The organism is Mesobacillus sp. AQ2 (assembly GCF_030122805.1).
In the GTDB taxonomy this organism is placed as follows: Bacteria; Bacillota; Bacilli; order Bacillales; family Cytobacillaceae; genus Mesobacillus; species Mesobacillus oceanisediminis_A.
In genome coordinates this window covers 1,292,592-1,349,239 of the sequence record NZ_CP126080.1, presented here as the reverse complement: position 1 = coordinate 1,349,239, position 56,648 = coordinate 1,292,592, and the positions used below count along the sequence as shown (strand labels likewise).

At 44.0% G+C, this 56,648-nt stretch carries 60 protein-coding genes (2 of these 60 cut by a window edge); 22 read left to right on the top strand and 38 right to left on the bottom strand.

Going from position 1 to position 56,648, the window contains the following annotated elements; genetic code table 11:
• From hemY to hemE, 3 genes are all read right to left on the bottom strand, one after another.
• Positions 1-850, bottom strand: the 5' portion of a protein-coding gene (gene hemY / locus QNH36_RS06695) for a protoporphyrinogen oxidase (protein ID WP_283904965.1). Its footprint begins 578 nt before the window's first position; only the first 850 of its 1,428 coding nucleotides appear in the window; its start codon is at positions 848-850; the stop codon falls past the left edge of the window.
• A 19-nt stretch (positions 851-869) separates the two neighbouring features.
• The gene (hemH, locus tag QNH36_RS06690; protein ID WP_144474454.1) at positions 870-1,814 is read right to left on the bottom strand and encodes a ferrochelatase; all 945 of its coding nucleotides are present in this window, start codon (positions 1,812-1,814) and stop codon (positions 870-872) included.
• 90 nt (positions 1,815-1,904) lie between these two features.
• The gene (hemE, locus tag QNH36_RS06685) at positions 1,905-2,951 is read right to left on the bottom strand and encodes a uroporphyrinogen decarboxylase (RefSeq protein WP_144474453.1); all 1,047 of its coding nucleotides are present in this window, start codon (positions 2,949-2,951) and stop codon (positions 1,905-1,907) included.
• Between the two features lie 286 nt (positions 2,952-3,237).
• Here hemE and QNH36_RS06680 point away from each other — a divergent pair, with 286 nt between their 5' ends.
• On the top strand, positions 3,238-3,747 hold the full coding sequence (locus QNH36_RS06680; RefSeq protein WP_144474452.1) for an antibiotic biosynthesis monooxygenase family protein: 510 nt from the start codon (positions 3,238-3,240) through the stop codon (positions 3,745-3,747).
• A gap of 123 nt (positions 3,748-3,870) precedes the next feature.
• Here QNH36_RS06680 and QNH36_RS06675 read toward each other — a convergent pair whose 3' ends face one another.
• The 3 genes from QNH36_RS06675 to liaF are packed head-to-tail and all read right to left on the bottom strand — an operon-like array spanning position 3,871 to position 6,331.
• On the bottom strand, positions 3,871-4,512 hold the full coding sequence (locus QNH36_RS06675; protein WP_144474451.1) for a response regulator transcription factor: 642 nt from the start codon (positions 4,510-4,512) through the stop codon (positions 3,871-3,873).
• Positions 4,512-5,546, bottom strand: coding sequence for a sensor histidine kinase (locus QNH36_RS06670; RefSeq protein WP_251544603.1), 1,035 nt, complete (start codon positions 5,544-5,546; stop codon positions 4,512-4,514). The genes QNH36_RS06675 and QNH36_RS06670 overlap by 1 nt, the downstream gene beginning before the upstream one ends.
• A gap of 11 nt (positions 5,547-5,557) precedes the next feature.
• A complete protein-coding gene (gene liaF, locus QNH36_RS06665; RefSeq protein ID WP_260983496.1) occupies positions 5,558-6,331 on the bottom strand; it encodes a cell wall-active antibiotics response protein LiaF in 774 nt (257 codons plus the stop codon).
• Between the two features lie 284 nt (positions 6,332-6,615).
• On the opposite strand from liaF, the gene QNH36_RS06660 reads away from it, so the two are divergent.
• Positions 6,616-8,007: a hypothetical protein gene (locus QNH36_RS06660; RefSeq protein WP_283904964.1), complete on the top strand. Its 1,392-nt coding sequence runs from the start codon at positions 6,616-6,618 to the stop codon at positions 8,005-8,007.
• A gap of 200 nt (positions 8,008-8,207) precedes the next feature.
• Entirely contained in the window at positions 8,208-9,365 is a 1,158-nt protein-coding gene (locus tag QNH36_RS06655; protein WP_481825320.1) for a M20 family metallopeptidase, read from the top strand.
• 227 nt (positions 9,366-9,592) lie between these two features.
• On the opposite strand, the gene QNH36_RS06650 is transcribed toward QNH36_RS06655, so the two are convergent.
• From QNH36_RS06650 to QNH36_RS06640, 3 genes are all read right to left on the bottom strand, one after another.
• Positions 9,593-10,315 carry an EcsC family protein gene (locus QNH36_RS06650; RefSeq protein WP_251544604.1) on the bottom strand — a complete coding sequence of 241 codons (723 nt, stop codon included), beginning with the start codon at positions 10,313-10,315 and terminating at the stop codon, positions 9,593-9,595.
• A 106-nt stretch (positions 10,316-10,421) separates the two neighbouring features.
• On the bottom strand, positions 10,422-11,633 hold the full coding sequence (locus QNH36_RS06645) for an ABC transporter permease (RefSeq protein ID WP_251544605.1): 1,212 nt from the start codon (positions 11,631-11,633) through the stop codon (positions 10,422-10,424).
• Positions 11,626-12,366 carry an ABC transporter ATP-binding protein gene (locus QNH36_RS06640; protein WP_283904962.1) on the bottom strand — a complete coding sequence of 247 codons (741 nt, stop codon included), beginning with the start codon at positions 12,364-12,366 and terminating at the stop codon, positions 11,626-11,628. Before QNH36_RS06640 ends, QNH36_RS06645 begins: the two co-directional genes overlap by 8 nt.
• Before the next feature lie 581 nt (positions 12,367-12,947).
• On the opposite strand from QNH36_RS06640, the gene QNH36_RS06635 reads away from it, so the two are divergent.
• The 3 genes from QNH36_RS06635 to QNH36_RS06625 all read left to right on the top strand — a co-directional run bounded on the left by QNH36_RS06635 (position 12,948) and on the right by QNH36_RS06625 (position 15,487).
• The gene (locus QNH36_RS06635) at positions 12,948-13,367 is read left to right on the top strand and encodes an HIT family protein (RefSeq protein WP_283904961.1); all 420 of its coding nucleotides are present in this window, start codon (positions 12,948-12,950) and stop codon (positions 13,365-13,367) included.
• 394 nt (positions 13,368-13,761) lie between these two features.
• On the top strand, positions 13,762-14,844 hold the full coding sequence (gene serC, locus QNH36_RS06630) for a 3-phosphoserine/phosphohydroxythreonine transaminase (protein ID WP_283904960.1): 1,083 nt from the start codon (positions 13,762-13,764) through the stop codon (positions 14,842-14,844).
• Positions 14,845-14,968: 124 nt separating this feature from the next.
• Positions 14,969-15,487 (top strand): tryptophan transporter, encoded by a 519-nt coding sequence (locus tag QNH36_RS06625; RefSeq protein ID WP_283904959.1) that lies wholly within the window; start codon positions 14,969-14,971, stop codon positions 15,485-15,487.
• A gap of 46 nt (positions 15,488-15,533) precedes the next feature.
• Here QNH36_RS06625 and yhzF read toward each other — a convergent pair whose 3' ends face one another.
• Positions 15,534-15,740 (bottom strand): membrane protein YhzF, encoded by a 207-nt coding sequence (gene yhzF, locus QNH36_RS23950; RefSeq protein ID WP_481825303.1) that lies wholly within the window; start codon positions 15,738-15,740, stop codon positions 15,534-15,536.
• A 161-nt stretch (positions 15,741-15,901) separates the two neighbouring features.
• Here yhzF and QNH36_RS06620 point away from each other — a divergent pair, with 161 nt between their 5' ends.
• The 3 genes from QNH36_RS06620 (at position 15,902) to QNH36_RS06610 (ending at position 17,619) form a co-directional block, all read left to right on the top strand.
• Positions 15,902-16,270, top strand: coding sequence for a YtxH domain-containing protein (locus tag QNH36_RS06620; protein ID WP_144474440.1), 369 nt, complete (start codon positions 15,902-15,904; stop codon positions 16,268-16,270).
• A gap of 238 nt (positions 16,271-16,508) precedes the next feature.
• Entirely contained in the window at positions 16,509-17,084 is a 576-nt protein-coding gene (locus tag QNH36_RS06615) for an HTH-type transcriptional regulator Hpr (RefSeq protein ID WP_144474439.1), read from the top strand.
• A 346-nt stretch (positions 17,085-17,430) separates the two neighbouring features.
• The gene (locus QNH36_RS06610; protein ID WP_214705013.1) at positions 17,431-17,619 is read left to right on the top strand and encodes a hypothetical protein; all 189 of its coding nucleotides are present in this window, start codon (positions 17,431-17,433) and stop codon (positions 17,617-17,619) included.
• A 384-nt stretch (positions 17,620-18,003) separates the two neighbouring features.
• On the opposite strand, the gene QNH36_RS06605 is transcribed toward QNH36_RS06610, so the two are convergent.
• The 3 genes from QNH36_RS06605 to QNH36_RS06595 form a co-directional block, all read right to left on the bottom strand.
• A complete protein-coding gene (locus QNH36_RS06605) occupies positions 18,004-18,096 on the bottom strand; it encodes a YjcZ family sporulation protein (protein ID WP_144474438.1) in 93 nt (30 codons plus the stop codon).
• A 91-nt stretch (positions 18,097-18,187) separates the two neighbouring features.
• A complete protein-coding gene (locus QNH36_RS06600) occupies positions 18,188-18,271 on the bottom strand; it encodes a YjcZ family sporulation protein (RefSeq protein ID WP_064503397.1) in 84 nt (27 codons plus the stop codon).
• Between the two features lie 93 nt (positions 18,272-18,364).
• A complete protein-coding gene (locus QNH36_RS06595; protein WP_023615406.1) occupies positions 18,365-18,445 on the bottom strand; it encodes a YjcZ family sporulation protein in 81 nt (26 codons plus the stop codon).
• Between the two features lie 190 nt (positions 18,446-18,635).
• On the opposite strand from QNH36_RS06595, the gene QNH36_RS06590 reads away from it, so the two are divergent.
• Entirely contained in the window at positions 18,636-19,517 is an 882-nt protein-coding gene (locus QNH36_RS06590) for a peptidylprolyl isomerase (protein ID WP_144474437.1), read from the top strand.
• Positions 19,518-19,577: 60 nt separating this feature from the next.
• On the opposite strand, the gene QNH36_RS06585 is transcribed toward QNH36_RS06590, so the two are convergent.
• The 7 genes from QNH36_RS06585 to QNH36_RS06555 form a co-directional block, all read right to left on the bottom strand.
• A complete protein-coding gene (locus tag QNH36_RS06585; protein ID WP_144474436.1) occupies positions 19,578-19,760 on the bottom strand; it encodes a sporulation YhaL family protein in 183 nt (60 codons plus the stop codon).
• Positions 19,761-19,938: 178 nt separating this feature from the next.
• Positions 19,939-20,883: a 3'-5' exoribonuclease YhaM gene (gene yhaM, locus QNH36_RS06580; protein ID WP_144474435.1), complete on the bottom strand. Its 945-nt coding sequence runs from the start codon at positions 20,881-20,883 to the stop codon at positions 19,939-19,941.
• A 74-nt stretch (positions 20,884-20,957) separates the two neighbouring features.
• Positions 20,958-23,966: an ATP-binding protein gene (locus QNH36_RS06575; RefSeq protein WP_283904958.1), complete on the bottom strand. Its 3,009-nt coding sequence runs from the start codon at positions 23,964-23,966 to the stop codon at positions 20,958-20,960.
• Between the two features lie 17 nt (positions 23,967-23,983).
• Positions 23,984-25,207: a metallophosphoesterase family protein gene (locus QNH36_RS06570; protein WP_283904957.1), complete on the bottom strand. Its 1,224-nt coding sequence runs from the start codon at positions 25,205-25,207 to the stop codon at positions 23,984-23,986.
• 119 nt (positions 25,208-25,326) lie between these two features.
• Entirely contained in the window at positions 25,327-26,022 is a 696-nt protein-coding gene (locus tag QNH36_RS06565; RefSeq protein WP_144474432.1) for a Type 1 glutamine amidotransferase-like domain-containing protein, read from the bottom strand.
• A 127-nt stretch (positions 26,023-26,149) separates the two neighbouring features.
• The gene (locus tag QNH36_RS06560; protein ID WP_144474431.1) at positions 26,150-27,403 is read right to left on the bottom strand and encodes an ABC transporter permease; all 1,254 of its coding nucleotides are present in this window, start codon (positions 27,401-27,403) and stop codon (positions 26,150-26,152) included.
• Positions 27,396-28,295, bottom strand: a complete 900-nt coding sequence (locus tag QNH36_RS06555) for an ABC transporter ATP-binding protein (protein ID WP_251544611.1) — start codon at positions 28,293-28,295, stop codon at positions 27,396-27,398. The genes QNH36_RS06560 and QNH36_RS06555 overlap by 8 nt, the downstream gene beginning before the upstream one ends.
• A gap of 147 nt (positions 28,296-28,442) precedes the next feature.
• Between QNH36_RS06555 and QNH36_RS06550 the strand changes: the two genes are divergently transcribed.
• A complete protein-coding gene (locus QNH36_RS06550) occupies positions 28,443-28,628 on the top strand; it encodes a YhzD family protein (RefSeq protein ID WP_144474429.1) in 186 nt (61 codons plus the stop codon).
• A gap of 224 nt (positions 28,629-28,852) precedes the next feature.
• On the opposite strand, the gene QNH36_RS06545 is transcribed toward QNH36_RS06550, so the two are convergent.
• The 4 genes from QNH36_RS06545 to QNH36_RS06530 all read right to left on the bottom strand — a co-directional run bounded on the left by QNH36_RS06545 (position 28,853) and on the right by QNH36_RS06530 (position 33,142).
• A complete protein-coding gene (locus QNH36_RS06545) occupies positions 28,853-29,650 on the bottom strand; it encodes an enoyl-CoA hydratase (protein ID WP_395883475.1) in 798 nt (265 codons plus the stop codon).
• A gap of 332 nt (positions 29,651-29,982) precedes the next feature.
• Positions 29,983-31,491, bottom strand: coding sequence for a coproporphyrinogen III oxidase (locus QNH36_RS06540; RefSeq protein ID WP_144474427.1), 1,509 nt, complete (start codon positions 31,489-31,491; stop codon positions 29,983-29,985).
• A 289-nt stretch (positions 31,492-31,780) separates the two neighbouring features.
• Positions 31,781-32,653, bottom strand: coding sequence for a Cof-type HAD-IIB family hydrolase (locus tag QNH36_RS06535; RefSeq protein ID WP_144474426.1), 873 nt, complete (start codon positions 32,651-32,653; stop codon positions 31,781-31,783).
• 129 nt (positions 32,654-32,782) lie between these two features.
• On the bottom strand, positions 32,783-33,142 hold the full coding sequence (locus QNH36_RS06530) for a YlbF/YmcA family competence regulator (protein ID WP_144474425.1): 360 nt from the start codon (positions 33,140-33,142) through the stop codon (positions 32,783-32,785).
• Between the two features lie 201 nt (positions 33,143-33,343).
• Between QNH36_RS06530 and QNH36_RS06525 the strand changes: the two genes are divergently transcribed.
• From QNH36_RS06525 to QNH36_RS06500, 6 genes are all read left to right on the top strand, one after another.
• On the top strand, positions 33,344-34,447 hold the full coding sequence (locus QNH36_RS06525; protein WP_144474424.1) for a YheC/YheD family endospore coat-associated protein: 1,104 nt from the start codon (positions 33,344-33,346) through the stop codon (positions 34,445-34,447).
• 19 nt (positions 34,448-34,466) lie between these two features.
• Entirely contained in the window at positions 34,467-35,552 is a 1,086-nt protein-coding gene (locus QNH36_RS06520) for a YheC/YheD family endospore coat-associated protein (RefSeq protein ID WP_283904956.1), read from the top strand.
• Positions 35,549-36,916 carry a YheC/YheD family endospore coat-associated protein gene (locus QNH36_RS06515; RefSeq protein ID WP_283904955.1) on the top strand — a complete coding sequence of 456 codons (1,368 nt, stop codon included), beginning with the start codon at positions 35,549-35,551 and terminating at the stop codon, positions 36,914-36,916. Before QNH36_RS06520 ends, QNH36_RS06515 begins: the two co-directional genes overlap by 4 nt.
• Positions 36,913-38,097, top strand: coding sequence for a YheC/YheD family endospore coat-associated protein (locus QNH36_RS06510; RefSeq protein ID WP_283904954.1), 1,185 nt, complete (start codon positions 36,913-36,915; stop codon positions 38,095-38,097). Before QNH36_RS06515 ends, QNH36_RS06510 begins: the two co-directional genes overlap by 4 nt.
• Positions 38,098-38,167: 70 nt before the next feature.
• The gene (locus tag QNH36_RS06505) at positions 38,168-38,380 is read left to right on the top strand and encodes a YheE family protein (protein ID WP_144474420.1); all 213 of its coding nucleotides are present in this window, start codon (positions 38,168-38,170) and stop codon (positions 38,378-38,380) included.
• A gap of 60 nt (positions 38,381-38,440) precedes the next feature.
• Positions 38,441-38,626 (top strand): hypothetical protein, encoded by a 186-nt coding sequence (locus tag QNH36_RS06500; protein WP_144474419.1) that lies wholly within the window; start codon positions 38,441-38,443, stop codon positions 38,624-38,626.
• 71 nt (positions 38,627-38,697) lie between these two features.
• Here the strand turns inward: QNH36_RS06500 and QNH36_RS06495 are convergent, their stop codons facing one another.
• On the bottom strand, positions 38,698-38,958 hold the full coding sequence (locus QNH36_RS06495) for a metal-sensitive transcriptional regulator (protein ID WP_079507876.1): 261 nt from the start codon (positions 38,956-38,958) through the stop codon (positions 38,698-38,700).
• 166 nt (positions 38,959-39,124) lie between these two features.
• On the opposite strand from QNH36_RS06495, the gene QNH36_RS06490 reads away from it, so the two are divergent.
• Positions 39,125-40,024 (top strand): PucR family transcriptional regulator, encoded by a 900-nt coding sequence (locus tag QNH36_RS06490; RefSeq protein WP_283904953.1) that lies wholly within the window; start codon positions 39,125-39,127, stop codon positions 40,022-40,024.
• A gap of 122 nt (positions 40,025-40,146) precedes the next feature.
• Complete coding sequence (locus QNH36_RS06485; protein WP_144474417.1) at positions 40,147-41,247, top strand: ABC transporter ATP-binding protein; 1,101 nt, start codon at positions 40,147-40,149, stop codon at positions 41,245-41,247.
• A 52-nt stretch (positions 41,248-41,299) separates the two neighbouring features.
• On the opposite strand, the gene QNH36_RS06480 is transcribed toward QNH36_RS06485, so the two are convergent.
• A complete protein-coding gene (locus QNH36_RS06480; protein ID WP_144474969.1) occupies positions 41,300-41,542 on the bottom strand; it encodes a hypothetical protein in 243 nt (80 codons plus the stop codon).
• Positions 41,543-41,896: 354 nt separating this feature from the next.
• Here QNH36_RS06480 and QNH36_RS06475 point away from each other — a divergent pair, with 354 nt between their 5' ends.
• Positions 41,897-42,100 carry an alpha/beta-type small acid-soluble spore protein gene (locus QNH36_RS06475; protein ID WP_023615428.1) on the top strand — a complete coding sequence of 68 codons (204 nt, stop codon included), beginning with the start codon at positions 41,897-41,899 and terminating at the stop codon, positions 42,098-42,100.
• Positions 42,101-42,227: 127 nt separating this feature from the next.
• Here the strand turns inward: QNH36_RS06475 and fumC are convergent, their stop codons facing one another.
• The 7 genes from fumC to QNH36_RS06440 form a co-directional block, all read right to left on the bottom strand.
• Positions 42,228-43,607, bottom strand: coding sequence for a class II fumarate hydratase (fumC, locus tag QNH36_RS06470; protein WP_144474416.1), 1,380 nt, complete (start codon positions 43,605-43,607; stop codon positions 42,228-42,230).
• Positions 43,608-44,048: 441 nt separating this feature from the next.
• Positions 44,049-46,052: an ABC transporter ATP-binding protein gene (locus QNH36_RS06465; protein WP_283904952.1), complete on the bottom strand. Its 2,004-nt coding sequence runs from the start codon at positions 46,050-46,052 to the stop codon at positions 44,049-44,051.
• On the bottom strand, positions 46,049-47,806 hold the full coding sequence (locus QNH36_RS06460; RefSeq protein WP_144474414.1) for an ABC transporter ATP-binding protein: 1,758 nt from the start codon (positions 47,804-47,806) through the stop codon (positions 46,049-46,051). The genes QNH36_RS06465 and QNH36_RS06460 overlap by 4 nt, the downstream gene beginning before the upstream one ends.
• A gap of 428 nt (positions 47,807-48,234) precedes the next feature.
• Positions 48,235-48,441: a sigma-Y antisigma factor component gene (locus QNH36_RS06455; RefSeq protein ID WP_186326623.1), complete on the bottom strand. Its 207-nt coding sequence runs from the start codon at positions 48,439-48,441 to the stop codon at positions 48,235-48,237.
• The gene (locus QNH36_RS06450) at positions 48,441-48,785 is read right to left on the bottom strand and encodes a YxlC family protein (protein WP_144474413.1); all 345 of its coding nucleotides are present in this window, start codon (positions 48,783-48,785) and stop codon (positions 48,441-48,443) included. The genes QNH36_RS06455 and QNH36_RS06450 overlap by 1 nt, the downstream gene beginning before the upstream one ends.
• Positions 48,751-49,302 (bottom strand): RNA polymerase sigma factor SigY, encoded by a 552-nt coding sequence (gene sigY / locus QNH36_RS06445; RefSeq protein WP_144474412.1) that lies wholly within the window; start codon positions 49,300-49,302, stop codon positions 48,751-48,753. Before sigY ends, QNH36_RS06450 begins: the two co-directional genes overlap by 35 nt.
• 141 nt (positions 49,303-49,443) lie before the next feature.
• Entirely contained in the window at positions 49,444-50,724 is a 1,281-nt protein-coding gene (locus QNH36_RS06440) for an MFS transporter (protein ID WP_283904951.1), read from the bottom strand.
• A gap of 598 nt (positions 50,725-51,322) precedes the next feature.
• Here QNH36_RS06440 and QNH36_RS06435 point away from each other — a divergent pair.
• Positions 51,323-51,646, top strand: a complete 324-nt coding sequence (locus QNH36_RS06435) for an HPr family phosphocarrier protein (protein WP_144474410.1) — start codon at positions 51,323-51,325, stop codon at positions 51,644-51,646.
• Between the two features lie 421 nt (positions 51,647-52,067).
• Here QNH36_RS06435 and QNH36_RS06430 read toward each other — a convergent pair whose 3' ends face one another.
• Positions 52,068-54,341: a transglycosylase domain-containing protein gene (locus QNH36_RS06430; protein WP_283905381.1), complete on the bottom strand. Its 2,274-nt coding sequence runs from the start codon at positions 54,339-54,341 to the stop codon at positions 52,068-52,070.
• A gap of 260 nt (positions 54,342-54,601) precedes the next feature.
• Positions 54,602-54,790, bottom strand: a complete 189-nt coding sequence (locus tag QNH36_RS06425) for a hypothetical protein (protein ID WP_144474409.1) — start codon at positions 54,788-54,790, stop codon at positions 54,602-54,604.
• 158 nt (positions 54,791-54,948) lie between these two features.
• Between QNH36_RS06425 and QNH36_RS06420 the strand changes: the two genes are divergently transcribed.
• Positions 54,949-55,467, top strand: a complete 519-nt coding sequence (locus tag QNH36_RS06420; RefSeq protein ID WP_186326621.1) for a universal stress protein — start codon at positions 54,949-54,951, stop codon at positions 55,465-55,467.
• A 46-nt stretch (positions 55,468-55,513) separates the two neighbouring features.
• Here QNH36_RS06420 and QNH36_RS06415 read toward each other — a convergent pair whose 3' ends face one another.
• From QNH36_RS06415 to feoB, 3 genes are all read right to left on the bottom strand, one after another.
• Complete coding sequence (locus QNH36_RS06415) at positions 55,514-55,978, bottom strand: helix-turn-helix transcriptional regulator (protein WP_144474407.1); 465 nt, start codon at positions 55,976-55,978, stop codon at positions 55,514-55,516.
• Between the two features lie 162 nt (positions 55,979-56,140).
• Positions 56,141-56,302: a FeoB-associated Cys-rich membrane protein gene (locus tag QNH36_RS06410; RefSeq protein ID WP_144474405.1), complete on the bottom strand. Its 162-nt coding sequence runs from the start codon at positions 56,300-56,302 to the stop codon at positions 56,141-56,143.
• A gap of 25 nt (positions 56,303-56,327) precedes the next feature.
• A protein-coding gene (feoB, locus tag QNH36_RS06405; RefSeq protein WP_283905380.1) for a ferrous iron transport protein B crosses the window boundary here: on the bottom strand, positions 56,328-56,648 show its end. It continues 1,689 nt past the right edge of the window; the window shows 321 of its 2,010 coding nt (coding positions 1,690-2,010); its start codon lies beyond the right edge, outside the window; it ends in the stop codon at positions 56,328-56,330.

The window sequence follows — 56,648 nt, the reverse complement described above, 5'->3', positions numbered from 1 at the left end:
GAATGCTGTCTGCATCCAGCGTCTCACCGCTGCTCAGCTTCAAACGGTAACCATGCTCCTTTTTGCTCACTTTATCGACCCGGATTCCCTTGATGACTGAACCTGACTCAAGCTTTGATTCGATCGCATCAACAAACGACTGCAGACCAGACGTCACAGTCAGGAACATCCCTTTTTTCTTCACCTGTCCGCTATCAGCAGGCTTCTTTTTCGGGGCCGGTATTGATTTCTTAGTCCCAAGTATCAGACTCCCGTATTTCTGCTCTGTCTGATAAAATTGCGGGAAAGTGGACAATAAACTCATGTTATCAATATCCCCGGCGTAAATACCCGAGAGCAAAGGTTCTATCAAATTCTCGACCACTTCGTCACCAAGCCTGCGACGGAAAAACTCCCCGAGTGACTGGTCTCCTTCCACTTTGGAAGGAGGCATGAAGAAGTCGCCGGCAGCCCGGAATTTACCCGGCCATGAAAACAAACCTGTTGTAACAAATGGACCGATCTGAGTAGGGATTCCCATCACGGCTCCGCCTGGAATAGGGTGAAGCTTGTCCTTAACGAGCACGTACGATTTGCCTGTACTGTTATTGACTAATTTATCACCTAAGCCGACTTCTCTCGCCAGACGGCCTGCACTTTCTTTTCGTTCAAGAAAGGAATCCGGCCCTCTTTCAATGACGAAGCCATCTTTTACATAGGTCTGCATTTTCCCGCCAACACGGTGGGAGGCTTCCACCAGTTTTACATCCAAAGGAAGCTCGTTTTCCCTGGCATGCTTTTGCAAATAATACGCAGCAGCCAAACCAGTGATGCCTCCCCCTATAATTACCACTCTTTTCGTATCTGTCACGGTAAATCGCCTTCTTTTACTAGATTTGGCTTGAAGATGACAGCTTCTTTAAAATGACATCTGCCATAGCGTCAATGAATTCCGGTTCTGCATTCGGCATTGGCGGTCTGTAATAGCTGGCCCCGATTTCATCCGTCACGACCTTGCATTCATAATCATTGTCATACAGCACTTCAAGATGCTCGGAAACAAATCCGGCTGGTACATACACAAAAGCTTTGTAGCCATGCTCTTCAAACAGCTCTCTTGTCAAATCCTGGACATCTGGTCCAAGCCAGGGTTCCGGGGTATTGCCGGCGCTTTGCCAGCCTACCGCGTAATTCTTTACACCGGCCTGCTTGGCAATCAAGTCTGCTGTTTTCTTCAATTGTGCAGGATATGGATCGCCCATCTGGAGGATTTTCTCCGGAAGGCTGTGGGCAGAAACGATCAAGACTGAGTTTTCCTTCTCATCAGCAGGCATTTCTGCAAACGTTTTTGCCACACGGTCAGACCAGTATTTGATGAATTTCTTTTCATCATACCAGCTTTCTACGGAGACGATCTCAGGTCCGCCCAGCTTGGCTGCTTCTTCTTTTGCCCGGCCATTATAGGACTTCACACTGAAGGTTGAAAAATGCGGAGCTAGCACGATGCTGACCGCCTCTTCAATTCCGTCTTCATGCATTTGCTTTACAGCGTCTTCGATAAAAGGCTCAATATGCTTCAATCCAAGGTACATTTTGAATTCAACTTCATCCTGGATGCTGTTCAAATACTGTTCCAGTTTCTCGCCTTGCTCCACAGTGATTTTCGCAAGCGGAGAAATCCCGCCAATCGCTTCATAACGATTTTGCAGGTCTTCAAGCATTTCCGGTGCCGGCGGACGTCCGTGGCGGATATGTGTATAGTATCGTTCTATATCTTCTTCTTTGTAAGGTGTGCCATATGCCATCACAAGCAAACCCATTTTTTTCTTCGTCATGATTGCACCTCTTTTTCCAGTCTCTAAGCTTTTATTCTGCCAAAAATAGCTCTAATTTACCAAATCCAATGCTCTGATTGAAAATAGAAACTATTTGCCCAGCTTTGAGGCAGAATACTCATGGATAAATGCAGTCAATTTTTTCAGCGTATCAGGGTTAACTGATGGGAAGACACCATGTCCAAGGTTAAAGATGTAGCCAGGCTGTGCCATTCCCTGATCAAGGATCGCTTTCGCCTTTTCTTCAATTACGTTCCATGGCGCAAGCAGAATCGCCGGATCAAGATTTCCCATGACCGTTTTCTGGATGCCAAGCTCACGAGCTTCGCTTATCTGCAAACGCCAGTCAAGACCAACTACATCAAGTGGAAGGTCATGCCATTCCAGGGCAAGGTGGCTTGCACCCACTCCAAACATGATCAATGGCACATTCTCGTTTTTCAGTTCCGAGAAAATCCTGTTCATGACTGGTTTAATAAATGTGCGGTAATCCTGGACATTCAATGCGCCAACCCATGAGTCAAAGATCTGGATCGCTTTAGCTCCGGCTTTGATTTGGGATTTGACATAAGTAATCACCATATCGGCTAGCTTTTCCATCAATGCGTACCATGCTTCCGGTTGTGCATACATAAATGCCTTTGTCTTGTTATAGTTTTTAGAAGGTCCGCCTTCGATCATATAGCTTGCAAGTGTGAACGGTGCACCGGAAAACCCGATCAGCGGAACAGACAGCTGCTCTTGTGTAAGAAGCTTAATTGTATCGAGAACATACGGAATGTCAGACTCTGGATTGATTGTGCCCAATTTCTCCACATCTGACAGCGATGTGATTGGATTCGATATTACTGGCCCGATGCCTGATTTGATTTCGACTTCTACGCCCATAGCTGGTAGCGGAGTCATGATATCTTTATAAAGGATGGCGGCATCAACACCATATTGTTCTACCGGCAGCCTTGTTACATATGCGCAAAGTTCAGGCTGATGAGTGATCTCGAAGAGGGAATATTTTTCTTTGATCTCTCTATATTCAGGCTGGGAACGGCCAGCTTGTCTCATATACCATACAGGGACATGGTCCGTTTTTTCCCCTCTGGCTGCTTTTAAGAAAGTATCATTGATTATCTTGCTCATTAAGTGTGGTCCACCTTTCAATAATGTCTGTATTCCATTGTAATATAAAAGGATTGAAATAAAAAACACCTATTTCCAATGAGAAAACAGACTTCTTCATTTTTATAAAAAAACAAACTAACTACACTATATCGTTTTTACGCCCCCATTTCATAGGAAACGCTTTAAATTGTCGAAAATTAGACGTTTTTTTGTTTTTAGCTTCTTTAAAACAGGGAAAATAGATTAAAGTGGGAAAATCATTATAATAGAAGGAAGAACTTAATTTTAAAAATGAGGTGAAAAGATGAATCTATTCATTACATCAGGAACAGCTGATTTTTTGTTGAAATTAAAAGAAAAACACCAGGGCGAAAACATGGTCCTGATGAACAACAACGAATCATCCATCCTTGTCCATGAGACGGAAGGGAAAACATTATTCAGTTCTCCGAGGAAATATGAGGTGATCGATTCTGCCGGCCCACTCGGACATGAAGGTTTTGCTGTCTTTAATAATATCCCTGTAACCGATGAGGGCAGGCCGCTTTTTGAGGACCGCTTCCTGAACCGGCCAAGGATGATTGAGAACGAACCAGGATTTGTCGCCATCCGTGTACTGCGGCCATTGAGTTCCAATACCTACATCATCATGACCATCTGGGATAAAGAAAGCTCATTTGAAAACTGGCAAAAATCCAAGGCCTATGCCCATGCACATAAGAATCGCGGCACAGAGGCTGGCATTGATGGCGCCAAGCCAAATATTTTCGAGAGTGCATCGTATGTATCAAAGTATTATATTGAAGGCGAATGATTTCCGCCTTTTGGCGCCTCCATTTGTGTGATGGATGGCGCTTTTTTTGTTCCCTGCTCTTATCAGTGCCTTTATCTCAGCTGAATAATAAAGAGGATGCCATCCCATGACACCCTCCCCTCCTTATGGCATCTTGATCAATCCGTTCCGGTTTGCATAAACGGCAGCCTGTGTCCTGTCTGATAAACCTAATTTTCCGAGTATATTGGATACATGTGTTTTTACTGTTTTCACACCAATGAATAGTTCTTCGCTGATCTGCTGGTTTGTCATGCCTTCGCCAATACATTTCAGGACATCCAGCTCACGTTCTGTCAGTTCATCATGAGGCTTGCGTTCTTGCGGCCTCAGTTTTCTCATCATTTTGTTGGCTACCTTTGGTTCAATCACCGTTTCTCCTCTGGCAGCTTTTTCAATTGCCGCAATGACTTCTGCTGCTGTCGCGGTTTTTAGCATATAACTGAATGCCCCTGCCTCAATTGCCGGAAAAACCTGATCATCATCGTAAAAGCTTGTTATGATAATGATTTTGCATTCCGGATAAAAGCTTAATATCTCCCTGGTTGCGTCAATCCCCGTGCCTTTTTCCATTAAAAGATCCATAAGGACGACATCCGGCCTCGAGTCTTTCACCAGTGATACAGCCTTTACACCGCAGTCCGCCTCCCCGACAATTTCGATGCCCGGTTCGGTCTCCAAATAGGAAAGGATGCCTTTTCGGACCATTTCATGATCATCAACCACGACCACTCTGATTTTCCCCATTATTCTTCTCTCCTCATAGCGGGTATCCTGATCTCTATATATGTACCTTCATTTTCTTTTGAACGGATAGTATAGGTACCGCCAATTTGTTCGCAACGCTCCCGCATTGTCTTCAAGCCGTAAGATGCCATCTTTTCTTCATGAATATCGAAGCCTTTTCCATCATCGCCAATATATAGATGAATCGTTTGATTCTCTTCTGCAAGCAAGATTTTCACTTTTGCCGCATCTGCATGTCGCAGGATGTTGGACAGTGCTTCCTGGACGATCCGGAAAATATGCTCTTCTGCAGCCTGGGAAATGTTTTCGATTTCATCAATGCTTGCCTCAAATTCAAGGTTTGTTTTTTGCTTTAATTCCTGAATGAGTTTAACGATTCCTTCGCAAAGACTCTCCCCGCTTAATTGGACTGGTCTCAGATGCAGAAGGAGCGCCCGCATTTCTCCCTGGGCCTTGCCTGCTATCTCGGAAATCTGCTCCAGTTGTTTCCTGGCCTTTCCAGGTTCCTGATCGAACCAACGGAGTGAAGCAGATGACATCATGCTTAGGGCAAACAGCTGCTGGCTGACTACATCATGCAGATCCCTGGCAAGCCTCTGTCTTTCCTCCATGATTGCTGCTGACTTGGCTGTTTTGGACAGTTCAGTTTTTTCCTCTGCCATCTTTTGCAGGGAATGAACCTGTTCCTGAAGATATTCTGACAGCTGATTGAGCTCCTCCGAAATCAGGCCGATTTCATCTTTTTCATCGGTGATGATCCTTTCTGTGAATTTCCCCCTGCGCAAGGTAGCAATAAATAATAAGATATCGCTGAGACGCCCTTTAATTGTATAGCTCCCACGCAGGCTGAAATAGAATCCCGCTGCCGACAGGACGACAAAGCTGTACAGCCAAAACCAAAAGGTCATCGAAGTTGTGAGGCCGCTGTCAGGCACCATGAATAAGAAAATCTGCAGGCCAATGAAGAGAATGAGGGAAGTGATGAATGCCATCATCAAGAAAGTCTGAATAAACCATAAGCGGATACTTGTCATTTCACTCCCCCCTAAACACGGTCGATTCTGACAGAACCGATCTTCAACTCAATGGTGATGTTCAATTTCCTGATGGCATCATCATAGTCATCTGATTTATATGCAATCACATGTTTGATTTGTTCCTGAGCATAATCGAACAGCTTTACTTCACCTACGCCGATCACGGCATTTACTTTTACCGGGATTCCCTCCGGGATGAGCATTTTCACTTCACCCACCCAGCCTCTTACCCTGATCGGCGTCTCTTTGTCGGGAATGAAGCCTTTGCTGAAATCAATAAAGTATTCACCGACCATATTATAAAGATCCATTGGTTCAACTGCCCAGTTTTGCTCTTTGAATGTTACTTTGCCAATTGAGGCACCCCGAATTTTCTTAGTGGAATTCCCTTCGGTTCCTTGAAAATCCTCAAGCTGTTTAGCTGATGGCAGTTCTGTTTGGTAGATAAGCTTAAACTTCCGTTTCCCGATTAACATGCTTACCCCAAAATAAATCAGGAACAGCGGCCAGAGCTTCCACACGTCCAGGAGTTTGAAGTCAATCACATCAAGACGGTCCATGACCAAAAGCGATGAAAAAACAACAATGAACAATCCCCAGCCGAACTGCTTTTTCAGAAGAGCCACCAGCCCATAAACCAACAGCACGAAAGGATAAGAAACGACAAAAAGCTCTTTTATTTCCAAGGAAATTACACCTAAATTGACGAGCAAAAGAATGATTCCCACGCCTGCCAGCCCAATAGCCATTGCTATTTGATTCACCGATCGAGTACGCAACACTTTCCCCTTCTTTCTTGCTTTCCTACTCTATTATTCTTTTTCATTCGAAAAAATCCCTTTAATTCACTAGTAAACTTGCTTGATATAACTATTTTAAGAAAAGGAAAAGATTATTTCTCCCCTCCAGAGAAGTTTTTCGCCTCCGTCCCGGGACTGATAATTTTTTTTACAGGATCCTTCTCACACCTTTCTGCTTCCATCATATTCTGTAGTACTTAATTAGGAAATTTGCCTATTCAATGCAGGCAGGTAACAGTACGTCATTCAGAAGGGAGCAATATTTTATGATTATAGAATTAACAGCACTTCATTGGATATATGTATTATTCATCTTCCTGATCATCGGGTTCATGGTCATGAAAAGAGATACAACGCTTGTATCGATCCTCGGAATCTTTTTATTGGCCATCGTCGCGACAGGCTCTTTGAGCGGCTCGGTCAGCAGTGTTTTCAATAGTTTTATATATGCCATCACTGAGCTTTTGCCTACCATTCTTGTAATTTCCATCATTGTGGCGATGAGCAGGACGCTTACCGTGACGGGGATAAACGATGCGATGATCTCGCCTTTCGCCAGGTTGATTAAAACACCAGCGCTGGCATACTGGACGATTGGGATCGTCATGATGTGCATATCCTGGTTTTTCTGGCCATCTCCAGCAGTAGCCTTGATGGGCGCTGTCCTTTTACCAGTCGCGGTAAGAGTCGGGCTTCCTGCCCTTGGCGTAGCGGTCGCTATGAATCTCTTTGGACACGGAATTGCCCTTTCCGGGGACTTTGTCATTCAGGCTGCTCCAAAGCTGACAGCTGATGCTGCCGGCATACCCGTCAGTTCGGTGGTTCAGGCAAGTATCCCACTGGTCATTGTCATGGGGGTTGTTACGACGGTGACCGCATTTTATCTGTTAAAAAGGGATTTGAAAAGCGGTAAATTAGTAAGCAGCGGTTCCGTTGATGTTGAATTAAAACAAACTAGTGATCCAACCTTGCTGACAGATGGTGCGAAGAAGTTCTTCGCTCTCCTGGTACCGGTTTTGTTCGTAGCGGATGTTGCCGCAATGTCCATCCTTGACCTTCAGGGCGGCGATGCGACTGCTCTTGTTGGCGGAACCTCGATTTTCATCCTGCTTCTAATTTCCCTTGCAGCTCACAAGAACAAAGGTCTTGAAAAAACGACCAGCTACCTCATTGAAGGCTTTCAGTTTGGATTCAAGGTTTTTGGGGCTGTCATCCCGATTGCCGCCTTCTTCTATCTCGGCGACTCCGGCTTCATGAAAATCATTGGTGAGTTCCTTCCGGAGACGTCCCAGGGAATCGTCAATGACCTGGGGGTGGCGCTGGCTTCTGTCGTACCCCTTAATGCCGAAGTCGGAGCCGTGACACTTACAGCAGTGGGAGCGATAACCGGTCTGGATGGCTCAGGATTTTCCGGCATATCCCTGGCTGGATCGGTCGCAGCAATTTTCTCGACTGCCATAGGCGCCGGTGCAGCAACTCTGACTGCACTCGGACAGATTGCCGCAATTTGGGTCGGCGGCGGCACCCTCGTACCCTGGGCACTTATTCCGGCAGCCGCTATTTGCGGTGTGGATCCATTCGAGCTGGCAAGGCGCAACCTCCTGCCTGTCACCATCGGACTGATCGTAACCACGATTGTGGCAATGTTCCTGATTTAGCTTGAAAACACTGGCTGCCATTCAATGGCACCATTTATATATGAAGCTCCTTTATCAGGGAGCTTCTTTTGCTGTTATTCTTGAATGTTATTATTCTCTAATCATGTTATAATTATTAAAATTATCAAACTATTATACATAAGGAGATGAACCAATTGCAGGATCAGCTTTTTAGGAAAATAGAAGATCTTTATCCGGAAATGGTGGAAATCCGCCGCTTTATGCACCAACATCCAGAATTGTCTTTCCAGGAAGAGAACACTGCGAGGTATATCGCAGCCTTTTATGAGAAGCTTGGGGTTGAAGTGCGCAACAATGTTGGCGGCAACGGGGTAGTCGCAAAAATATATGGAGCCAAACCGGGCAAAACAGTTGCACTTAGAGCTGATTTTGATGCCCTTCCAATCCAGGATGAAAAGGATGTCCCATACAAATCCCTCGTTCCGGGCGTTATGCATGCATGTGGACATGATGGCCATACAGCGACATTGCTGGTCCTGGCAAAGGTATTGCATGAAGCAAGGGAAAATCTTCACGGAACTTATGTGATGATTCACCAGCACGCTGAGGAGTATGCACCAGGCGGCGCCATTTCGATGATTGAAGACGGCTGCCTCGAAGGTGTTGACGTCATTTTTGGCACCCACCTGTGGGCCAGTGAGACGACAGGTACTGTCCAATATCGCATCGGTCCGATCATGGCAGCAGCAGACCGCTTTGAGATATCAATCCAGGGCAAAGGCGGACACGGTGCCCAGCCACATAAAACAAAGGATGCCATTGTGGCTGGAGCACAGCTGGTTTCCAACTTGCAGCAAATCGTCAGCAGGCGTGTGGATCCCGTCGATTCTGCCGTTGTAACCGTGGGCTCGTTTGTGGCAGATAATGCTTTCAATGTCATCGCCGATAAAGCCAGACTGGTTGGTACAGTGAGGACATTCAATGAAAACACCCGCGATTTTATCGCAGCCGAAATCGAAAAAGTTGTTCAGGGAACATGTCTGGCATCCGACTGTACCTATGAGTATTTGTATGATAAGGGCTATCCAGCTGTAGTGAACCACGCAGCAGAAACCGAGTTCCTGATTGATTGCGCTTCAAAAGTGCCGGAAGTGACCAAAATTGAAGAAAGCGACCTGCAAATGGGTGGTGAAGACTTTGCCTACTACCTCCAGCATGTGAAAGGGACGTTCTTTTTCACTGGAGCAAAACCGGAAAGTGCTGAATCTTACCCCCACCACCATCCAAGGTTCGACATTGATGAAAAAGCAATGCTCATTGCCGCAAAAGCGCTTTGCTCAGCCACATTGAACTACCAGACGAAGGAACAGCATAACCATCAAGAAACATTAGCGTAAAAAAATCTTACTATATCTGACTGCAGACAAATCACTTGGCTGCAGTCAGATTTTTTATTGGGACAGAAATCGAAGAAAAACATAATTTCGTGTTCACCCAGAGCTGCTTAATGGCCGATAAGGGTCCTGTTAACGGACCAACACCCTTTTGCCTTCCTACAGGCTTCATAGGCGCTTTGGTGTCGGGCTCACGAAATAATTTCAGGCCTGCCCGTTAACCCAGCCTCTCACATCTGTGGCGGTGTCTGCAGGATCCTCATCCGGTAGGCATTCATCGCTGTTTCTCCAAGCTGGTCAAGCAAATTGTAATTAGCATAGGCACCTACCACCGCTCCAATCCCCGGCATCATCTGCAGCATTTTGGCAAAATCAATATAATCTCTGTATTCCTGTTGAAATTGCTGCCAATCCAGTTCCAGCAACTCTGATTTTCGGCTTTCCCAATTTTCAAGCACATCCAATGTCTGCTTCCTTTGGGCATCGCTCGAAAATGCCAGCTGGAATACATAGAGGATGAACAGCCTTTCTTCATATTTCGAAGGGTCAAAACCATATATGGAGGCAGCTTCAAACAAAAATTTCATTTTAATCGATAACAGCAGCGGAAAGTCTGCCATTCCAAGCAATATTCCGCCAGCACCAGTGCCTGCCCCTTCGACAGCTGCCGTCCTTTTATATCCTGATAGTTTCTTGTTCAGCAATTCGTCCTTGCTGGCAAGTGTCAAACCGGTTCCCTGCTGCTTTTTCGTTGTTAAATTCGAGCCAGCAAGTGTTGCTTTGACCATGTTTTTAATACTTTCCGTGAGGATTTGATGGACTTTTTCCGGGATTAGCTGGTTCACTTTTGTCTGAGCTTTTTTTGAGGCACGCGCCAATATTCCAGATCGTTTATTCAGCTTCCGCTTCCAGGCAATTACCTCATCATATGCCCTCAGTTCATACTCATTCAAGTCTCTTCACTCCTTTTCGTACTAATACTTACGTATTTAAATCACATTTGTTGCAAAAAAATCCTCTTCATAAAAGCCTGGGAGCCATTATGAAAAGGATTTATGATCATGATTTAAGTTTGTTGATGCTGTAAAAATAGACAAAAAACAATGCAAAAGCGACGCCTGCAGCCAAAATGATGGCGCCAAATACGAGCTCTCCTTTAATCAGGACCATTCCTGCAAACACGGCCGTCTGAAAAATCAATATGCCCAGCAGCAGGCTCGTAAAGGATTTCCGCCTCGACTTTTCCGATAAAGGATAAAGACTGACCCAAAGTTTATTTTCATGATGGTTCCATAACGGCAAGAGCTGAAACCCTGTCAAATACATGAAAAGCAAGGCGAACAAAATTTGGCCTGGCCCGTATGTGAGGAAGTAAAGCGCAGCTCCTCCAATTGCGGTAAGACGGACGAGCAAGCCAAAATAATCCCCGGCTCTTGCGAATGTCCTTATATAAAGGTGGCTGAATGCAAGGTCCTGTCGGTAAGGAATCCTATTGACCAGCCAGTCAAGCCATTTCCGCCTTCTGGTCCTGTCACGGAGTTTTGGAACATCCGTAAACATATTGGCAACACGGTAAAAGGCATTCATCCTCCGCTCTTCATCCTCAATCAATTGCTCCCATTTCAGTCCCTTGTCCGCAGTCTGTTTTTTATAATACAGATATAGGAAAACGAAAATCAGTGCAGGAACTATTGCAAATAGAATTTGAGCCCCTGAGAAGATGAAATAAATCAGCACCGTGTTGATAAAAAAACGAATGATGCTGTCCATCATTTTCACGCTTGATTCAATATAATGCTGGACATGCCAGCGAATCAATAGATTGACCAGTTTTATCAGGATCACAGCAATCAGCAGGATGAAAAACGACTTGAAGTCTGCACCATGCACTTTTACGTGAAGAGGCATTAAAACCGCAAGCACCATAAGCAAAAGATAAGACTGCAGGCTCAGGCTGAAAATGACCGATTTCCTGAAATAATCACCCAGCTTTGTTTCGAGCGGCAAAAGAAAGATTTTATCCGCTTCGGTCAGGAATGTCTGGACAGGGCTATATGTAAGTACAGCTGCGAGAATAAACGCAATGATCCACGCAGCCGGGAAATCGGACTGCAGTGTTTTTATCCAATCTTGATAGTAGAACGCCGCTGTTCCCAATAAAAACAGGACGACAATCATTAAATGACCATTGAAGATATAACGGAGATAGCTCCCGGTTTCCTTCGCAAAAGTCCCGAAGCGCTCCTTCCATAAGTCTTGCGGATTAAACATAGTCTTCTTCCTTTGTCAGCTGGATATACAGGTCATCAAGTGTAGCGCCGGGCATATTGAACTGTTCCCGTAATTCCTCAAGTGTCCCCTGTGCCCGTACCTCTCCATTATGGAGAATCACAAAACGATCGCAATACCGTTCAGCCGTAGCCAGGATGTGTGTCGACATCAAAATGCCCGCACCATTTCGCTTCATCTTGTCCATTAAATCCAGCAAAGATTGAATTCCTAGAGGATCAAGGCCAACAAATGGCTCATCAACGATATAGAGTGATGGCTGTACAAGGAATGCGCACATGATCATCACCTTTTGCTTCATTCCTTTTGAGAAATGGGCAGGGAACCATTTCAGCCTCTTACTCATCCTGAACTCTTTTAACAAAGCTTCAATGCGCTGCTCATACTCTTGTTCCTTAAGGCCATAGGACATCGCTGTCAATCGAAGGTGTTCCTCGAGCGTCAATTCATCATACAGGATAGGCGTTTCAGGTACAAAAGTGAATTGCTTTCTGTACTCTTCCTTCCCTTCAATGAATGTCTTCCCATTGATTTTGATATCACCCTTTTGAGGTTCCATCAATCCAATCACATGCTTGATCGTCGTACTTTTTCCAGCGCCGTTTAGGCCAATCAATCCAACAATTTCATTATTATTGACTGTGAAGCTTACATTTTTCAGCACAGGATTCCTCGTGTATCCGCCGGTAACCTGGTTTATTTCCAATAAAGACATGTGCAACGCCCTTCCAGTTCATAGTCGTGTACCGTTATTTTAACAAATGCATCTCATTTAAGAAAAGTTTCAAGTAAGTGGTGAACTTTTTTACATATAAACTGCCAGTCGGGGCATCATAATTCTTGAAGGGGAACGAGCAATAATTCGAAATGAGGTGTCTGTAAAAGACATATTATTCGATTTATAAGCACACTGATTTACCACGTTCAAACAAGGGGATGGTTGCATTGCGCTACGTAAATGTTAACCCAGCCGTTCAGTAACATCACTCCACATTTTGAAATGAGGTGTGTGTCGCAGATCACTTCCCGCTTTATAAGTTGTGAAACCGACTAAAGCAGACAGGGGATGGTCCGATTGAACCAGGTACTGAGAAATAACCCATCATTCTTTTAATTCGAATGAATTGAAAATGAGGTGTTTATCAAAGGTAAACCTGCTAAAGAACGTCAATAAACAGTAATCAGTTCCCCCTTCAGGGACAGGAATCCATACGGATCCTGTCCTTTCTTTCTTTATGTTTATTGGCAAAATATGATAAAATACCAGAAACATGATTAATGGAAAGGGTGGAACATATGAATGATTGTATTTTTTGTAAAATCATCAATGGCGACATTCCCTCAGCAAAGGTATATGAGGATGAAAACGTTTTGGCATTCCTCGATATCAGCCAGGTAACGAAAGGACATACACTTGTCATCCCAAAAGTACATAAAGAAAATGTGTATGAGTTAACGGATGAAGTGGCAGCTAATGTTTTTAAGGCTGTTCCTAAAGTCGCCAATGCGATCAAGGCTGCCTATGAGCCAATCGGGCTGAATGTCCTTCAGAACAATGGCGAAGCAGCCGGCCAATCTGTTTTCCACTTCCATATGCATCTGATTCCTCGCTACGGCAATGGAGACGGTTTCGGGGCTGTCTGGAATACACACCAGGATCAATATACTGCAGACGACTACCAGAAAATCGCTGCCGAGATCAACAGTAAAATCTAGACTTCCGCACTTGCGGGAGTTTTTTTATTGGTTAGAAACAACTTTTATATTGGACAATTTTCTGGCTGCCCACTTTGTGTTTGTCCGATTAAGCTTTCCTATCGAACACTTTTTGCCGTTTTCCCCTCGTGTTTGTCCGATAGAGCTTTCCTATCGGACACTTTTTGCCGCTCTTCCATCGTTTTTGTCCAATTGACCTTCTCTGAAAAGCAATGGAGAACTTGTCCATACAGCTATTTTGCTCTTTTCGTCATATGTAAGGCAAAACGAACTTCTTGAAATTTGTTTAAACTTTTCTGAAAACATTAGAAATTCCCTTCTTTTTCTGTTAGCATGATAATAACTTTAATGCATTAATGAAACACTGCAATTTTATTTTTCCGGAGGGATGATCTTGAAACGTGCACTGAATTTTAATGCCGGACCTGCCGCCTTGCCTGAGGCTGTGCTGGCGAGGGCCGAAAAAGAAATGATGAATTACCAGGGAAGCGGGATGGGAGTCATGGAACTTAGCCACCGCAGCAAGCAATTCGAAGCACTCAATGACCGGACAAAGTCATTGCTGCGCAACCTCCTCCACATTCCGGATGATTACGAAGTGCTTCTCCTCCAGGGTGGTGCAAGTCTTCAATTCACCATGGTACCGATGAATCTTCTTGAAGAAGGATCGACTGCAGGATATGTCATGACTGGCACATGGTCTGAAAAAGCATTAAAGGAGGCACAAAAAATCGGGAGTGCGGAGGCAATTGCTTCATCAAAATCTTCTAACTATAAATCAATCCCCAGCTTCTCAGAAATCAATTTAAAACCTGGCTCTTCATACCTCCACATCACGACGAATAACACGATCTTCGGTACCCAGTGGCATAACCTGCCTGAAAAAGTTAACGTTCCGCTTGTTGCGGACATGTCCAGTGACATTTTAAGCCGTCCTGTCAATATATCTTCCTATGGGCTCATATACGCTGGTGCGCAGAAAAATCTGGGTCCATCCGGTGTCACAGTAGTGATCATACATAAGGATTTGCTCAAACGTTCAAGGCCGGATTTGCCTGCAATGCTCAATTATCAGGTGCAGGCTGACTCCAAATCGCTATACAACACTCCGCCTACTCTGTCCGTTTATTTTCTGATGCTAGTCCTCGAATGGGCCGAATCCATTGGCGGGGTAAAACAGCTAGAACTGCAAAACAAGCAGAAGGCAGCAATGCTTTATGAAGCAATCGACAGCAGTAATGGATTCTATAAGGGCCATGCTGAAAAAGAGAGCCGCTCTTTAATGAATATCACCTTTACGCTGGAAAACGAAGACTTGACCGACTCCTTCCTGTATGAGGCAGAGGAAGCAGGCTTTATTGGTTTGGCCGGCCATAGATCTGTTGGCGGCTGCAGGGCTTCCATATACAATGCCGTCTCGCTCGGCCATGTCGAAAAACTGGCGAAATTCATGAATGATTTCAGGCTAAGAAATTAACAGAATATTATACCTTTACTCACCTAAAATATATGTTATAATAGTAGCAAGCTTTTCGCTGCAGGCATTGAGAGCACTGCAGGAGGAGCTATAGTTAGCTAGAATAGCAGAGGAGAGATGAGAATTGAATACGAAAAACCTTGTAGCCTTATCACTATTAGTTGGGATGGGTGCAGTGCTGCACACTGTTGTACCCGGATTTATCCTTGGAATGAAGCCAGATATGATGCTTACCATGATGTTCCTTGGGGTCCTTATGTTTCCTGACAAGAAAAGTGTATTTTTGATCGGAGCTGTAACTGGTTTGATTTCTGGATTGACTACAACGTTCCCTGGCGGACTTATTCCAAATATCATCGACAAGCCTGTAACGGCATTTGTCTTTTTGGCACTCCTGCTGGCGTTGAAAAAATTCAAGTCATCAGTATATATCGCAGCTGGCCTGACGGCAATCGGAACCATTGCTTCCGGGATTGTTTTCCTTGGAGCAGCTTACTTCCTAGTGGGCCTTCCTGGACCATTCATCGCCCTTTTCGCGGGAGTCGTTCTGCCTGCAGCTGCCTTTAACACAGTATTCATGGCCATTCTTTATCCAGTGGCAACCAATATCTTTAAACGAGCAAAACTTGCAGAAATCAATTAAATCATAGAGCCCCTGTCCTAAGCTTGAGGACAGGGGCTTTTTTACATTACTGAAATGAATAAAAGATAATCCCGAGCAATAGAAAAATGGCTCCCCCGCCTGCGAACGTGCCAGCCCTTTTTCGCAGAAGCATCTTCGGAGGATACATGCCTGGTTTCTTCAATGCAAGGAGATTATGGACTGCCCCCAAAAAGAAAGCAATACTGATGAAAAATACGATACTAACAAAAATCCCCGCTCCCCTCCTCTCCATCCTCTGTACATGAACCTAATTTATCTTTATGCCTGTTAAATTGAGCCTATGAAGCATAAAACGTTTATTTGCCCGAGAATAGGAAATTAAATATAGAAGGAATAGAGGAATTTGAATCCTTTTGCAGAACATATACAGAAAAATGACGAGGTGGTCAAATCATGAAAGCAAAATCAGTTTTAATGGGAATGGTTGTTGGAGGAGTGGCAGCTGGAATTGCAACGCTGCTCGCAGCGCCAAAGTCTGGTTATGAGACAAGAAGGACACTTAAGGCGAATAAGGATGAGTATATCGGGTCTCTTAAAGACATCAAGGATTCCGTTGTGGAATTAAAAAATACGGTGGCAACTGCTTCCAAAGAAGGAAAGGCTTCCATCCAAACTTTTGTCACCGATGTAAAAACCGCTCTTTGGGAATGGAAACTTGAAACAGAGGAAAATAAAATGGCCCTTCAGGAAGATATCAAAGAGCTGGAGGAATCCATTTCAGATCTTGAATCTGAATTGGCTGCCAATTCAGAAGAAAAATAAAAGGAGAAATCCTTCCCTCCAACTAAATTTTTTCATCGGGAAGGATTTTCCTATTTTTTGAAGAAAAAATATACTATGCAAATGGCATTTTTATTATGACCTATCAATTTTTACATAATTACACCAGACTACAGTGGGAAAATAACAAATTCTAAAAATTTAGTAAATTTATATCTTTATTAATTTTTGTTTTATTGGCATAATGAAAATAGAAATAATAAAGTAGGTGAATATGAAAATGGGAGATAAAAATTATACTATGAAAGAAGCGATGATGTTTAGCCAGAGAGTTGCCCAGTTAAGTAAAGCCCTTTGGAAGTCTGTCGAAAAGGATTGGCAGCAATGGATAAAGCCATTCGACCTGAATATCAATGAGCATCATATTTTATGGATTGCTTATCACTTGAATGGTGCTTCGATTTCTGATGTAGCCAAATTTGGCGTGATGCATGTATCCACTGCCTTCAACTTTTCTAAGAAACTTGAAGAACGTGGCTATCTAAAGTTTTCCAAAAAGGAAAGCGACAAAAGGAATACGTATATCCAGTTAACCGAAGAAGGCGAAGGCGTATTGCTCGCTTTAATGGAAAGCTACGAACCTGATAAGAATGCAGTTTTTTCAGGTGCTATGCCCTTAAAGGAACTCTATGGAAAATTCCCTGATATTATTGAAATCATGGCGATTGTCAGGAATATTTATGGCGATGATTTCATGGAGATATTCGAGAAATCATTCTCGAATATTGACAGAAAGTTTACAGACGAGGACGGAACGCTTAAAAAGATCGATCCAGCTGAGAAGGAGTATGCTTAAGATAGACAAACACAGTTTCGCTCCGTAAATAGAGGAAGGGATTACTTCCAAGATACACTAGCATTGTTCACTTCCTCTGGCTGAAAAACGGTTTCGCTTTCAGCCGACAACATCCTATAAAGCGGTTGTAAAAATGAATCCTTCCGCTTTTTGTTCTTCCATTTAAATGCTCATTATCTCACATTTCGAAAAATTCAAACTTTATATTATCTTTGCAATGAATTTAAAAAATTCATTCTCACCCTCCACTAACTTACTAATCATCCGCTTTATAAAAAACTATCTTTTTCCTTGAATATTTGTTATTGTATTTAAGATAAAAAGATTGATAAGGAGGGATTCTTCGATGATCTCCATTTTATTTGTGTTTGTCCTTTTTGCAGCCTTCATTCTTTTCTATATAAATAAGCTAACAGATTCCCTCTGCATCCAGAAGGAAATCCCGGAAGACAAACATGCTAAAATTTTCAGGACGATCAATATCCTAGTTACAATTTTGCTTATTTCATCTTTCGTTGAAATTTTGTATACGTGACTACATACGAAAAGCGTAAGCGCCGTGGTCAACTTCGACAAGCGCTGGAGGGCATGACAGTGAAGTCGTTCTTTGACTTCATTGGCAGGACCGAAACCGAAAAGTATAGCCGACTGTTCAGAAACGCAGAAACTGGAGAGTCCGACAAAGAAGCGCTTTTTGCTTCTGCCGACGGAGTTGAAGTTTCTGCGTTTCTAGGAGGCGACACTAGCCAAGCGTCTCGAGGTGCTAGGCGCTGGAACTAGACATTTCTTGAAGTTGAAATCATAAAATACTATTAACATAAATTAAGCGGTGAGGACATCCTCACCGCTTTTTATTTTCGGTCTCCACAAAGACTATTTTTATTAATCAGGCATGCAGAAAGCATCGCCTCATCAAATCTTACAGCCAAGATGCACCGATGATGATTAACAGAATGAACAAGACAACTAGCAATGCAAAGCCGCCGCCGTATCCAAAGCCTCCTCCAGACATTGAGGTTCCTCCTTTCTGCTTTAAGAACTTGCTTTAATAACATGTGTCAGAAATATGGGGGACGAGAGCACCCCCATACTCTACTCAGAAATTAAAGCCAAGCTGCACCCACGATGATTAACAGAATGAATAACACGACAATTAACGCAAAGCCGCCGCCGTATCCTGCACCCATATTAACACCTCCTTCCAAAGTGGTTATGATATCTTATTCAAGCAAGTTCATTTCCGCATAGGCAGTTATCCTGCTTTCCATGCATTTTGTTGTTTAAAGGTAAGCTGCACCAACAACAATCAGCAAAATGAACAAGACAACTATCAAGGCAAATCCTGAATTATAGTGGCCCATGACAAATACCTCCTTTTTCTCTTCCTTACATCCTATGCACATGTGAACAAACGGTATAGATATCCGCCCATCCCTCCAGAATAGTAAAATAAATCCAGTGTTTATTTTTTGTGGAAAATTAAAAATATGGTATAGTAGACTTTGTGGATAAAAACGGCCACTCGAATTTTCTTTTTAGGAGTTGTTCACCATGAAAAAAATGATCATTTCCCTCACGGTTGCGGCCGGAGTCATGGGATTAGGCGCATGCAGTAATGATAATGCAGATTCTTCTGAAGTAATCGTTGAGTCAAAAGCAGGTAATATTACTAAAGAAGAACTTTATCAATCAATGAAGGAAAAATATGGGGAGCAAGCGCTCCAGGAAATGCTTTACCAAAAAGTTCTTTCAAAGAACTATAAGGTAACTGACAAAGAAGTTGAACAAAAAGTGGCCGAGCTTAAAGAAGAGCTAGGAGATAACTTTGAGCTAGTACTTCAGCAGAACCAGCTTAAGGATGAGGAAGAGTTAAAAGCAGTGCTTAAAGACCAGCTGCTTATGGAAAAAGCAGCCCTTAAAGATGTAAAGGTTAGTGAAGCAGAGGTCAAGAAACGTTATGAGGAGTACAAGCCTGAAATCAAGGCGAGCCACATCCTTGTAAAAGATGAAGCGACTGCTAAGGAAGTCAAGAAAAAGCTCGATGAAGGCGCGAAGTTCGAAGACCTGGCGAAGGAGTATTCTCAAGACCCTGGTTCAGCTGCAAATGGCGGAGACCTTGGGTTCTTCGGACCTGGCAAAATGGTTCCTGAATTCGAAGAGGCTGCCTATGCTCTTGACGTGAATGAAATCAGTGGACCTGTCAAATCACAGCACGGCTTCCACATCATCAAGGTCACAGAGAAGAAAGAAAAAGAATCATACGATAAAATGAAGGACAAATTAGAGTATGACCTAAAGCTAGCACAGCTTGACTCTAATAAAATCCAGGAAGTACTGAAGCGTGAGCTTGACAAAGCAAATGTTAAGATCAAGGATAAAGACCTTAAAGGCGCTGCAGAGTTCCCTGAAGCAGAAGCACCAACACAGCCATAATTAGACAGGCTGATCTCATAAAAAAAGCACTGGCTCCGAAATTCTGGAGCCAGTGCTTTTTTATGCTTCTGCCGAATTTTCACGTCGTTCTTTTTCCCGCTCGAGCCGTTTCATATAGAGCTCGCCCTCTCGTTCAATGCTTTCCATTTCTTGTTCTCTTTCCTCTTTTCCTGTTTTGACCGCCATGAACGCGCTGAATACGATCCCTGCTGCGACTGCTATTACCCAGATTGGAATTGACATTTTTCATACCCTCCATTTAAAGGTTGTCCAAATTGAACTCTTACAGAAAACATATGTGGCTTTAATTAAGAATATGCCATTGCCGCAGAAATTAGCGTTGATAGTTAAAGACGGTTATAACCTTTATCCCCTTCAATGAAGAAGAAACCCCTGCACAGTTTGGCAGGGGTTTAGATTCTTACTTATGGAATACAGGCTTATAAAATGACCGGTTATCAAGTGCAAACACTCTTTCAGAAAACTCACCTGGTTTCACCCTTGAAAGCGCTCGGTCGAGCATGTTCATTTTCGCATCGAGATTATCGATATAATGCAGGATTTCCGCCTCTTTGATCATCGGAGGTTTTGGACTGCCCCATTCTGCTTTGCCGTGATGACTGAGGACCATATGCTGAAGGATCATTACTTCTTCACCTGAGATCCCCAATTCATCCGCTGCCTTGCCAATTTCGTTGACCATGATCGATATATGTCCGAGAAGATTGCCTTCTACTGTGTATGTCGTTGAAATAGGTCCGGAAAGCTCTATGACTTTTCCGAGATCATGAAGGATGACTCCAGCGTACAAAAGGTCCTTATCAAGACTCGGGTAGAGTGTTGCGATTGACTTTGCTAGGTCCAGCATGGAGGTCACATGGTAGGCAAGACCTGATACAAATTCATGATGATTCTTTGTCGCTGCCGGATACTCCATGAATGCGTTCATGTTCTTTTTCAATAAATGTCTGGTGATTCTCTGGATATTTGGATTTTTCATTTCGAAAATATATTGCGTAAGCTTGCTGCTCATTTCGTCCTGGCTGACAGGAGCTGTTTCAAGGAAATCCGAGAGTTTTACAGAGTCAGCTTCGGAAGCCGGACGAATTTGCCTGATCTTCAGCTGATTACGCCCCCGATAGTTCTGGATGTCCCCCTGTACCTTTACAATGCTTTCGGCAGCATACATCGTTTCATCTTCCGGTGAAACATCCCATAGTTTCGCCTCGATGTCTCCGCTCTGGTCCTGGAGGATAAGTGTCAAAAATGGCTTACCATTGCTGGCAATCCCTTTTGACGAGTGTTTTACCAGTAAAAACAGCTCAACCTGTTCCCCTGTTTCGTGATTCAAAATTCCTTTATTCATCGTTAACCGCCCTCTCCTCTCTGCAACAGTATAACATACAGAATCTATTGTTCTGATTCTCTGACCCTGCTATTTTAAACTGTATTTTTGCTTGTTTCTCCCATATGCACAATTTCATTACCTGAAAAATAGTCCAAAAGATGGCGATGGCATGTAAATATCAAAATCTGGTTTTGATTGCTCATTTCCCTAAGCAGTTGGATCACGCGGGCTGTCCTCTTATGATCAAAATTGACAAAGCTGTCATCAATGATGATCGGAAATGGATAACGGTCATGATGCACAGCGGCAAGTGCCAGCCTGATCGACACATATACTTGTTCTGCCGTCGCCTGGCTTAGCTCATTCGCTTCAAATAATGCATGATCCTCCCTTTCTATCAGAAAACCGCTGCCAGAAGGCTGGGGTATGATTTTCCCATAAACGCCATCTGTCAAAATCGATAGGAAACTTTCTGCCTTGGCAAGCATCCTCGGCATCCGTTCTTCTTTATACCGCCCGATTGTTTTCGAGAGCATGTCCCCGGCGACTGCAAACTTTCCCCATTCCTTTGCATCTTCAGCAAATTCATGCTGCAGCTGCCGATATTTATGGAGAAGTTCGCTATATATGCCTCCCTCTTCGATTATCTTCATCTTATGCTTCACATCAGCAATGGAATCAAACTGCTGCGTCAGATCCCGCTTGCACGCTTCCAGCTTCACTGAATTTCCCTCTATTTGTTCCTCAAGCGAAATGCCTGTCAGGATTTTCTCCCTGTCCTCTTCGCTTATGCCCGAAGCGAACAATTGATGAACGATATCCTCATGCCTTGCTGACCAGCCTTTCAGCAGTTCAGCATTTTTCGCTTTCAGCCTGAATTCATCCTCACGCTCCGTATCAGCCTGAGCCAATAATCCTGCCTTCTCTTCGCTTAAGATCAATTCTTCCTTTTCAAGTGCAGCGAGCTCTTCTCCAAGCTCAGCCAGTTTTGCTTCCAATTCACGATATTCCGTCTGCTGCTCCAATGCTTCACGCAAAGCCCGCTTCAATAACCCTGCTGCTTCCACTGGAGGAAGATTGACATTTTGCAGAAAACGCTCAGCAAGCACTTTAAGGCTGTCTTCCATATCTTTCAATGATAGGGTAACTTTCTTCAGGTTTTCTCTTGTTCGCTTTCGATCACGGAAGTATTGTTTTTGCTTTTCCAGTAACTGAAAAGCATCCAATAACTTTATTGGACCGTCAATCTCTTCCAGTCCGAATTGCCTCAATAATTCGCCCTTTTTCTGGCTCAAAGAGACGTTATCTGCTTCCCACACTTCAAATTGCTGAACAACCTTTTCAAAACGTTGCTGCTGCTGCCCAATCTTAACTTGCCGCTCGCGGTGGAGAAGCTGTGCTTCTTCGTCCTTCGCCAACAGGCTCTTAATTGAAAATAGATTGCCTCCCGGCTGGCTGTTCAAAATTTCTTTCAACGACCTTTCCCGCTCAATCAACTTTGACAGGAACACTGCATCCGCAGAATGGTCTCCTTCTGTATCATCTGCTGACTTGAGCAGCCCAACCGCCAGAAAAATCAAGCCGGCAACCCCTACACCAGCCAAAAGCCAAGTTCCATTAGCAATTCCCCAGATTAAAACAATGAGGAAGATTCCCCCAAGAAGGAGCGATTGCTTACGTGCATTCTTTTGTTGCTTTTTATTCCTGGTTTGCTCTGTTGCCTCCCGGGCTTTGACTCCTTCAATCTGGTCTGTGACATGCTGCCATTCAGAACGGATTCTCTCTCTATTTTCAAGCAGGTCCAGTTCTTTCATCAGCTGATTGCGCCTAACTTCATCAAGCAATTGTCCTTTTACGGTATCAGCATGTTCTTCCAGTTCCGCGAGTGCGCGTTTTTCCTCGTCAAAATCTTCTTCCAGCTGCAGTTTCTTATCACTTGATCTCTGTTGCGCCTGTTGCAGTTTTTCAACCTCATCCTTAATAAAAATGCTCGTGTTGATATCCTGTATACTTTCTTCGTCGAAATCTGCATGGAGCTGGTCATTAATCAAGCTGATTTCTTCGGATATTTCTTCAACTTTTGATTCTAGCAGTCTTTTTTCCTGATTTAGCTGATCATATAATGGAAGATTCTCGACCCGGGCGTTGATTTCCGTTTCCATCCCAATCAGTTCGAAGTCCGGCCTGTTTTTTTCCAAATCAGCCTGACCCTTTTGCTGTTTTTCTTTCAGTGTCAGTATTCTTGTATGGATTTGCTTAAGCTTCTCGTCCAATTTCTCAAGTCGGTTAAGGCCGTCTTCCGGAAAAAATGATTGATCCAGCTCCTGGATTTTTCTCTCTAATGCAGCAGCTTCAATGACAAGCTTTTCGTTTCGCTTGTATTCACGCAGCTTCACTCCTATTTGCTCCAGCCGGCCAATTTCGCCCTCGAGCCTGGCTATATTGTTTTCAAGTTCTTCTTTATCTTTCACCCACTGTGAATACTGATCATTTTGCTGCTCAGCATTTTTTAGCGAAGCCTGGACTTCCTTCAGTTCCTTCATTTTTTCATTTAACAGAGGCCGTCTCCCGCCTGGTTTGAAACGCTGCTCCATTTCCTTTAGCAGATAGCTTTCAGTATTGAAGAGTTTATCCGTACCAATCGTTCCCGCAGAAAATAAATATCTGCCGAGATCTTCCCCCTTCAGCGCATGTATATTTTGCAGTCCATGAACATTAAAAGAAAAGATCGCCTGAAAGATGCCTTTATCCATTCTTTTCAACAGATCCTTCAGCAGCTCTTCCCCACCGATTGTCCCATCTTCAAGCGATACAGTTACATCCCCTGCGGCCTTTCCTTTCACCCTTTCGATGACCGCGACTCCTCTTTCAGGAAAAAAGGCTTTAATCTTCCCACCATACTTAGGGTTATTTTTCGGCTCATAGCGGATTTCTGAACTCTGCCTGGCCGGGAAACCGAACAGGATACTGTGGATGAATGACATGATCGTGGACTTTCCAGCTTCATTTTCGCCATAAAAAACCTCAAATCGATCCATCGACTTGATCACATAATCCTCAAGCTTGCCGTACCCGTATATATGCAATTCAATAAGCTTCATCACATTGCCTCCTTTCACTATTTTTCCAGCATCTGCCGGAGCAGGAGATGCTCAGCATCCTTGATCAGCTGTTCTTTTTCGTTTTCAGACAACACATCCAGATGCCTTCGTGCCTGACTGTGCCGGAATAATGGAGACAACGGTTCATTTAAGTCGCCATACTGTTCAATTGTCCTGAATAATTCCTCATAAAAATCACTTTGTTTAATCAAGTTCCCACGATCAATCACAAGTTCTTCTGAAAACCGGAGCCTGTGGACCCAGACAAAAGAATCCTCTTCCTTTTCATTCTCCTGGAGCAGTTCAAGCAATTCACCACTGGCTATTTTATCGATGACATCTGTAAGATTGGAATTAAGGCGTTCTATGTGGATATCAAGCAAAACTCCTTTTCCTTCTGTTCTTTTACCATCAATGGCTGCGAGGCATTGGTCATAAAGGATATTGAATCCCACAGCCTCCTGGGCATCAATCACCAGTTCATCCCAGATCACATCAGCGCTTTCAATGAAAGAAACTTCGGAACCTGTGTCTGTCAATTGGACAATCGCAGCCCCCTTGTCTCCCAGTTCCTTCCTATTTCGTCCCTGAGGGTTACCTGGATAGACAGTATATGGCTGTTCAGATAAAACCGCTCTTTTATGAATATGGCCAAGGGCCCAGTAATCATATCCTTTGCCGATAAGATCCCCTAACCTGAAGGGTGCGTATTTTCCATGGTCACTGGCCCCTTCAAAATGTCCATGAAGCAGCCCAATGTGAAAGTCAGCGCCATCAGACTTCTTATATTTCTCAATCCACCGTTCCATTACATGTCTCTCCGGATAGCTGAAACCGTATAAATGGACGAGTGTGCCATCATCTTTGCTGAAGACGGCTGTTTCCACCTGATCATTAAAGAAATGCACATTGTCAGGAAAATCGATTGTAATCGAGCGGGATCCAAGATGGTCATGGTTCCCGTGTATCGCAAAGACCTTGATTCCTTTTTCGCCAAGCCTGGCCATTTCATTTCGGAAAAAAGCCTGGGCGCGAATGCTCCTGTCTTCAGAATCATACAGATCCCCGGCGATTACAACAAAATCCACTTCCTGTTTGATTGCTGTATCCGTAATATTGCTCAATGCTTTAAAAGTGCTCTCCTGAAGCCGGTGAAAAATGGCTTTGGGCAGATGCCTCAGGCCGACCATCGGGCTGTCCAGATGGAGGTCGGCTGTATGTAAAAACTTCACCTGTTTCATTGGAATATTCCTTTCCCCTCATATTTAAGTTTATTTTACCATTCCAAAAATACGAATGCACGTTCTTATACCGATTGCAGCAAAAAAACTGCAGTCCTTTCGAGAACTGCAGTTCAGCTTTAACCAAGATAGATTGTATCCAGCACTCTTTCTTTGAATTTCCCATTTTCCAGACTTACTTGATAGGCTTTTGCCTCCGTCCTTGAACTCACAACCCTGAGCAGTTCTTCACCGATAAAATGCAAAGCCGCGCTATCATCGGCTGCGAACCCGCCAGCAATCTTCCCTGAAGCGACAAATTGTTCATAAGCCGGACGCCGTTCCGCTTCTCCATCATAATGGGGGCAATTGCTTCCTTTTAAAAAGCCAAGGCTCTTCAGCGGTTCCATGCCGTCTCCATAGGAATCCGTCACACCTTCTTCAAACCAGCAAATCGATCCAGCACTGACTCCTGCCATGATGATGCCCTGCTCCCAGGCCTTGAGCAGGATGCTATCCAATTCCCATTCCTTCCAAAGCGCAAGGAGATTCTTTGTGCTGCCTCCCCCGACATATATAATGTCCTGACCCATCACAAAGGCTTCCAGGTCTCTAGACGGCGGTCTGAATAAGGATAGATGCGAAGGGATGCATTCATGTGATTGGAAAGCGGTATAAAATCTCTCAATATAACCATCCGCATCCCCGCTTGCAGTAGGAACAAAGCAAACCTTGGGCTTCTGTTTTTCTGACTGGCCAAGTATATATAAATCTAATAGCGGGTTCTCCGGTTCCATTGAGAATCCCCCGCCCCCCATTGCAATGATTTGTTTCAACTCGCACACTCTCCTTCATTTAAATGGATAATTAACATTAATGAATATCATTAAATATTCAACCAGGCATATCGGAATTCCTGTATTAAAAAACCGCAATCCAAAATGAATTGCAGCTTTTGTCCGATTATTCGTTTCTCGTTAACTGAAGCGCCTTTTTAATATCCTTAAAGGAATTCGATTTACCGTACATAAGCACTCCTCCCCGGTATACCCTTGCACCAAATACGGCAAGGAAAGCAATTGTCGCTACCAGGATGCCGATTGAAAGGGCAATTTCCCAGAAAGGGATATTGAGCATTCCTACCCGCAGGAACATCAGCATCGGCGAGAAGAACGGAATGAACGATGTATATTTTACGAACGGTGCCTCAGGCTGGCCTAAGCCAAACATCGCCATCATGAATCCGGCGACCACAAGCAGTGTCATTGGCGTGATCATTTGCTGAACGTCTTCGATCCTGCTTACGAGGGAACCCAGGAACGCAGCCATTGTCGCATACAGGAAATAGCCTAATATGAAGAAAATCACTGCGTAAGCAATCGTGCTGCCCGCTACATTTCCAAAGCCAAAAAACTCGAAGAACCCGCCTTCCATGTTCTCAAGATTCTGTTTGATTGAAAAATATCCGACTAACAGAAGGGCAGCGAGCTGAGTCAGGCTTAACAGCCCAATTCCGAGGATCTTCGCAAACATTTGTTTTATCGGCGAAACACTGGATATCATGATTTCCATCACTCGTGAAGATTTTTCAGTCGCGACTTCCATGGCGATCATGTTCGCGTACATGATGACGGCAAAATAAATGATAAAGAGCAGGACGTAGACAAGCCCTCGTGCCTGATTCAATTCCTCTTCTGTCTTGGCGTCTTCTTCCAAAGCCGCTTTTTCGAATTCAACCGGTGCATATAATTTTTCCAATTGTTCAGGCTCGATGTTGATCTGAGTGGAAGCAATAGCCGTTTTCAGCTGCTGCAATGCTGCCTGCAGGTCTGCAGGAATGGCAGAATCAGCAATGCTCATTGCTTTGTATGAAGCAGCCGGAAGCTCGTCGTCATTCAATCTTAATTCAAGAAGCCCCTTATATTTCCCTTCCTCCACTGCTTTCCTGGCGTTTTTTTCATTCCCATCGTACTTCTCCAGGACAAGTTCATCATTAATAATCTTCATCTGCTCTTTCAGGGGGTCATACAGTTTTCCGGTTCCATCAATCACCGCAATTTTGTCGGCGTCACCGCCCTTATTGAAAAAGTCGATAATATTGGTCATGTTGGTCAGTGCCAGCATAATTCCGACGGTCAGTATGGTCGTAACCAGAAAGGATTTTGTTTTAAGCTTGCTCATATATGTATGCTTGAGGATGATTAAGAAATTATTCATATGAAGCACCTACCTTCTCTATGAAAATATCGTTCAAGCTTGGCTCTTCAAGGACAAACTTGCGGATGAATCCTTTCCCTACTATCTCTTTTAGGATATCCTGCGCTGCTTGCTCACCGGTGATTTGCAGATGAATCCCCTCGGCTGTCAACTTTGACTTTGTCACGCCAGGATACTCCTTTAGGAAAGCTGTATCAAAATCCGCATGAATGACAAGGTTCTTTTTACCAAAGGATCTTTTGATCTCCTTTAGCGACCCGTGGACAACAGGGCTGCCTTTATGCATGATGCAAATATGCTCACACATTTCCTCCACATGCTCCATGCGATGGCTGGCAAAAACAATGGTCGTCCCTGTATTCTTCAATTCAACTACCGCTTCCTTCAACTGTTCAACATTCACAGGATCCAGGCCGCTGAATGGCTCATCAAGGATCAGCAGCTTCGGTTTATGGATGACCGCCGCAATGAACTGGATTTTCTGCTGATTCCCCTTCGAAAGCTCCTCTACCTTTTTATCTGCATATTCAGGAACCTTGAACCGGTTCAGCCAGTAATCAAGTTCCTTCAGGGCAGCCTGTTTCTGCATGCCTCTTAATCTGGCAAGATAGACAATCTGATCGCGGACCTTGAGCTTCGGATAAAGCCCCCTTTCCTCCGGCAGATAGCCAATAATGCTGCTGGTTTCATAATTGATCGGCTTGCCGTCCCATGAAATCCTGCCTTCTGATGCATCCAACAGGCCAAGGATCATCCGGAAGGTCGTCGTTTTACCAGCACCATTCGCACCGAGGAATCCGAACATTTCCTTTTCCGGAATATTTAGTGAAAGATTGTTCACCGCTGTAAAGCTTCCAAATCTCTTTGTGACACAATCGAGCTGCAGTACCATACTCGCTCTCCTCCTTCTCCATAAAAATACTACGATTTTTGAATGGAAATAGTTTCATATTCTGATGTTTTTTTGTTTTGCAAATTTGAAAAAATTATGCAAAAATAATAGTAATCATCTGAATTTTATAACAAAGGGGATTTTGTTATGGATACTTACAAATTGACAGCCTTTGAACCAAACGGGGAAAAACTTGTTGATGAATCGTTCCAGGCTGGGAACGATGACGAAGCAAAGGAAATCGGCGCCCGAATGCTTGAAGAAAAGAACTTAAGCGACAAAACACACCGCTGCACTTCACCAAGAGGAAAGTTGATATTGTTTCATCCATAAAAAAGCGAAGAGGAAAATTCCTCTTCGCTTCTTTATTTAGGCTCTTTTCTCAAACTTTGTTGCTATTGAATACAAAATTGGACTGAATTAGCTGTTTACCTTCGTAAAGAAGGTGCTTTTTATGAGAAAAGAGCATGTAAACTTCATACCGTCCTCCGAAATCGGTATATATTACGTTAAAATCGGCTTTAGGATTTTAACAACAATCTTTACGAAAACAGCCTTTATTTACCTTTGAAATTTGGCTTTCTCTTTTCGAGAAAAGCTTTGATCCCTTCCTGATGATCCTCTGTCTGACGCATTTTGGATTGTCCGTATTTTTCAAGTTCTAGAATTTTCAGTAATGAAGGGCGATTTTTTTCGGCAAGGATTTTCTTGGTTTTGACCATTGCCTGGACCGGTTTGTTCAGCCATTCCTGCACTTTCTGGTCGACTGCTGTTTTAAATTCATCTGCCGGTACTTCATCAACGAGTCCGAGACTGAGTGCCTCTCCGGCCGATAGTGTCTTGCCGTCCCAAATCATCTGCTTCGCCTTTGTTTCCCCCAGCCGCTCTTCCATGAAGAAGTGGCCACCGCCATCAGGAATCAATCCAATGCCAATAAAGTTCATCGCAATCTTGCTAGACGGCTCAGCGATAATGTAGTCCGTCGCAAGCGCAAGGCTGAAGCCCAGGCCAGCTGCAGCTCCTGTTACAGCGCTGATTGTTAACTTTGGCATGCTGTAAAGGGTGACAATCATGTCGTGAATATCATCCATCACATGGTAGAAATCGCTTTCATTTGCATTCGAAAGCATTGTCTTGATATCGCCGCCAGCAGAAAACGCACGGCCTGCACCTTTTATCACCACGATGTCAATTTCATCCGATTTGCAAATTTCTTTAAGATTCATCGTAATTCCCCTGATCATTTCCACATCCAGGGCATTCAGTGCTTCAGGCCTATTCAATTCAAGAACAGCTACCCGCCCGTCAATGCCTAACTTTACAGTGTCTGTTGAAAACTCAATCGCCACCTTCATCCCCTCCAATAAGTCCGTATATTTTTATTATATAGTGAGATGTTATATTTAAAAACCTTTTTCTCACTATTTAGACTTTTCTAAAGAAATTTTCTGGTCTCAGGCTGGAAAATCTCCTGTATTTTCCAGTTAGCGGAATTCCATATCTTTTTCACGGGATTATTGGGGAATTTCGCGGAATCCTTTACCTTTTTCTCGGAATCAACTTGGGTTTTCGCGGAATTCCATGGTTGAATAGCTTAATCATCCTTCTTTTACGCACAATCCCTCCTAAAAAAATGTCAAACCCATCAAAAAAGCTCCCGAAATAAACCCTTCGGGAGCTTTCCACGTTAAATCTTCGCTTTGTTGAACAATGAATCAAGAATTTCAATTTTTTTATCAGCATACTCTTCAAAACTGTCGTTATATGACTTCGGATCTTTAGGATTTGAAAACTGGGTGATCACGCCGGTATCCGGATCGATGAATTTGCTTGATGCACCGCAGCCAAGGCCGATAATCGTCTGCTGTTCTTCCATGATGATAATATTGTACAGGCTTTCCTGCCCTGGGAATGAATAGCCTACATTCTCCAGGTTTCCGAGAATGTTCTTCTGTCTGTATAGATAATATGGTACATAGTCCTGCTCTGTCGTCCATGTTTCGGCCATATTCATCATCTTTTCGATCTCGGCGCGGTCAGCGACTTTATATTTCTGCTTGTTCCTTGTCATTTCCGATGCTCTTTTAAAAGAAAGCGTATGGACTGTCAGTGATTCCGGCATCAGTTTCTTTGTTTCATCAAGAGTATGCGCGAATTCCTCCGTCCCTTCACCTGGAAGGCCGATGATCAGGTCCATGTTGATATTGTTCATCCCCATTTCGCGGGCGAGATGGAATTTTTCAATCGTTTCTTCCACCGTATGATGACGGCCGATTGCCTTCAATGTTTCCTGGATGTAAGACTGCGGATTGATGCTGATCCGGTCAATATTCCACTTCTTAAGCACTTCAAGCTTTTCAGGCGTGATCGTATCAGGACGGCCAGCTTCGACTGTTACTTCCCTGATGTTTTCGACATCTGGAAATGATTGATGGACCTCTTCATAGAGCATGTCCATCTCTTCCGCTGTTATTGAAGTTGGCGTGCCGCCTCCATAATAAACAGTCGTGATTTTCATATCATTTTTCTTCAGCCAATCACCAATTTTGCGAACTTCATAGTGGAGGCCGCCCAGGAAGGAATCAACTGAACCTTGACGCCCATTGATCGCGTAAGCCGGGAACGTACAATATGCACATTTCGTCGGGCAGAAAGGGATGCCAATATAAATGCTGACACCATTTTTCAAATCGTACAAATCTGGAAGGACAGCAAGCTGACGGTCCACAATCTGCTGCATGAGCTGGATTTTCTCATCTGAAATCAGGTACTGCTCCTTCAGTTCTTTATGTGCTGTTACTTGCTCTTTTCCTTCACGAAGTTTCTTGTGCAGAAGCTTTGTTGGGCGTACACCTGTAAGGATCCCCCACTTCTGGATGATACCTGTCCAGTCCTGCAGCACTTTTAAATAAGCTCTTGAAACAACGGTTTTAAGCAGTTTGAATTCTTCTTTTTCGCTTAGGCCTGCTGGCACTTCTTTATCGGCATGCACTGAAAAAACGTCTTCATTCTTAGTTGTCAGGTCTGCTTTTACAAGGATAGTACCTTCAGTTTGAACCTCAAATTCTATTGTCGCATCAAATTCTGAACCTGTTTCTCCCAGAACCACTTCTGATTCCTCAAAAAACAGATTCGCAATCAACTCCAGCGGCCTCTGAAACCTTTCATCATCTATACCTTTTATATGAATTCTCATGTAACCTCACCTTTTCAATTAAACATGCTTCAATAAGTGTAATAGAATTATGATTCCCTGGTCAAGACAGTGCAAAAGCTACCAGTTTTCGGCTTAGGCCCGACTTAGTATCATTTATTTTCCTTAGAAAAAAGATATATTCCTTAATTCAGCACTTATATTCCGAAAAAAACTCATATATTCCTTAATTCAATGCTTATTTTCCGAAGAAAACTCATATATTCCTGAAACTCATGAAAAAACAACAAAAGCATGCCTGATTTTCAATCATCAGGCATGCTTACTATTTTCACATTTTTATAATATTCATTTTCCGCAGGAACTCGATTGGCTGCTGTTTGCGGAAGTGTTCCTTTACCATGTAGCTGACGCCATGCTGGTTGTTTGATCGGGTCACCCAGTCCGCAGCCTTCTTCACTTCTGGAGATGCGTTCCCCATTGCGACTCCCAAACCGCATGCCTCAATCATATCAATATCGTCTGTGCCGTCGCCAATTGCGACCATTTCTTTCAATGGAATGCCTAGATGCTCGCCCAGCTGGATCAGGCCGTTAAGCTTTGACACGCCTTCTGGCATGATATCGAGTCGATAGTCATTCAACCTGGAAAGTGAGACTTCTGAGAACATCCCATTTATCGCCTGCTGTGCATCTGCCAGGTCTTCTTCATACTCGAAGTAGACTTCGATCTTTGGCGGTGATACCGGGTCATTGACAAGTGTCTCGCTGATAGAATCAGTGAATTGCTGTGAATAGAAAATCGGATCACCTGAAGTGAATACCGTTTTGGCCAGCAGATTATGATTCAATTTATACTTATTAGCCAGCGAAAACTTTTCATGGACCAGTCTGATCTGACATGGAAAGCTTTCGAGGAATCTGACAAGCTGGAAAGTGACATCCTCTGGGATCCTTTTTTCAAACACAGGGTCACTGCGAAGGTCATGCGAAATATAGGATCCGAGATGGGTTACCAGCAATGAATTTATTTTCAGCGCTTTCGCCACTTTTTTGGCTGATGGAAAGCTTCTGGAAGTTACTAGAGTCACGTAAACTCCCTTTTGCTGGACGTACTCGATTGCATCCCTTGTGGATTTATGGAGCCTTTCATTTGATTGGAGAATCGTGCCATCCACGTTAAGCGCAAGAAGACGGTAAATCATTTTTATGCCCCCATTTCTTCGGTGTTTTTGTCCTTATTTAACTTGTATGATAGAAAGCGAAAGAATAGAACAAGGGGGCAAACTGTAAAAAAAACTCCCGGCCATTGTCTGCCGGGAGTCCTTTCAATCTTATTGCTGCTGGTTCGGGTTTCCGTATAACTCTTCAAGAGGCTTCATGATGATCTGGTTAAGCTCGGAGATGACCATGCTCATTCTTTGCTCAGCTTCCATGAGCTTGGAAATCAGTTCATGCTGCTGGACAAGTGCAACAGTCTTTTGTGCCTGTTCTACTTCTTCCTGGGTAATTTGCTGTCCAGTCATCTGCTTTTCCTGAAGCTGCATCTGGATATTGCGGAAGTTCTCAAACATCGCTTTTGCCGATGGGTCGTTGTTCACAGCATCATAAAGTCGTTTCAATTCTGCGTATTCCGTACTGTTTCTGATTGCTTTTTCTAATTCGTAGGCTGAATCGTAAAGATTGACTGCCATTCAAATCACTCCTTCTCCGTTAAACACTCCACTACACTATAACAAACTATGTTGCTCAATGCCAAAAGTTCAGGTTACAAGAAAACTTCCCTTGCCATGAAAATCACCAATAACCACAACTATTCATAACATGGAATATGTGTGTTTGCCTATTTTTATGTATTGTTTCCTTATGCAGCCAAAAGAAAATGAGGGGAAGCTATGACGCCAGCTAAATTTGAAGGCCAATCAACACAGCCCGTCATCGCTTTGCTGACTGAGATAAAAGAAGACAGCGGACCGGACTTCGGCAAGGTCCATTCCTTTTGCGAAGAGCTCCACCAGGGAATTTCGGAAACAGGCGGAAGCTTCTATGTTTTTTCACTGAAAGGCTTTTCTGATGATGGAGTCGAGGGCTTTTTTTACGATCAGGATACCGAGGAATGGAAAAAGGGTTCCCTCCCCTTACCCAATGTCATCTATAACCGTGTCTCTTCACGAAGAACTGAATTCAGCAAAGGATTTAAGGGTTTTTTAAATAAATTGGATACTCTGGGAATAAAGATATTTAATCATCGCTTTCTTTCCAAATGGGAAATCCATGAATTTTTAATGATAGAGGAGCATTTGCAGTCCTTCATACCGGAAACACATCTTTACAGCGAAAGCATGCTTGAAAAAATGCTGCAGAAGTATGATGAATTGTACATCAAGCCCGTCCATGGAAGCCAGGGGCGCAATATCATTCAGCTCGTCCAATCAGAAGGGTTGGTCAAGGTCTCATTATCCTCTTTGCCGGCAAAGGACTTATCACCTTTTCAAAAAATTGGGGAGTTGGCACGCACAATTGCGCCTCTGGTCGAAAAAAGGCTTTGCATCATCCAGCAAGGGGTACAGCTGTCCGAATTGAATGGCCGTACAATGGATTTCAGAGTTCTCTGCCATAAAAATGCCCAGCAGTTCTGGAAGGTAACTTCAATTGTAGCCAGGGTTTCAGCCGAACAGTATTTTGTTTCCAATATTGCGCGCGGTGGCGAAGTCATGAAGCCTGCTCACACGCTGGCGTTGATTTTTGGAAAGGATCAGGCCCGTCATCAACTGGCACTGATGAAGGAGCTGGCACTGGAAACAGCCGAAACGATCAGCCGGCATGCCGAGGGACACAATGCAGAGCTTGGAATCGATATTGGAATCGACATTAAAGGAAGTTTGTGGCTGATCGAAGCCAACTCCAAACCCTCCAAGAATTTTGAGGAGCGCGGCTCTAAAATCAGACCTTCGACTAAAGCCATCATTGACCATTGTTATGGACTTTGTGAGCGCTAGTCCAAAAGGAGATATGCAGATGATTTCATTTGGAATGATGTCTCGCTCGTTTAATATTGAGCGTACTTATTTTACCGAAATTGCGAAACGGGCGAATCCTGACATCTTTACCTGCTACAGGTTCGCACCGGCAAAAATCCATCCGATCACCGAAATGGTGGCAGGAGAAAAATTCGATCACGAAAAAGAAAAGTGGGTAAAGGCCGAGTTCCTGCTGCCAAAGGTAATATATGACCGTTGTTTTTATGCAAATGACCATGAATCGAAACAGTCGATGGCGATTGTGAAATGGCTGAAAAACCGAGAAGATATTACCTTCCTGGGAAACGGCCTGCCAAATAAATGGAGCATTTATGAGGTCCTATCCAGATCCGCACTTGCTCCATATATCCCAGAGACCATCCTTGTACCAAGCGGAAAAGCTGTAATAGTGCAGCTGAAAAAGTGGAGCACTGCCATATTAAAACCTGTTTTTGGTTCTGGCGGCGCCGGAATCTATAAAATTAAAAATTCCGGAAGAAAATTTACAATCCTGGCAGAAGCTGATGGCAGATTGTCAGAGAAAGTATTTTTATCGACTAGTGAGACAGAGGCTTGGCTCGACAGACTTTGCAGCAAAAACGAATACATGATGCAGCCTTATCTCGAACTTTCTGATTCACATAACTGTCCTTTTGATATCAGGGTGCTGCTGCAAAAGGACCGGGGAGATAAATGGATTATGCGAGGAAAGGGAATACGCCGCGGCCATAAGGATGGCATCCTGTCGAATCTGGCTGCAGGCGGTGAAATTCAGGCATTCGAAGACTATGCAGGTTCGCTGGATTTCCGCACGAGAAAATTTCTTTCACTTGAATTAGAAGAGATCCTCTCAATGCTGCCGGGCATTCTAGAAGCATCCTTCCCAAGGTTATTCGAGCTCGGCATCGATATCGGCGTCTCAAAAGATAAAGCATTATGGGTGCTGGATACGAATTCAAAGCCCGGCAGAAAAGTCATCACATCACTCAATCCCGACCTGAAGGAAATTCTCTATAAAGCTCCGCTTGAATATGCCATGACACTTTCAGAAATTCTGCCAGAAAGAGAGGGACAGCATTTATGAGAAAGAAATATCCTGTGGAAATCATCACCCACTCCAAGCAGCTCGTCTTCATCCCTGCCGACCTTCCCAATAGCAAGGATATCAGAAGAGTCGCTTTCGGCAACAAGCTGCTTGATGTCACTGTCGCGCCCCATCCAAAAAGGAGGAATGTGATTGTCCTCAGCAATGACGTGCAGAAAGAGCTGTCCATGCCGGATTTGTCGATTCCCCTGCATGTTTTCATTGACCAGCAAACATTATTTATCGGTCCGCTGATCGGCATCCTGACCTCCGGTTTCACACCCTACCCTTTAAGACCGATCGGCGAGCGCTCGATGTTCTTCGCCAAGCTGCTTTCAGTCAATAAATCAGTAGGCGCCCTGCCGTTTGTTTTTGGCGAGGAGCATATCGATTGGGAACAAGGGTTGATTGACGGTTATTTCTTTGTAGAGGGTGGGTGGAAGAAAATTAAAGTTCCTTTCCCGAATGTCGTATACGATCGCCTGCCAAACAGAAAGACAGAAAGAAAATCAGAGCTTCGCAGTTTAAAAGCGAGAATGCAGACCGATTATCTGATTCCTTGGTACAATCCCGGCTTTTTCAGCAAGCTGGATGTTTTCGAACGGCTGCAGCAGGATGATCGGGCCGTTGAATACTTGCCTGAAACCCATCAATTTTCTTCTTTTTCCGTTATTGAACGTATGCTCTCAAACTACGGAAATGTCTATGTCAAACCAGCCAATGGAAGCCTCGGCCTGGGAATTCATCAAATCCTGTTCGATAAGCATAATGGCTACTATTATTGCCGGTACCGGGACCAGCAAGGAGTCAATAAGTTAACGAAATTTGACAGTCTTGAAAAACTGATGAAGAAGGTCTTTTACAAGCGGAACTTATCACAGATGATTGTCCAGCAGGGCATCAGCCTGCTGAGGTCAGACAAACGACTGATCGATTTCAGGGTTCATACCAATAAAGATGAATATGGACAGTGGCAGCTCGCTGCGATAGCCGCAAAGATTGCTGGCCAGGGCAGTGTGACGACTCACGTGAACAACGGCGGCATCGTTAAATCACTTGATGAGTTATTCGAGGACCAGGAAGAGCGTGAGTCCTGTGAAAAGAAACTAACTGAGGCTGCCCTGATCCTGAGCACCATTTTAGAAAAAAACATGGAAGGAATCATCGGGGAGATTGGTTTTGACCTGGGGATTGATAAGTCAGGAAAAGTCTGGCTTTTCGAGGCAAACTCAAAGCCTGGCCGGTCGATTTTCAAGCATCCGAAGCTGAAAAATTTCGATCTGCTCACCCGAAAGCTTTCCCTTTCCTTTGGCATATTTTTAGCGGAAAAAGCCATTACAGCACCTGAGGAACTTTTCCAATGAACCTTCGCTATCACATCGAATCGAAGGAATGGACCTATGAAGCCAAAGCTGATGAAAACATCAGCTTTGGCTTTAATAAAATCCAAATCAGACCCACCCCTTCAAGCTCTGTCCCACAGCAAACACACTTATTCACCTTAAAAAACAAACAGGGAAATCTCGGCCCGCTGGTTGGAATCATGACCTCCATGAGCAAAGAAATGGCACTTGCAGGCAACGGATCACTTTTCAAATCACTGCAGGATGAGCTGGTGAAGCGCAATGGAATGGCAGTTGTTTTCCCTCCGGAAACAGTTGTCAAGGATGGGCTTACCGGGGTCACATTTTCACCTGAAGCCAACAAATGGATACCTGTAAAGACGCCGCTGCCGCATATTGTTTTCAATCGCGTGCCATTCCGAAATGCCGAACAGCAGCAGGCTTTCAAGGATGCGATTGATTACTTTTGCGCTCTCGGTATCCCATTTTTCAATCCTGCCTTCATCAACAAAAACAAGCTATACTCCATTTTTGCAAGACATGATCAATTAAACAAACTATTGCCTGAAAGCATTTGCGTAAAGACGTTGATTCAGCTAGCTGCATTTCTTGAAAAACATCAGGGGATTTATCTGAAGCCAGCTTCTTCGTCCAAAGGCATCGGGATTTTCCGGCTGCGGCATAGGAACGGACGAATTGAGTTGGAAAGCCATTCCCATCGTCTTGAATTTCCGGGTTTAAAGGAATTTTGGTTAGCAAAATCCAGGCATCTGTTAGAGTACGATTATATCGCCCAAAAGGAAATCAGGCCTGCAGCCATTGGCGGAAAGCGCTATGACTTCCGCGTCCATGCGCATGATGGACTAAATGGATATGAAGTAACTGGCATCGGCATCCGCCAATCAGAGAAACAAGACTTGACCACCCACGTGCCGAAAGGCGGAATCGTGCTTCCCTATAATATTGTGAAGAATCCCAGGCATGATGCATTTTTCGCCTGGGCCGTGAAGGAAATCGGACAGTTGCTGACAGAAGAATTGGGATATTTCGGGGAATTCTCGCTAGATGCCGGGCTCACTGAAGAAGGAGAATATGCCATTTTTGAAGTAAACTCAAAACCAATGAGCTTTGATGAATCCCAAATCGAAGAAAAGAGAATCATTACACTTGTGGATTTATTTCTCAGGAAAACTGGTTTTTAAGTTTGAGGTCCCTCCCCTTCCTCTATTGCTATATAATAGTGGTATAGATTATCTAAAAGGGGGTATCGCAGTGATCACTCATTTCCAATTCAAATCATTATTCGAAAATAAAGAAATGCCCGGCTGGCATTTTTCCTTTTATTTCAAAAAGCAGAAGTATACGGGAATCTATCACCAAAACGGAGATATTCAATGGACTTCCGAACAGCCCCTTGACGGGGATATCGACCAGCTGAAGGAACGGGTTCACGAGTTGATGCTTTTCCATGTATATGATAAATAATCCGTATGTTTTTTGTGCCTTTCCGACATTCTAATCGTAAAAGGATTGAAGGAGGAAACCATGAAACAAAAGGACCAGAAAAAGTTCGCCGAGGACCTGCAATATGAGGGCCGGGACAAAGTATATGTCGATGTCGACAGGATGATCAATGAGGGGATGGCAGGCGGGACTGTCCATCGATTGGACGATACTCCTAATATAGGGGAAAGCCATGACCTCCCGCCTGAAGATCCGCCTAATGAATAGGAAAAGCATGAGCTCCATCGAAATAAATCACAAAAAAAAAGACACCACATCCTAAAAAGGATGCTGGTGTCTTATCTGCTTTTAACAATCATATTGACTGCATCTTTGATCGCTTCGTCGGCTTCTTTGCCTTCCTTGGCTGCTTCCGTGATGCATGATTCCAGGTTCTTTGCCACGATGAAACCAATTGCACGGTCTACTGCAGAACGGACTGCCGATAATTGTGTGACAACATCCTTGCAGTGATTTTCTTCTTCCATCATCCGGATAACGCCGCGGACTTGACCTTCCAAACGCTTCAAGCGATTTTTCATTTCTGGTGTGTATTCCATTTCCCTGCACCTCTCTCCTACGGTACCCCGTATTGTATCTATTATACCAATATTTTTTCCTTTTTTCTACCAGTTTATCCCCTGGAGTAAATTCACATTTAAAAGCCACACCTGTTATAATAAAAGATATGTCAGCTTTTATCAAACTAAATCTGAGGATACTTATATGATTAATAAAATATTAGCTTATTTCCCTGATTCTGTCACGCACAATCATTTTCCAGCCAATCCATCACTCGACTTCCACTGGTTCCATTCTACAGGGCAGGAGCCGCCGTGGATCAGCATTCCTAAGGAAGTCATATCGGAAGACCAGCTTGACTTGCTGAAAAATTTGCTTCAGTATATTGAAACCGATCAGCACACTTCCCTTTCTGGCAAAGCACTTGCTTGGAATGATTTTCTTTTCCATGGAGGAGCAATACCGCCGGCTGCAAATGATGAGGTCCGTTTCATTCAATTTCGGATGCAGGCAAAACACATTGAACAAGAAGAAGTCAATGAAGCGTTGCAAGGCTTTTTCCCAGACCATACTATCCTCTGGATGAGGGATTCCTATGGAATGATCGTTCAAGAAAAGAAGGAAATCATCGAAGATGCGGACGAGCTTCAATCCATTTCTGCAACATTCGAAAGTGACTTTTTCATTAAAATATCTTTTTATATCGGCAAGTTCCAGACTATTTCCCGAAAGCTCCCAGACTTTTTCACAAACGAAAAGCAGGTATTCCTGGAATTATCGAAACTTACCAATCGCGGTGATGTCTTCACCTTTGAAAAAGCCTTCCCGATGCTGCTGGCAACACAGCTGCCAAATCACTTACAGGATATTCTCTCCCATTCGATTCTCGAGGCATTTGGCGATGACAAAGAGTTAATGGCTACTATTAAAACGTTCCTGGAAACCAATTCGAATGTCTCGCTTGCAGCTAAAAAATTGTATGTACACCGTAATACCCTGCAATACAGACTGGACAAGTTCACCGAAAAAACCGGCGTGCAGCTGAAGGATTTTGACGCAGCCATCGTTGTTTATCTTGCCGGCCTTTTTAAAGAAATGGGCTGATTTCACAATTTGAACAAATTGCATAAAAGGGCTTTCATTTTTTTGTGCATCCTGCTGATGATAAGTGGCTGGCCTTTTCGCTAAACTGTTCATGTAGACAAACAATCAGGGAGGCTTAAAAAATGGCCGAGTTAAAATTAGACCACATTTATAAAATTTATGATAACAAAGTCACAGCAGTAGAAGATTTCAACCTTCACATCGAAGACAAAGAATTCATCGTATTCGTCGGACCATCTGGCTGCGGTAAATCCACAACTCTTCGGATGATCGCTGGCCTAGAGGAAATTTCCAAGGGTGATTTCTACATCGACGGAAAGCGTGTGAACGACGTACCTCCTAAAGACCGTGACATCGCGATGGTTTTCCAGAACTACGCTCTATATCCGCATATGACTGTATACGATAACATGGCATTCGGATTGAAGCTTCGTAAGTTTGCTAAGGACGAAATCGACCGCCGCGTTAAAGAAGCTGCGAAGATTCTTGGTCTTGAGCCATATTTAGACCGCAAGCCAAAGGCACTTTCAGGCGGTCAGCGCCAGCGTGTTGCTTTAGGACGTGCTATCGTCCGTGACGCTAAGGTGTTCTTGATGGACGAACCTTTATCGAACCTTGATGCAAAGCTGCGTGTACAAATGCGTGCAGAAATCGCTAAGCTTCACCGCCGCTTGAATACAACAACTATTTACGTAACACACGACCAGACTGAAGCGATGACAATGGCAACACGCCTGGTAGTCATGAAGGACGGTGTCATCCAGCAGGTTGGAGCGCCAAAAGAAGTTTACGAAAATCCAGAAAACGTCTTCGTAGGCGGATTCATCGGATCTCCTTCCATGAACTTCTTCACTGGAAAGCTTGAAGAAGGAAAGTTCACAATCAACAACTCTTCTATCGCCGTTCCAGAAGGAAAGATGAAAGTTCTTCGCGCACAGGGTTATGTTGGCAAAGACCTCATCCTCGGCGTAAGACCGGAAGACCTGCATGACGAGCCAGTGTTCATCGATGCTTCCCAGGGAGCTACAATCAAAGCAACTGTTGAGGTATCTGAATTGACTGGTGCAGAAACTATGATCTATTCTCAATTAGAAGGCCAGGATTTCGTTGCTCGTGTTGATTCCCGCACAGATGTAACTCCAGGCCAGGTGATTGAATTGGCATTCGATATGAACAAGGTCCACTTCTTCGATGCAGAAACAGAAGTAAGGATCCGTCCTTAATACATGAAAAAGCAACCATTGCGGTTGCTTTTTTTGCTTTCTTGAAGATCTATCATTCTTTGATTAAAAATACCTGGCTTGTCCCGCAGTTTGGACATTTGAACAAGTGCGGGCATTCCTCCTCTGTAAAGTCAGCAGGATAACCATCCTCCAGTTTCATTTGATCAATTGGCATATACGGGCTGTAATCATCATAAAAGTCTGCTTCCCTCCCGCTGTCCTCCATGCTGCCGCTGCAGTTAGGACATGGCAGAGCAACGTTTCTGAAGCCATTGCAAATCGGGCACATCCCCATCTTTTTCATCCTTTCTCCTGTATCGCTAACAATAGTTTGTGTTGATTAAAATTGGTTATGTAATGTGATAATAATGGTATTAATTACCTTTATTGATCAGCGAATAAACTTTTCGAAACAAAACATACTAGTTATTAATAAAGCAGCAGCAAAGAAAAAACGCAGCTCAGCAAACGAATAAAGACATTGGGTTAAGCCTAGAAGGCAGCTATGACGCGAGCCGGTGCAATTCCGGCTAGCCCAGCCGATTCCTCATCATGGGTTAACCCCAGGTGGCATGGCAAAAGCCATGATTGGTTCGACTCCAATACTAACCCAAATACAACTCTGAAAAACACAAAGGAGGAAATATTAATGGCTAGTAGCAACAACTCTAATCAATTATTAGTTCCCGGTGTTCAACAAGCTCTTGATCAAATGAAGTACGAAATCGCAACAGAATTTGGCGTACAGCTTGGCGGCGAAACGACTTCTCGTGCTAACGGTTCAGTTGGTGGAGAAATCACTAAGCGCCTTGTGCAAATGGCTGAGCAACAACTTGGCGGATCTGCACGCTAAATTGCATTAAACAATAAAATAAGAATGGCTTAGGCCCCCTTCATCAGGGGGCCTTTACTTTTGTCCAGTTCACTTACTACGTATCTTCACATGGCCCCTGGAAGAGTACCAATGAGTATACTCTCCATCAAATCATCTTTTCAGGCTTGACCCACTCATCATATTGTTCTGGGGACAAATACCCTGTCTTGATTGCCGCTTCCTTCAGAGTAGTGTTTTCCTTGAAAGCAAGCTTGGCGATTTCAGCTGCTTTTTCATAACCAATATGAGGATTCAAGGACGTGACAAGCATAAGTGACCGGTCAACATGCCCAGCAATGACATCCAGATTCGCTTCAATGCCTTCTGCACAGTTATCATTGAAGGATCTCATTCCATCTGCCAGCAGTCTCGCGCTTTGCAGGAAGTTATAGATGATGACAGGCTTGAATACATTCAACTCAAAATTACCCTGACTTGCCGCGAATCCGATTGTCGCATCATTTCCGAAAACCTGGGTTGCCACCATTGTCAGTGCCTCACTTTGCGTCGGGTTGACTTTGCCGGGCATGATGGAGCTGCCTGGTTCATTTGCAGGTATGGAGAGCTCACCAATCCCGCTTCTTGGGCCGCTGGCAAGCCAGCGAACATCATTAGCAATTTTCATCAAGTCAGCTGCCAGTCCTTTTAATGCACCGTGAAGGAAGACAATCTCATCATGCGATGTCAGTGCCTGGAATTTATTCGGTGCCGAACGGAACGTTTCTCCTGTCTGGCTGGAAAGCTGGCTTGCTACCTGGTCACCGAAGTCTTTCGCTGCATTTATTCCTGTTCCGACAGCTGTCCCGCCTATTGCCAGATCTCTCACATATTTGAGGCCATCCTCGATCATTTGTTTATCTTTTTCGAGCATCGCTTTCCATCCGCTTATTTCCTGCCCCAATGTAAGCGGGGTCGCATCCTGGAGATGGGTTCTGCCGATTTTGATGATTTCATTGAATTCCTGTTCTTTTTTCCTTAACGTCTCCTTTAGGAGCTCGAGCGCAGGCAATACTTCAGCCGCCACTTTTTTTACAGCTGCAATATGCATCGCTGTCGGGAAAGTATCGTTCGAACTCTGTGACATATTCACATCATCATTCGGATGGACTTTTTCTTCCGCCTGCTGCTCTGCAAGCAGTTCATTCGCTCTCCTGGCGACTACTTCGTTGACGTTCATATTAGACTGCGTTCCGCTTCCTGTCTGCCACACGACCAATGGAAAATGCGTATCGAATTGCCCGGCAAGAACTTCATCACAGGCCGTCTCAATCGCCTTTGCTTTTGTTTCCGATAGCTTTCCAGAAGCAGCATTCACTCTGGCTGCCGCTTTCTTTACTTCAGCAAAAGCATAGATCACTTCTATTGGCATTTTTTCCGTTCCAATCTTGAAATTCTGTTTGCTTCGCTGAGTTTGTGCACCCCAGTATTTATCTGATGGCACCTTAATTTCACCGATCGTATCCCTTTCAATCCGATAATCTGACAAAACGATCCCTCCTCAATCTAATTATTTACTTATCTAAACATTTCAAACATTTCCGCTTTCAGGATACCTTTTTTAAAGCTGGAATAACAGAAAAGTGCATTTGCCTCAAATGCAAAAAGCGGAAGCAGTCATGAGTGCTGCTTCCGCTTTCATTATGTCTTTTTTTGCCCAGGGTTATGCTTTATAAATTGCATATCCGATATAATAGCCCAGGATCATGATGCTCGCGATGCTTAAAGTTACTGTGAGTTCCGCCATCTAAACAACCTCCTGAAATTAATTTAGTTATTATTAAACTACCACAGGAAAACGTGAGTCAACGGGGATGTTTCGCAACGTTCTGTGACAAAAACAGGGATTATAGTGAGTTATCACACAGAGATAAGGCAGCTGAGGACATAAAAAGATCCACACCCCTTAAGAATGAGTGTGGATCTCTTTTTAACCTGCCTTCGATTTGTTTCCAAGCTGCAGCTGGTACATTTGATAATACTTCCCTTTAGATTCCATTAATTGATCATGGTTGCCTTTTTCCACAATACGGCCGCGATCCAATACAAGGATTTGGTCGGCATTGCGGATGGTCGACAGCCTGTGGGCAATGATGAAGGTCGTTCTTCCTTCCTTCAGGACATCCATCGCATCCTGGATGATTGCCTCGGTCTCAGTATCAATGCTTGAGGTTGCCTCATCAAGGATCAGGATGGCTGGGTCAAAAGCCAGGGCCCTGGCAAAAGAGATCAACTGCCTTTGCCCGCTGGAAAGTGTACTTCCCTTCTCAATCACCGGCTCATCATAACCATTTTCAAGGTTTTTCAGGACGCGGTCAGCTCCAACGCTTTGCAGTGCTTTCTCGACAGTATCCCTTGAGATCGAAGGGTGATCAAGGCTGACATTGGAAGCGATCGTCCCAGTGAAGAGGAACGGATCCTGAAGGACAATGCCCATATACTTACGCAAGGTCTGCCGGGGCATTTCTGAAATATCCATGCCATCAATCAGGATCTTACCTTCCTGTGGATCGTAAAATCTGAACAGCAGATTCATGATCGAGCTTTTGCCGGATCCTGTATGACCGACGAGTGCTACGGTTTCTCCTTGTTTAGCTTCAAAGTTAAGATCTTTCAGGACATATTTGCCTTCTTTATAACCGAAGGAAACATGATCGAAAGTTACATTTCCTTTATAGCGCGGAATCTCTTCCTCGCTGACATCAATTCCTTCCTCATCCATCAGTTTGAAAACTCGCTCCCCGGCAACCAATGCCTGCTCCAGATTAGCCAGCTGGTTGACGATCCCCTGGACAGGATTGAAAAGCCGGTTGATATAATCGACGAACGCATAAAGCATCCCCAGTGAGATAGCAGATGAAGGCTGCAGGGCCTCGCCGCCGAAATACCAGATGAACGCAACAAAAACGATATTCCTCAACACTGCGACAAGGTTATGAGAAGTCGATGAATTCAGGCTCAGCAGTTTATTCTGATAGGTGAAATGCTCGTTGTTGAGCTTCTCGAAATCCTTTTGTGTTTCTTTTTCCCGGCCGAACGCCTGGATGATGCTCATACCCTGTATTGATTCATTGATCACTCCGTTGATGTCGCTTACCCGTGAGCGAATGACATGATTATACTTCGATGCATATTTGCGGTATAGCTTTGCCCACACGAACAGAACTGGCAATAACAGCAAGCAGATTGCCGCAAGCCTGGCATTCAGAATGAACAAGGCAATATAGATGCCGGTAATATAGATGAAACTAGTAAAGAACGTGGACAGTACGGTTACATAAAGTTCACGTATCGCTTCTGTATCGTTCGTGATCCTGGCGACGACCTTTCCAGCTGGCAAATTATCAAAATAACGGATTGGCAGCCGCTGAATCTGCCGGAAAACATCCTCCCTCAGCTTCTGAATGATCCTGTTAGCTGACTTTTGCAGATAGAATCTCTGGCCATACTGAAAGATTGCAGCAATGATCAGCAAACCGAAATAGAAGGCCAGCAGCTTAATAATACCCGGAATTTCAGGCCGGTAAAAACCCATCAACTCCTCGCCTGACAGCAGTTCAGCTTCATACTGGGCAGCCTTAGCTCCTTTGTTGATCGTCAAGACCCCATCCTCATAACTGCGGTTGCCGTCAAATTCAATCTTTGCATCGACAAACACAAAATTCCTGCCTACCTGAAGAATTTGGGCAGAGTCCGTTTCCTGCTCCATATCTTCTTTTGTATATAAGTTGCCTTTATATTTTACAGCCCCGCTTTGTTCGTCTGTCGTATGCCAGACCGATTCAATCCCAAGGATATGGTGGTCGATCATCCGCTTGGCGATGAACGGGCCAGCAAGATCAGCGACGACAGCGACAGTCAACATGGCCAGCGCCACTAAAATGATTCTTTTATAATTTAATGCATATTGGAACAGTCTTTTTCCTGTACTCATTGGGAGTGCACCTCCTCTTCGACTGCTTCTGCCAGCTGCATGATATATTGAGCGTGGTACCAGCCTTTGGCCTCCATCAATTGTTCATGAGTACCTTCCTCAACGATTTTTCCATCTTCCAGGACAACGATATGGTCTGCATGCTCCACAGCAGATAATCGGTGTGTCGTGATGATGGTTGTTTTGGCATTCCGCTCTCTGCGGATATTATCTATGATCTTTTTCTCAGTTTTGGCATCGACTGCCGAAAGCGAGTCATCAAGAATCAGAATTTCCGGATCCTTGATCAAAGCGCGTGCAATCGAAATCCGCTGTTTTTGTCCCCCAGAAAGGGCAACTCCCTTTTCACCGACAAGGGTTTCCAAGCCTTCAGGAAGCATTTCCAAATCCTTGCGGAAAGCCGACAAATCAATAATATCCTGCAACTCCTTATCCGTTGCCAGCGGGTTTCCGAACAGGATGTTTTCTTTCACCGAACGGGAAAAAAGGATGTTTTCCTGCGGGACATAGCCCATCCAGCTCCTTGTCTGCCTCAAGCTGTGTTCCTGGATTGGCACACCGGACACAAGCAGATTTCCGCTGCCTTCAGGATATTCCCTGAGCAGCTGTTTGATCAAAGTCGTTTTGCCGCTTCCTGTCTTGCCAACAATACCGAGTGTTTGGCCGCGATTCAAATGCAGCTTAATTTGATCAAGATTATTCACTTTTGAAGAAGGATATTTGAATGTCAACTCAGACATCTGTATAGATTCAGGCTCATTGCCCTCTACCGGCTTAATCGGATCAGCAACATCTTCCTTGTAGGACAATGTTTCGTTCAGGCGGTCAAGAGAAGCGTTGCCGCGCTGCATGACATTAATCAGTTCTCCAATTGCGAACATTGGCCAGATGAGCATTCCCAGATAAACATTGAAACTCACCAGTTCACCCAGCGTCAGCTTCTGCTGGAATACGAGGAAGGCTCCATAGCCCAGGCCAATAAGGTAACTCAGCCCGACAAGAATTTTAATCGTCGGTTCAAATAAAGAATCAATTTTTGCGACTTCCACATTTTTGCGATAGACGTCTTCCGTCAACTCATGGAATCTTGACTCATCGGCTTTTTCCTGAACATAGGCCCTGATGACCCTTACTCCTGATACAGATTCAAGCACCCGGTCATTCAGCTCCCCGAATGCATCCTGGGCGGACGTGAATTTGGAATGAATCCTCTTCCCATATAGATTGATCAGATAGGCCATGATGGGCAGCGGGATAATGGAGACAAGTGTCAGTTCCCAGCTGATGAAAATGCCCATCGTAAGCACAATGGTCAGCATAAAAATGCTTGAATCGACCAGAGTCAAGACGCCGAAACCGGCCGTGATGGAAATGGCCTTTAGATCGTTCGTCGCTCTTGCCATCAAGTCCCCTGTCCGGTTCTTTTCAAAAAAAGCCGGAGTCATTTTAAGCATATGTTTCATGAAGCGGGTCCTCAGCTTCCTCTCAATCAGGAAAGCCCCGCCGAATAACTGATACATCCAAATATAAGTGATGAAATATGAGACAACTGTAATCAGCGCCAGCGCGCCAATATACTTAAAGATCAATTGCTTATTTATGGAGCCCAGTTGGATGGAATCAATGGCCATCCCAACGATTTTTGGCGGAAGTACATCGAGTATGCCGACAAAAATCAGCAACGAAATTGCAACACTGTACCTTTTCCAGTTTTCTTTGAAAAACCAGCTTAACTTTGATAATACCGATAACATGGTCAGTCACTCTCCTCTCTGTTGTAAAAACTGACTAGCCGCTTTCCAGATGTTCCTCTTTTACTAATTTCTTTACATTTGCGTTGACCATTTTGTTTCCTCCTTAAATATTTTTGGAATGGAACTTCGCTGGACATGAAAAAAGACATACCGCAGCATGCGATATGTCTTGAATCACTTGATAAAGACAGAAAAAGCACACGTCACGCGGATGCGCAACCCATGCCTTCAGCTTAATAGATAAAATTGATTAACAAGTCAATTATCGTAAAAGGATGGGTTACAAGTATTCAGTTGATCGTAGTTGGCGATTTTTACAATGTTCATATCAGTAACCCTCCTTTTAGTTATTTTTTCCATTACTTTGTAAGGTTATCATCTTAAGGGCAATTGTGTCAATTCTAACTTTTCGATATTTTTCATCATTTTTAATGATTTGCCGATTTCTTGTGCCAAATCTTTCTAACAAACAGCAGGTAAAAAAGCAGCGGCATGGGAGCCTGGATCAATCCCAATATCCCCCATAGCCAATAATTATGGCCATGCTTCCGGGCATTGGTAAACAGAAAAATGCTCTGCATTAATAAGATTACGATAACGACAGCCAGCATGAGTGGTGACAGTTCTTCGTTCATCAGCTGTCCACCTGCTTCTGCATTCCTTTGTATCCAGAAAAAGCGGCGATAGCCACTGTAACAGCCTGGAGCATATAGAATAGTATCGGCACTTCCAGCATTGTGAAGATGACCATTGTAAGGATCAGCCCGGCACACAAAATGAACCATGTCAGCTCCTTGAGGAATTTCTTTTTTTGAACCTTCTGCTGATTCAGCACCATTTGTTCAAACCACTTTTCATCAGGAGTAAAGGTGTCCATGGAATCCAATTTGTCCAGTCCATTATGAATCGCGCTGATGGTTTCAATTAATTCCTTATCCATTTGATCATCGTTTGACAAGATTCCCTTTTGGTTTTTCATCAACTTTCAGCTCCCTTCTAACGGCTAAAAGCCCGTGGTGGACTCTAGACTTTGCAGTACCAGCGGCGATATTCAGGATTTCACCTATCTCATCATATGAATATCCATAATAGTGCTTAAGAATGAGCGGGATCCTCATTTCATCTGACAGTCTGGATAAGGCGGCAAGTGCATCTGTCCATTCCTCATTCCTGGATTCCATATGCCATTGAAGCTTGCGAGACCTTGCTTCTCCATCGTTCCACTCACTTTCGCGCTTCTTCTTTCGGTGCTGGTCGATATACATATTTGTTGCGATGCTGATGAGCCACGAGGAGAACTTGGATTTCCCATTGAATAAGTGTATCTTCTCCACACATTTTGCCATTGTTGCCTGTGCCAGTTCTTCTGAGAGATCAGGATTCATCGTAATCTTCATCAGGTATTTCACCAGCAGGGGATAATGATTCCTGAAAAGCACAGCGAACGAACGGTGGTCACCTTTTTTCGCTTCAGTAATTAACTCTATTTCATCCATAAAAAGCATGCCTCGCTTTCCCCGCCACCCTATAAATTCATCTCTATCTTTTATTATTTATTCATAAGACGACGGAAGTAAAGAATCGTTCAAAAAAGTTTTTATTGGCTCAAAAAAAGAAAGCCCACAAAGGACTTTCTTCTATACTCCTGACTCTGCTGCGGCTTTTTCGACTCCAGCAGTCTGTTCTTCGGCAAGTTTTGGCAAGGCAATCAGATAAAATAAACCTACTAATGCAAGACAGCCGCCAACAATCCAATAGAGCATTTCAATTGTCAGCAAAACCGGGAAGCTATAGGCAATGAAAGCAAGCGTCAGCGACTGGGAGAGCATGGTCAGCGGACTGATCAGCCCCTGGACCCTCCCCATCATTTTAGGATCGATGATGCTTGGCAGCCATCCGCCAATCCCAACATTGATAAGCGGCAGTGCCAAGGCAGAGATAAAGAGAATGCCGAGGAATATGGAGATATTATTAGGAAGTGAAGCAAGAGCCGTGAAACTGCCAGCAATCAATAGTCCCGCTGAAATCAGGTGATATAGCTTAACTTTTTGTGAAAGCAGTGAAGCGATGAAGCTGCCAATCAATACACCTAATCCGAACACCAAACCGATAACAATCGAGTATTGCTCATAGGATTCTGGCGCAAGCTTAAACTTCAGGATAAAGATCGGCATGACCGAGAAACCTCCATTGACGATACCGAAAATAAAGAAGCCGATGATCAAAGTAAATAGCAACCTGTTGCTCAATACGTAGGAAAATCCCTCTTTAAAATCACTGAAGACCATCTTGATATTCAGTTCCTTCAGTTTGTGTGGACCATTTGGTAATCTAGCCTCAAGTGAAACCGCCGTTTGCTGAATCAAAAGAGCACTGATGATGAACGATAATGTATCAATCAAAATAGCGCCATAAATTCCAATCGACCAGTAAGCCAAAACTCCAAGACCATTGCCGAATAGCATGAACAAACTCATGACGAGCTGGTTCAATCCCGCAGCAGTCGTAAAATCCTCTTTCTTCAGAATTCCCTGCACCATTCCATGCTCAGCGGGGAAAAAGAACTTTTGAATGGCGCTCCTTAAAAACAGTACCGTAAAGACCAACGGCATCCAGCCAACAAAAATGGCCGCAATCAACGCAAGCGATAAACCAGCGCTAATCCAATCACAATACACGGCAATCTTTTGCCGGTCCATCCTGTCAGCGAAAACCCCAATCAAGAAAAACACAGCCAGCATGGGCAAAGAATACATCAATTCAGTAATTGTCGCATAAGCAGGCTGGGAGCCGAACCGGTCAAGCAGGTAAAACATAAAGGCCGTCAAGCCGATTGTACTGCCCATTTGGGAAGTAAAGTTTGCCAAAAACAATTTGGTGAAGCTGCCATTCCTGAAAATATCAGCAAAGTTTTTCATACGTATTTCTCCTCACAACTCATTTAGTATCTTCATGGTATCGCATTTTCCCAGTGCAAAAAAACTTTCTCCTGGCCGTTTCCTTCTCCTGCTTGAGGCGGATAAGAACCGTGCGGAGGTCGTATGCTGTTGCTGTTTCGGCTCCTTTTCCATGGAAAGCTTTTTTTGCAGGCTTTTATGCTAAAGCCAACTTATTGGAGTTTGCCTGTTTTAGGAGTATTTGAGCGCCAAGCTGATTCATTGGTGACCTTTTTTACTTGTTTCTGGCGTTTTTGGTCACCAATACGGCTTATTGGTGTCCTCTTTTTCCGGTTTCTGGGTATCCAGTGCTCCAATCAGGCTTATTGATGACCTGATTCTCCATTTTCTGGATTTACAGTGCTCCAATCAGGCATATTGGTGACACCTTTCTCCAGTTTCTGGATTTCTATAGCTCCAATCCGGCTCATTGGCGTCCTTCTTTTCCGATCTAAGGAATTCGCAGTCACCATTTCTGCCAACCTCGCCCATTTCACACCGTGAAGGTTTTCAAATCGCGATTACGGGGTAATAATCAACTAACCTACTAAAAAAAGTTTTTTAAAGGAGTTAATTATAAATGAAAGAGATTATGTCATCGAATGTAATGGTTCAAAAGAGATTTACAATGAAGAAAATGCTTGAAATCTATCAGGCTGCTAATAGATTGGATGGTGCCACTTACTTATACAGCCGTCAGAAGGCAGTAGAGGCAACCTCATTGTCCAAACTAGTATCCTTCCTGCTGACTGTCGAACCAAATACAACTTTAAAAATTATTATGGAAGGTAACGATGTAGAACCTAAATTGAACCAGCTGACAAAACTGTTAACAAACGAAGCTTCTGTACTTCGGGTGAAGCGCAAGCAACTAATCGAAACTACAGAATCTTTTCAAATATAATCATAGTAACTGAACATAGAATAGTTGAGGTGAATTTTCGTGGTAAGAACAATACTGATGATCGTCGGCGCAATCGTCGTGATCGGTTTCCTATTAAGATTACTATAATGACGTTTCAAAGGGGCTGCCATTGGTCAAAAACTAGACCGCAGGCAGCCTCTTTTTTATGGCGGCATCTGGTTGGCGGCCTGGCAGGAGATGAATCGGCACATGCTGATAGGATAATTTTTCATTTATCACAGTACGTTACAATCTCATGCTATGACCCGAATACTTTCTGTCTGGGCTCCTCATTCTTTTCGAAGATGCTTCTACAATGGATTTGCACGGTTGTGGTTTAATAGCAACAAAGCCTGCGAAAACGGCACAAAAAAAAAACAGCGCAGTAATCCTGCGCTGTTTAAATTTAGTTATTATCATCTCATCCGCCGGTTCCTCCGGTGTCACCTGTGCCACCAGTATCTCCTTCTCCTCCTGTGTCACCTGTGCCACCAGTATCTCCTTCTCCTCCTGTGTCACCTTCGCCCCCAGTGTCACCTGCACCGCCAGTGTCACCTGCACCGCCAGTGTCTCCTTCGCCTCCGGTGTCGCCTGCACCGCCGGTATCGTTAGTATCGCCAGAATCATTGGTATCGTTGTTGCCAGTATTGGTTGGGGCAGCAGCCTCAGTTGTTTTTTCTTCTTCTTTTTCCTTTTTCTTTTCCGGCTTATCTTTCGGTACTTCTTTTTTCTTGTTCAGTTTCTTTTTTGCTGCTTCCCATTGCTTCTTGAGCTTTTCTGATTCCTTTTTGACCCTTGATTCTAGTTCCTTTACAGACTTGGCACGTTGTTGCCTTTTGTGTTCCTCTATATATTTTGAAAGTGGAGGAACATTGAAGGATTCTGCTTTTGTATTTTTTAAGGCCTCTGACATGAAGTCCTTGAAAATCAGCGCGGCTCCTTCACTGCTTGTGGTCGTTAAATAATGTTCTTTATCTGTCTTGTCATAACCAACCCATACAGCGCCGACAAGCTGTGGAGTATATCCGACGAACCACTGGTCTTTCGTACCTTTGACCCCTTCAATTGGAACCTGGGTAGAGCCTGTTTTCCCGGCTAATTCCCTGCCTGGAATTTTTGCTCCTTTTCCTGTTCCGTCCTCGACAACACCCATTAACATCGTTGTCATTTTTTCAGCGGTCTCTTTTGAGATTGCCTTGCTTTTCTTACCCTTGTACTCGGCAATAGTATTGCCTTCTTTATCGACGATCTTCGTAATCGCATGCGTCTCATGCCGCTCTCCATTATTAGCAAACGCGGAGTATGCCTCTGCCATTTTCACTGGAGATACACCAGTGGATAAGCCCCCAAGTGCGAGACCCAGATTGCGGTCGTTCTTTGGATCGAGCTGAATGCCAAACTTCTCTACAGATTCCATCCCTTTTGCAATCCCGATTTCATCCAGCAGCCAGACGGAAGGCACATTCAATGAATCTCTTAATGCTTCATACATCGGCACTTCGCCTTTATATTTATCATTGTAGTTATGTGGCTTATAATCTTTGAATTCCATCTCCTCGTCCTTCAGCATGTCGGTAACACCCCAGCCTTCTTCAAGTGCTGGTGCATATGCGGCAAGCGGTTTCATCGTTGAACCTGGCTGTGCTTTTAATTGTGTCGCACGATTATAACCACGGAATACATGCTCGCCGCGGCCGCCTACAAGGGCACGGATGCCTCCGGACTTCGGGTCGACCAATACAGCCCCGCTTTGGACGATCTGTTTTTCCGTTCCTTCCGGGAACAATTCATCCTTCGCGTAAGTCGCTTCCACTGCTGACTGCATTGTCACATCAAGTTCGGTATAGATCTGCAGACCGCTCGTTAATACCTCTTCCTGGGTCAGCCCGTATTTTTTGATTGCTTCATCAATGACATGGTCTACGTAGAATGGGTAGCGGCCGCGTAACGGATCTCCGCCCTTTTCATTGAGAACAATTTTTTCGGCAACTGCCTCATTGTATTCCTTTTCCTCGATAAAGCCATGAGTATTCATCATTTGCAGGACGAGATTTCTTCTCTCAACCGCTTTATCATAGTTCTTGTGTGGATCCAACGCAGATGGCGCCTTGATCAGACCAGCGAGCATGGCTGCTTCGCTGACGGAAAGGTCTTGTACATTCTTGCCAAAGTAACCCATTGCCGCCTCTTTGATCCCCCATGAACCATTTCCGAAATAAATGCGATTCAGATACATTTGCATGATTTCATCTTTCGAATATTGCTTTTCAATTTCCCTGGCCATGAAAAATTCTTCGAGCTTCCTTTTGTATGTTTTTTCACTTGTAAGCAATGCATTCTTTGTCAGCTGCTGTGTGATCGTACTTCCGCCTTCAACAATGCTTCCTGCCTTGACATTCTGTACAAAAGCCCTTGAAATTCCCACAAGGTCCACCCCATCATGTTCATAAAAACGGTGATCCTCAATGGCAATGACGGCATTTTTGACATGTTCCGGTACATCTTCTATCTTGATTCCTTCATTTTTCAAGGCCGAAATCTTGCTTGCGACCTCTCCATTGGCATCGTAAATGACCGTAGACTGGGCCATGTCATCGTTCAATGCGCTGATGTCAGCCCCCTCCGAATAAACATGGAAAAAGCTCAAGAACGCCAGTACTGCTGTTGAAACAGACAAAACAAGCACCTGGTTCATATGTAACCTTTTCCAGCCTCTTAAGAAACGTGTTGCTATCGAATTTTTGCTCACTGAGCACCCCAACCTTTTAAAAATAGTTTAGAAATATGACACTTTCTTTTACCCATTTTTCAAAAGGATTAACACATATTGGCTAATAACAAGGAAAAAAGACATAATACGGCGATATTTCTATCATTTGCCAGCGGGATTTTTTAATTGGTTGTGCACGTACAGGAATATAAAAAAGACCAATCGACAAATGTACGATTGGCCTATCATTGATTATTATAGTCATCATTTATTATTTGCTGCTGACTGGCAGAAGCCATGTCCTTATCCCGAAGAAGCGTCTCCATATACATATAAACGATCTGCTTTGTTTTATCATCAGCTTGTATGACATCAAGGTGCTGCAGGCATTTCCGTATTGTCGGATGCATTGCCATTTGAGAATTCATTCCCATATTGGCCACTCCTTATCTCTTAATGAAAGATTTATAAAAATGTTCGCCAGTCTTTGATGACTTATGAGGGTATGCTGGATTATTTTAAAGCGTTAGTTCTTTTTGAAAAAGGGTAATGAACAATAGATAAGAAGTACTAACCCTGGAGGTAGATGAATATGGCTGGAATAAAAAATGTGGTTCTCGCTTATGATGATTCCGAGGGTGCACGGAAAGCCCTTCAATTGACGAAGGAGTTCACAAGAAACATAGACGGAGTCAAACTGTTTGTCGGTCATGTATATGAAGAAAAGGTAAAAAATGAACTGGTGGAATCTACTGACCGCCCAATCGAGCCCCTGCCGATTAACAGCTTTCCCGCGGATGGGGTCCAGGTGCCTCCATTGGCAACAGAACAAGGTGCTTTCGATAAATCAGAGCACGCAATCATTACTCATAGCGCTGAAACAGCCTTCAATAACGCAAAGGCTGAACTTGAAGTCCTTAATATTGACACTGATTTTTCAATCCTGGAAGGAAACCCGGCAGAAGGTATATTGGAATTCGCCAGGGATGTTGATGCAGATTTAATTATCATCGGCCAGTCCGGGAACGAAGGAATCAAGCGAAAGCTACTCGGAGGCGTAAGCCAAAAAGTTGCAAATAATGCCCATTGCCATGTACTTATAGCAAAATAAACAAAGCAAGAGCCGGGTAAAGGCTGCCCGGCTCTTGCTGTCTGAATTATTCATTCATCGCTTGGGAGGCAAGTTCCTCCAAACGCTCCCTGGTTTCTGTTTCTTCAAAACTGCTGAAAATCCGGAAATCATCTTCGTCGAGAATCCTGTAATGCTGACTCAGAATATTTTGCTGCATGACAAAGCCGCCATCCCTGGCTACTTCCCGCCACCAGACTTTTCCTCCCAATGTCTTTTCTTTTCGGTAATCCGTACCTTCATGGGCGATCGTTTCAAGGACCTCAAGTGGTTCGTTGCCGAACAAAAACTGAATCGTCTCCGTTTCCCTGAACAAGGCACTGATTGTCACGACTGTTGACCATCCGGCCTGAACCCTGCCTTTTTCAATCTGGACAAGTGTCTTTTTGGAGATTCCGATGATGTCAGCCATTTTATCCTGGGTATAACCAACCTCTGCTCGCAGCACTCTCAATTTCTCCGATACCCTGCTTATAATTTCATCTCTCGTCATCCGCTTCATCCTTTTTAGTTCTTTAAGTGTAATTTTACACTTGTTTATTCGAAATTCAAAATACTTTTTATCATTTCATACTGAAATGATAGAAAAGAAGCATAATTTTTCCCGGATTTAAATAAAAAGGTTCAGAATTTGATGATTCCGAACCCCTTTTTCTTATTTGATTTGTTTTTTCTGGCTGATGCCGCAGCTGCTGGAGCACGAGCTCTGGATGGAGCAGGCAGCGCATTTTCCCTCTTTTGACTTCTTGATGAATCGGTAGAAGGCCCAGCCGGCATAGCCGAATATGGCCCCGCCGATCAAAATATTTGCGATCATGTTCCCTTCCTCCTTCGAGCTTCTTTTAGCTGAATCCCATCAGCATTCCGCCCTGGTAGATGGCCAGTGACAAAAGGTAAGCGATGACAAGTGCATAACCGATTGAAAAAGCGGTCCAGCGTTTTGAGCCTGTTTCCTTATAAATGGTCGCAGTAGTCGCGAGGCAAGGAATATACAGCAGGATGAACACCATGAAGCTGTATGCAGCAAGTGGTGTATAATGAATCGCCAGCAGCCCCTGGAGGCTTGCTTCATCCGGGACAAAGTAGATGATGTTCATCGTTGAAATAATCGCTTCTTTAGCCAGGAAACCAGTGAAAAGTGAAGCACTTGCCTGCCAGGTTCC

What these genes read in the sequence shown, in the direction of transcription:
- hemH (WP_144474454.1), bottom strand. Translation starts at nt 1,814, where the DNA reads ATGACGAAGAAAAAAATGGGTTTGCTTGTGATGGCATATGGCACACCT.
- hemE (WP_144474453.1), bottom strand. Translation starts at nt 2,951, where the DNA reads ATGAGCAAGATAATCAATGATACTTTCTTAAAAGCAGCCAGAGGGGAA.
- QNH36_RS06680 (WP_144474452.1), top strand. Translation starts at nt 3,238, where the DNA reads ATGAATCTATTCATTACATCAGGAACAGCTGATTTTTTGTTGAAATTA.
- QNH36_RS06675 (WP_144474451.1), bottom strand. Translation starts at nt 4,512, where the DNA reads ATGGGGAAAATCAGAGTGGTCGTGGTTGATGATCATGAAATGGTCCGA.
- QNH36_RS06670 (WP_251544603.1), bottom strand. Translation starts at nt 5,546, where the DNA reads ATGACAAGTATCCGCTTATGGTTTATTCAGACTTTCTTGATGATGGCA.
- QNH36_RS06660 (WP_283904964.1), top strand. Translation starts at nt 6,616, where the DNA reads ATGATTATAGAATTAACAGCACTTCATTGGATATATGTATTATTCATC.
- QNH36_RS06655 (WP_481825320.1), top strand. Translation starts at nt 8,208, where the DNA reads ATGGTGGAAATCCGCCGCTTTATGCACCAACATCCAGAATTGTCTTTC.
- QNH36_RS06645 (WP_251544605.1), bottom strand. Translation starts at nt 11,633, where the DNA reads ATGTTTAATCCGCAAGACTTATGGAAGGAGCGCTTCGGGACTTTTGCG.
- QNH36_RS06640 (WP_283904962.1), bottom strand. Translation starts at nt 12,366, where the DNA reads ATGTCTTTATTGGAAATAAACCAGGTTACCGGCGGATACACGAGGAAT.
- QNH36_RS06635 (WP_283904961.1), top strand. Translation starts at nt 12,948, where the DNA reads ATGAATGATTGTATTTTTTGTAAAATCATCAATGGCGACATTCCCTCA.
- yhzF (WP_481825303.1), bottom strand. Translation starts at nt 15,740, where the DNA reads ATGGAGAGGAGGGGAGCGGGGATTTTTGTTAGTATCGTATTTTTCATC.
- QNH36_RS06620 (WP_144474440.1), top strand. Translation starts at nt 15,902, where the DNA reads ATGAAAGCAAAATCAGTTTTAATGGGAATGGTTGTTGGAGGAGTGGCA.
- QNH36_RS06615 (WP_144474439.1), top strand. Translation starts at nt 16,509, where the DNA reads ATGGGAGATAAAAATTATACTATGAAAGAAGCGATGATGTTTAGCCAG.
- QNH36_RS06610 (WP_214705013.1), top strand. Translation starts at nt 17,431, where the DNA reads ATGATCTCCATTTTATTTGTGTTTGTCCTTTTTGCAGCCTTCATTCTT.
- QNH36_RS06605 (WP_144474438.1), bottom strand. Translation starts at nt 18,096, where the DNA reads ATGTCTGGAGGAGGCTTTGGATACGGCGGCGGCTTTGCATTGCTAGTT.
- QNH36_RS06600 (WP_064503397.1), bottom strand. Translation starts at nt 18,271, where the DNA reads ATGGGTGCAGGATACGGCGGCGGCTTTGCGTTAATTGTCGTGTTATTC.
- QNH36_RS06595 (WP_023615406.1), bottom strand. Translation starts at nt 18,445, where the DNA reads ATGGGCCACTATAATTCAGGATTTGCCTTGATAGTTGTCTTGTTCATT.
- QNH36_RS06590 (WP_144474437.1), top strand. Translation starts at nt 18,636, where the DNA reads ATGAAAAAAATGATCATTTCCCTCACGGTTGCGGCCGGAGTCATGGGA.
- QNH36_RS06585 (WP_144474436.1), bottom strand. Translation starts at nt 19,760, where the DNA reads ATGTCAATTCCAATCTGGGTAATAGCAGTCGCAGCAGGGATCGTATTC.
- yhaM (WP_144474435.1), bottom strand. Translation starts at nt 20,883, where the DNA reads ATGAATAAAGGAATTTTGAATCACGAAACAGGGGAACAGGTTGAGCTG.
- QNH36_RS06575 (WP_283904958.1), bottom strand. Translation starts at nt 23,966, where the DNA reads ATGAAGCTTATTGAATTGCATATATACGGGTACGGCAAGCTTGAGGAT.
- QNH36_RS06570 (WP_283904957.1), bottom strand. Translation starts at nt 25,207, where the DNA reads ATGAAACAGGTGAAGTTTTTACATACAGCCGACCTCCATCTGGACAGC.
- QNH36_RS06560 (WP_144474431.1), bottom strand. Translation starts at nt 27,403, where the DNA reads ATGAATAATTTCTTAATCATCCTCAAGCATACATATATGAGCAAGCTT.
- QNH36_RS06555 (WP_251544611.1), bottom strand. Translation starts at nt 28,295, where the DNA reads ATGGTACTGCAGCTCGATTGTGTCACAAAGAGATTTGGAAGCTTTACA.
- QNH36_RS06550 (WP_144474429.1), top strand. Translation starts at nt 28,443, where the DNA reads ATGGATACTTACAAATTGACAGCCTTTGAACCAAACGGGGAAAAACTT.
- QNH36_RS06545 (WP_395883475.1), bottom strand. Translation starts at nt 29,650, where the DNA reads ATGAAGGTGGCGATTGAGTTTTCAACAGACACTGTAAAGTTAGGCATT.
- QNH36_RS06540 (WP_144474427.1), bottom strand. Translation starts at nt 31,491, where the DNA reads ATGAGAATTCATATAAAAGGTATAGATGATGAAAGGTTTCAGAGGCCG.
- QNH36_RS06535 (WP_144474426.1), bottom strand. Translation starts at nt 32,653, where the DNA reads ATGATTTACCGTCTTCTTGCGCTTAACGTGGATGGCACGATTCTCCAA.
- QNH36_RS06530 (WP_144474425.1), bottom strand. Translation starts at nt 33,142, where the DNA reads ATGGCAGTCAATCTTTACGATTCAGCCTACGAATTAGAAAAAGCAATC.
- QNH36_RS06525 (WP_144474424.1), top strand. Translation starts at nt 33,344, where the DNA reads ATGACGCCAGCTAAATTTGAAGGCCAATCAACACAGCCCGTCATCGCT.
- QNH36_RS06520 (WP_283904956.1), top strand. Translation starts at nt 34,467, where the DNA reads ATGATTTCATTTGGAATGATGTCTCGCTCGTTTAATATTGAGCGTACT.
- QNH36_RS06515 (WP_283904955.1), top strand. Translation starts at nt 35,549, where the DNA reads ATGAGAAAGAAATATCCTGTGGAAATCATCACCCACTCCAAGCAGCTC.
- QNH36_RS06510 (WP_283904954.1), top strand. Translation starts at nt 36,913, where the DNA reads ATGAACCTTCGCTATCACATCGAATCGAAGGAATGGACCTATGAAGCC.
- QNH36_RS06500 (WP_144474419.1), top strand. Translation starts at nt 38,441, where the DNA reads ATGAAACAAAAGGACCAGAAAAAGTTCGCCGAGGACCTGCAATATGAG.
- QNH36_RS06495 (WP_079507876.1), bottom strand. Translation starts at nt 38,958, where the DNA reads ATGGAATACACACCAGAAATGAAAAATCGCTTGAAGCGTTTGGAAGGT.
- QNH36_RS06490 (WP_283904953.1), top strand. Translation starts at nt 39,125, where the DNA reads ATGATTAATAAAATATTAGCTTATTTCCCTGATTCTGTCACGCACAAT.
- QNH36_RS06485 (WP_144474417.1), top strand. Translation starts at nt 40,147, where the DNA reads ATGGCCGAGTTAAAATTAGACCACATTTATAAAATTTATGATAACAAA.
- QNH36_RS06480 (WP_144474969.1), bottom strand. Translation starts at nt 41,542, where the DNA reads ATGGGGATGTGCCCGATTTGCAATGGCTTCAGAAACGTTGCTCTGCCA.
- QNH36_RS06475 (WP_023615428.1), top strand. Translation starts at nt 41,897, where the DNA reads ATGGCTAGTAGCAACAACTCTAATCAATTATTAGTTCCCGGTGTTCAA.
- QNH36_RS06465 (WP_283904952.1), bottom strand. Translation starts at nt 46,052, where the DNA reads ATGAGTACAGGAAAAAGACTGTTCCAATATGCATTAAATTATAAAAGA.
- QNH36_RS06460 (WP_144474414.1), bottom strand. Translation starts at nt 47,806, where the DNA reads ATGTTATCGGTATTATCAAAGTTAAGCTGGTTTTTCAAAGAAAACTGG.
- QNH36_RS06455 (WP_186326623.1), bottom strand. Translation starts at nt 48,441, where the DNA reads ATGAACGAAGAACTGTCACCACTCATGCTGGCTGTCGTTATCGTAATC.
- QNH36_RS06450 (WP_144474413.1), bottom strand. Translation starts at nt 48,785, where the DNA reads ATGAAAAACCAAAAGGGAATCTTGTCAAACGATGATCAAATGGATAAG.
- sigY (WP_144474412.1), bottom strand. Translation starts at nt 49,302, where the DNA reads ATGGATGAAATAGAGTTAATTACTGAAGCGAAAAAAGGTGACCACCGT.
- QNH36_RS06440 (WP_283904951.1), bottom strand. Translation starts at nt 50,724, where the DNA reads ATGAAAAACTTTGCTGATATTTTCAGGAATGGCAGCTTCACCAAATTG.
- QNH36_RS06435 (WP_144474410.1), top strand. Translation starts at nt 51,323, where the DNA reads ATGAAAGAGATTATGTCATCGAATGTAATGGTTCAAAAGAGATTTACA.
- QNH36_RS06430 (WP_283905381.1), bottom strand. Translation starts at nt 54,341, where the DNA reads ATGAACCAGGTGCTTGTTTTGTCTGTTTCAACAGCAGTACTGGCGTTC.
- QNH36_RS06425 (WP_144474409.1), bottom strand. Translation starts at nt 54,790, where the DNA reads ATGGGAATGAATTCTCAAATGGCAATGCATCCGACAATACGGAAATGC.
- QNH36_RS06420 (WP_186326621.1), top strand. Translation starts at nt 54,949, where the DNA reads ATGGCTGGAATAAAAAATGTGGTTCTCGCTTATGATGATTCCGAGGGT.
- QNH36_RS06415 (WP_144474407.1), bottom strand. Translation starts at nt 55,978, where the DNA reads ATGACGAGAGATGAAATTATAAGCAGGGTATCGGAGAAATTGAGAGTG.
- QNH36_RS06410 (WP_144474405.1), bottom strand. Translation starts at nt 56,302, where the DNA reads ATGATCGCAAATATTTTGATCGGCGGGGCCATATTCGGCTATGCCGGC.